Source organism: Nonomuraea sp. 10N515B (genome assembly GCF_052245915.1).
GTDB lineage: Bacteria > Actinomycetota > Actinomycetes > Streptosporangiales > Streptosporangiaceae > Nonomuraea.
This window is the reverse complement of sequence record NZ_JBQQBQ010000068.1, coordinates 1-45770: the sequence shown is the minus strand read 5'-3', so window position 1 is coordinate 45770 and position 45770 is coordinate 1. Positions and strand designations below refer to the sequence as shown.

Annotated in this window: 47 protein-coding genes and 4 pseudogenes; 23 read left to right on the top strand and 28 right to left on the bottom strand. The window is 68.5% G+C overall.

The annotated features are described in order from the left end of the window. The 3 genes and pseudogenes from ACTWQA_RS49870 to ACTWQA_RS49860 all read right to left on the bottom strand — a co-directional run. A pseudogene (locus tag ACTWQA_RS49870) lies at positions 1 to 235 on the bottom strand (sugar ABC transporter substrate-binding protein); the annotation flags it as partial. Between the two features lie 173 nt (positions 236 to 408). Beyond that, positions 409 to 1434 (bottom strand): Gfo/Idh/MocA family oxidoreductase, encoded by a 1026-nt coding sequence (locus tag ACTWQA_RS49865; RefSeq protein WP_443165851.1) that lies wholly within the window; start codon positions 1432 to 1434, stop codon positions 409 to 411. A gap of 23 nt (positions 1435 to 1457) precedes the next feature. Then, on the bottom strand, positions 1458 to 2240 hold the full coding sequence (locus tag ACTWQA_RS49860; RefSeq protein ID WP_443165853.1) for a TIM barrel protein: 783 nt from the start codon (positions 2238 to 2240) through the stop codon (positions 1458 to 1460). A gap of 150 nt (positions 2241 to 2390) precedes the next feature. On the opposite strand from ACTWQA_RS49860, the gene ACTWQA_RS49855 reads away from it, so the two are divergent. After that, positions 2391 to 3419 carry a LacI family DNA-binding transcriptional regulator gene (locus ACTWQA_RS49855; protein WP_443165850.1) on the top strand — a complete coding sequence of 343 codons (1029 nt, stop codon included), beginning with the start codon at positions 2391 to 2393 and terminating at the stop codon, positions 3417 to 3419. Between the two features lie 63 nt (positions 3420 to 3482). Here ACTWQA_RS49855 and ACTWQA_RS49850 read toward each other — a convergent pair whose 3' ends face one another. Further along, positions 3483 to 4220, bottom strand: coding sequence for an SDR family NAD(P)-dependent oxidoreductase (locus ACTWQA_RS49850; protein ID WP_443165849.1), 738 nt, complete (start codon positions 4218 to 4220; stop codon positions 3483 to 3485). 130 nt (positions 4221 to 4350) lie between these two features. On the opposite strand from ACTWQA_RS49850, the gene ACTWQA_RS49845 reads away from it, so the two are divergent. Then, the gene (locus ACTWQA_RS49845) at positions 4351 to 4998 is read left to right on the top strand and encodes a TetR/AcrR family transcriptional regulator (RefSeq protein ID WP_443165848.1); all 648 of its coding nucleotides are present in this window, start codon (positions 4351 to 4353) and stop codon (positions 4996 to 4998) included. Between the two features lie 384 nt (positions 4999 to 5382). Next, positions 5383 to 5586 (top strand): annotated as a pseudogene (locus ACTWQA_RS49840) (ATP-binding protein); the annotation flags it as partial. Here ACTWQA_RS49840 and ACTWQA_RS49835 read toward each other — a convergent pair. Then, positions 5555 to 5788, bottom strand: coding sequence for a UBP-type zinc finger domain-containing protein (locus tag ACTWQA_RS49835; protein WP_443165847.1), 234 nt, complete (start codon positions 5786 to 5788; stop codon positions 5555 to 5557). The pseudogene ACTWQA_RS49840 and the gene ACTWQA_RS49835 overlap by 32 nt on opposite strands. Before the next feature lie 221 nt (positions 5789 to 6009). Here ACTWQA_RS49835 and ACTWQA_RS49830 point away from each other — a divergent pair, with 221 nt between their 5' ends. The 4 genes from ACTWQA_RS49830 to ACTWQA_RS49815 all read left to right on the top strand — a co-directional run bounded on the left by ACTWQA_RS49830 (position 6010) and on the right by ACTWQA_RS49815 (position 8222). Further along, complete coding sequence (locus ACTWQA_RS49830) at positions 6010 to 6762, top strand: SDR family oxidoreductase (RefSeq protein WP_443165846.1); 753 nt, start codon at positions 6010 to 6012, stop codon at positions 6760 to 6762. A gap of 90 nt (positions 6763 to 6852) precedes the next feature. Next, the gene (locus ACTWQA_RS49825) at positions 6853 to 7179 is read left to right on the top strand and encodes a hypothetical protein (protein ID WP_443165845.1); all 327 of its coding nucleotides are present in this window, start codon (positions 6853 to 6855) and stop codon (positions 7177 to 7179) included. 7 nt (positions 7180 to 7186) lie between these two features. Beyond that, on the top strand, positions 7187 to 7441 hold the full coding sequence (locus tag ACTWQA_RS49820; RefSeq protein WP_443165844.1) for an alpha/beta fold hydrolase: 255 nt from the start codon (positions 7187 to 7189) through the stop codon (positions 7439 to 7441). A 139-nt stretch (positions 7442 to 7580) separates the two neighbouring features. Then, positions 7581 to 8222 carry a hypothetical protein gene (locus ACTWQA_RS49815; protein ID WP_443165843.1) on the top strand — a complete coding sequence of 214 codons (642 nt, stop codon included), beginning with the start codon at positions 7581 to 7583 and terminating at the stop codon, positions 8220 to 8222. 36 nt (positions 8223 to 8258) lie between these two features. Here the strand turns inward: ACTWQA_RS49815 and ACTWQA_RS49810 are convergent, their stop codons facing one another. Further along, positions 8259 to 8678: a sigma factor gene (locus tag ACTWQA_RS49810; protein ID WP_443165842.1), complete on the bottom strand. Its 420-nt coding sequence runs from the start codon at positions 8676 to 8678 to the stop codon at positions 8259 to 8261. Between the two features lie 97 nt (positions 8679 to 8775). On the opposite strand from ACTWQA_RS49810, the pseudogene ACTWQA_RS49805 reads away from it, so the two are divergent. Further along, a pseudogene (locus tag ACTWQA_RS49805) lies at positions 8776 to 9279 on the top strand (alpha/beta fold hydrolase); the annotation flags it as partial. Between the two features lie 61 nt (positions 9280 to 9340). On the opposite strand, the gene ACTWQA_RS49800 reads toward ACTWQA_RS49805, so the two are convergent. The 7 genes from ACTWQA_RS49800 to ACTWQA_RS49770 form a co-directional block, all read right to left on the bottom strand. After that, positions 9341 to 11104 (bottom strand): ferritin-like domain-containing protein, encoded by a 1764-nt coding sequence (locus ACTWQA_RS49800; RefSeq protein ID WP_443165841.1) that lies wholly within the window; start codon positions 11102 to 11104, stop codon positions 9341 to 9343. Continuing rightward, on the bottom strand, positions 11076 to 11300 hold the full coding sequence (locus tag ACTWQA_RS49795; RefSeq protein ID WP_443165840.1) for a hypothetical protein: 225 nt from the start codon (positions 11298 to 11300) through the stop codon (positions 11076 to 11078). The genes ACTWQA_RS49800 and ACTWQA_RS49795 overlap by 29 nt, the downstream gene beginning before the upstream one ends. Before the next feature lie 79 nt (positions 11301 to 11379). Next, positions 11380 to 12198 (bottom strand): universal stress protein, encoded by an 819-nt coding sequence (locus ACTWQA_RS49790; protein WP_443165839.1) that lies wholly within the window; start codon positions 12196 to 12198, stop codon positions 11380 to 11382. A gap of 47 nt (positions 12199 to 12245) precedes the next feature. Next, complete coding sequence (locus ACTWQA_RS49785) at positions 12246 to 13976, bottom strand: L-aspartate oxidase (protein WP_443165838.1); 1731 nt, start codon at positions 13974 to 13976, stop codon at positions 12246 to 12248. Positions 13977 to 14095: 119 nt separating this feature from the next. Next, on the bottom strand, positions 14096 to 14863 hold the full coding sequence (locus ACTWQA_RS49780) for an SDR family oxidoreductase (protein WP_443165837.1): 768 nt from the start codon (positions 14861 to 14863) through the stop codon (positions 14096 to 14098). Positions 14864 to 14956: 93 nt separating this feature from the next. Beyond that, a complete protein-coding gene (locus tag ACTWQA_RS49775; RefSeq protein ID WP_443165836.1) occupies positions 14957 to 15574 on the bottom strand; it encodes a VOC family protein in 618 nt (205 codons plus the stop codon). Positions 15575 to 15687: 113 nt separating this feature from the next. Then, the gene (locus ACTWQA_RS49770) at positions 15688 to 18447 is read right to left on the bottom strand and encodes an ATP-binding protein (protein ID WP_443165835.1); all 2760 of its coding nucleotides are present in this window, start codon (positions 18445 to 18447) and stop codon (positions 15688 to 15690) included. 340 nt (positions 18448 to 18787) lie between these two features. On the opposite strand from ACTWQA_RS49770, the gene ACTWQA_RS49765 reads away from it, so the two are divergent. After that, entirely contained in the window at positions 18788 to 20284 is a 1497-nt protein-coding gene (locus ACTWQA_RS49765; protein WP_443165834.1) for a tannase/feruloyl esterase family alpha/beta hydrolase, read from the top strand. Between the two features lie 116 nt (positions 20285 to 20400). On the opposite strand, the gene ACTWQA_RS49760 is transcribed toward ACTWQA_RS49765, so the two are convergent. Then, entirely contained in the window at positions 20401 to 21060 is a 660-nt protein-coding gene (locus ACTWQA_RS49760; RefSeq protein ID WP_443165852.1) for a sigma-70 family RNA polymerase sigma factor, read from the bottom strand. Positions 21061 to 21343: 283 nt separating this feature from the next. On the opposite strand from ACTWQA_RS49760, the gene ACTWQA_RS49755 reads away from it, so the two are divergent. The 10 genes and pseudogenes from ACTWQA_RS49755 to ACTWQA_RS49710 all read left to right on the top strand — a co-directional run bounded on the left by ACTWQA_RS49755 (position 21344) and on the right by ACTWQA_RS49710 (position 30189). Further along, on the top strand, positions 21344 to 24115 hold the full coding sequence (locus ACTWQA_RS49755; RefSeq protein WP_443165833.1) for an AAA family ATPase: 2772 nt from the start codon (positions 21344 to 21346) through the stop codon (positions 24113 to 24115). 132 nt (positions 24116 to 24247) lie between these two features. Then, entirely contained in the window at positions 24248 to 25210 is a 963-nt protein-coding gene (locus tag ACTWQA_RS49750) for an alpha/beta hydrolase (protein WP_443165832.1), read from the top strand. Next, positions 25207 to 25926 (top strand): alpha/beta fold hydrolase, encoded by a 720-nt coding sequence (locus ACTWQA_RS49745; protein ID WP_443165831.1) that lies wholly within the window; start codon positions 25207 to 25209, stop codon positions 25924 to 25926. Before ACTWQA_RS49750 ends, ACTWQA_RS49745 begins: the two co-directional genes overlap by 4 nt. A 7-nt stretch (positions 25927 to 25933) precedes the next feature. Further along, entirely contained in the window at positions 25934 to 26668 is a 735-nt protein-coding gene (locus ACTWQA_RS49740; RefSeq protein WP_443165830.1) for an alpha/beta fold hydrolase, read from the top strand. A gap of 282 nt (positions 26669 to 26950) precedes the next feature. After that, positions 26951 to 27184 carry a WhiB family transcriptional regulator gene (locus tag ACTWQA_RS49735; protein ID WP_443165829.1) on the top strand — a complete coding sequence of 78 codons (234 nt, stop codon included), beginning with the start codon at positions 26951 to 26953 and terminating at the stop codon, positions 27182 to 27184. A gap of 47 nt (positions 27185 to 27231) precedes the next feature. Then, positions 27232 to 28296 carry a ferritin-like domain-containing protein gene (locus ACTWQA_RS49730; RefSeq protein WP_443165828.1) on the top strand — a complete coding sequence of 355 codons (1065 nt, stop codon included), beginning with the start codon at positions 27232 to 27234 and terminating at the stop codon, positions 28294 to 28296. Then, a complete protein-coding gene (locus ACTWQA_RS49725; protein WP_443165827.1) occupies positions 28293 to 28844 on the top strand; it encodes a sodium:solute symporter family transporter in 552 nt (183 codons plus the stop codon). The genes ACTWQA_RS49730 and ACTWQA_RS49725 overlap by 4 nt, the downstream gene beginning before the upstream one ends. After that, positions 28739 to 29419, top strand: a pseudogene (locus ACTWQA_RS49720) (sodium:solute symporter family transporter); the annotation flags it as partial. The gene ACTWQA_RS49725 and the pseudogene ACTWQA_RS49720, both read left to right, overlap by 106 nt. A 91-nt stretch (positions 29420 to 29510) precedes the next feature. Then, positions 29511 to 29852 (top strand): hypothetical protein, encoded by a 342-nt coding sequence (locus ACTWQA_RS49715; RefSeq protein ID WP_443165826.1) that lies wholly within the window; start codon positions 29511 to 29513, stop codon positions 29850 to 29852. Between the two features lie 31 nt (positions 29853 to 29883). After that, on the top strand, positions 29884 to 30189 hold the full coding sequence (locus tag ACTWQA_RS49710) for a hypothetical protein (RefSeq protein ID WP_443165825.1): 306 nt from the start codon (positions 29884 to 29886) through the stop codon (positions 30187 to 30189). Positions 30190 to 30205: 16 nt separating this feature from the next. On the opposite strand, the gene ACTWQA_RS49705 is transcribed toward ACTWQA_RS49710, so the two are convergent. The 9 genes from ACTWQA_RS49705 to ACTWQA_RS49665 form a co-directional block, all read right to left on the bottom strand. After that, complete coding sequence (locus ACTWQA_RS49705) at positions 30206 to 32968, bottom strand: AAA family ATPase (RefSeq protein ID WP_443165824.1); 2763 nt, start codon at positions 32966 to 32968, stop codon at positions 30206 to 30208. Positions 32969 to 33129: 161 nt separating this feature from the next. After that, positions 33130 to 33348: a hypothetical protein gene (locus tag ACTWQA_RS49700; RefSeq protein WP_305922860.1), complete on the bottom strand. Its 219-nt coding sequence runs from the start codon at positions 33346 to 33348 to the stop codon at positions 33130 to 33132. Between the two features lie 104 nt (positions 33349 to 33452). Beyond that, a complete protein-coding gene (locus ACTWQA_RS49695) occupies positions 33453 to 33893 on the bottom strand; it encodes a cupin domain-containing protein (RefSeq protein ID WP_443165823.1) in 441 nt (146 codons plus the stop codon). A gap of 123 nt (positions 33894 to 34016) precedes the next feature. Further along, complete coding sequence (locus ACTWQA_RS49690; protein WP_443165822.1) at positions 34017 to 35246, bottom strand: cytochrome P450 family protein; 1230 nt, start codon at positions 35244 to 35246, stop codon at positions 34017 to 34019. 262 nt (positions 35247 to 35508) lie between these two features. After that, the gene (locus tag ACTWQA_RS49685) at positions 35509 to 35976 is read right to left on the bottom strand and encodes an SRPBCC family protein (RefSeq protein ID WP_443165821.1); all 468 of its coding nucleotides are present in this window, start codon (positions 35974 to 35976) and stop codon (positions 35509 to 35511) included. After that, the gene (locus tag ACTWQA_RS49680; RefSeq protein ID WP_443165820.1) at positions 35973 to 36215 is read right to left on the bottom strand and encodes a hypothetical protein; all 243 of its coding nucleotides are present in this window, start codon (positions 36213 to 36215) and stop codon (positions 35973 to 35975) included. The genes ACTWQA_RS49685 and ACTWQA_RS49680 overlap by 4 nt, the downstream gene beginning before the upstream one ends. A 273-nt stretch (positions 36216 to 36488) precedes the next feature. Then, positions 36489 to 37364 (bottom strand): sigma-70 family RNA polymerase sigma factor, encoded by an 876-nt coding sequence (locus ACTWQA_RS49675; protein ID WP_443165819.1) that lies wholly within the window; start codon positions 37362 to 37364, stop codon positions 36489 to 36491. Continuing rightward, on the bottom strand, positions 37361 to 37762 hold the full coding sequence (locus ACTWQA_RS49670) for a VOC family protein (protein WP_443165818.1): 402 nt from the start codon (positions 37760 to 37762) through the stop codon (positions 37361 to 37363). Before ACTWQA_RS49670 ends, ACTWQA_RS49675 begins: the two co-directional genes overlap by 4 nt. Positions 37763 to 38044: 282 nt before the next feature. Next, a complete protein-coding gene (locus tag ACTWQA_RS49665; protein WP_443165817.1) occupies positions 38045 to 38308 on the bottom strand; it encodes a hypothetical protein in 264 nt (87 codons plus the stop codon). 29 nt (positions 38309 to 38337) lie between these two features. On the opposite strand from ACTWQA_RS49665, the gene ACTWQA_RS49660 reads away from it, so the two are divergent. Then, complete coding sequence (locus ACTWQA_RS49660; protein WP_443165816.1) at positions 38338 to 38553, top strand: hypothetical protein; 216 nt, start codon at positions 38338 to 38340, stop codon at positions 38551 to 38553. On the opposite strand, the gene ACTWQA_RS49655 is transcribed toward ACTWQA_RS49660, so the two are convergent. The 3 genes from ACTWQA_RS49655 to ACTWQA_RS49645 form a co-directional block, all read right to left on the bottom strand. After that, entirely contained in the window at positions 38519 to 38956 is a 438-nt protein-coding gene (locus ACTWQA_RS49655) for a hypothetical protein (protein WP_443165815.1), read from the bottom strand. The genes ACTWQA_RS49660 and ACTWQA_RS49655 overlap by 35 nt on opposite strands. Positions 38957 to 39095: 139 nt before the next feature. Next, a complete protein-coding gene (locus ACTWQA_RS49650; RefSeq protein ID WP_443165814.1) occupies positions 39096 to 39467 on the bottom strand; it encodes a hypothetical protein in 372 nt (123 codons plus the stop codon). A 75-nt stretch (positions 39468 to 39542) separates the two neighbouring features. After that, positions 39543 to 39860, bottom strand: a complete 318-nt coding sequence (locus tag ACTWQA_RS49645; RefSeq protein ID WP_443165813.1) for a hypothetical protein — start codon at positions 39858 to 39860, stop codon at positions 39543 to 39545. A gap of 480 nt (positions 39861 to 40340) precedes the next feature. On the opposite strand from ACTWQA_RS49645, the gene ACTWQA_RS49640 reads away from it, so the two are divergent. After that, a complete protein-coding gene (locus ACTWQA_RS49640; protein WP_443165812.1) occupies positions 40341 to 43643 on the top strand; it encodes an AfsR/SARP family transcriptional regulator in 3303 nt (1100 codons plus the stop codon). 207 nt (positions 43644 to 43850) lie between these two features. Here the strand turns inward: ACTWQA_RS49640 and ACTWQA_RS49635 are convergent, their stop codons facing one another. Beyond that, a complete protein-coding gene (locus tag ACTWQA_RS49635; RefSeq protein WP_443165811.1) occupies positions 43851 to 44219 on the bottom strand; it encodes a hypothetical protein in 369 nt (122 codons plus the stop codon). A gap of 287 nt (positions 44220 to 44506) precedes the next feature. Between ACTWQA_RS49635 and ACTWQA_RS49630 the strand changes: the two genes are divergently transcribed. Both ACTWQA_RS49630 and ACTWQA_RS49625 read left to right on the top strand, forming a co-directional pair. Continuing rightward, the gene (locus ACTWQA_RS49630; protein WP_443165810.1) at positions 44507 to 44629 is read left to right on the top strand and encodes a hypothetical protein; all 123 of its coding nucleotides are present in this window, start codon (positions 44507 to 44509) and stop codon (positions 44627 to 44629) included. A gap of 246 nt (positions 44630 to 44875) precedes the next feature. Next, positions 44876 to 45319 carry a hypothetical protein gene (locus ACTWQA_RS49625; protein ID WP_443165809.1) on the top strand — a complete coding sequence of 148 codons (444 nt, stop codon included), beginning with the start codon at positions 44876 to 44878 and terminating at the stop codon, positions 45317 to 45319. A 198-nt stretch (positions 45320 to 45517) separates the two neighbouring features. Here the strand turns inward: ACTWQA_RS49625 and ACTWQA_RS49620 are convergent, their stop codons facing one another. Beyond that, positions 45518 to 45664 carry a hypothetical protein gene (locus ACTWQA_RS49620; RefSeq protein WP_443165808.1) on the bottom strand — a complete coding sequence of 49 codons (147 nt, stop codon included), beginning with the start codon at positions 45662 to 45664 and terminating at the stop codon, positions 45518 to 45520. Positions 45665 to 45770: the final 106 nt, after the last annotated feature.

Genomic DNA, 45770 nt, shown 5'->3' with positions numbered 1-45770 from the left:
TGATGTTGCCCTTGGCCGCCGCGGCCTCGGCGCCCTTGCGCACCAGGTCCCAGAACGTGTCGCCAGGAGCCGCGTGCGTGATGAAGGCGACCGTCATCGTCGGCGCGCCGGAGGCGGAGGCGGGCGCCGATGCCGCTTCGGTGCTCTGCTTGCCTCCGCTGGAACTGCACGCCGCCAACGCGAGCGCCATCATGCCGCTGGTCACCGCTATGGCGATTCTTGATGTGCGGGCCATTGTTCTCTGCCTTTCTGTCCGCCCCGGGCAGATGAGGGCGGGTCGGGGGTGGGCCGTGCTATCTAGCTGTCAGGTGCTGCCGGCGCCGTGTGCGCCGGCAACGCCTCGACCCCGCACCCCCCAGTGCGGGATCGTCAGCGGGAGACCGTGGATGATCGGCTGCCGCGGTGAGGTCACAGATGTTCGCGATCGCCGACGCGGACGGGGCCGCCGGTGGTGATCGACTCGATGGCTGCGAGGGCGATGGTCAGGGCTGCGCGGGCGTCCTCGCCGGTGACCGCGGGAGTGCGGCCGGTGCGGACGCAGTCGGCGAAGTCGGCGAGTTCGGCCACGTAGGCGTCGTGGAAGAGGTCCTGGTCGTAGGTGACGCACTCGGCGGCGACGCCGTCCGGGCCGTACGCGGTGAGGTGAGTCCTGCGGAGGTCGCCCATGGTGAGCATGCCGGCCGAGCCGAAGACCTCGCCGCGTACGTCGTAGCCGTAGACGGCCTGGAAGCTGGCCTCGGCCGTGGCGATGGCGCCGTTGTCGAAGCGGACGGTGACCACGGCGGTGTCGAGCAGGCCATCGGCTTTGAAGTCGGGCCGGACCAGGGCGTCGGCCATGGCGAAGACTTCGACGGCTTCGGCGCCGGGGTTGAGGTAGCGCAGGGTGTCGAAGTCGTGGATGAGGGTCTCCAGGAAAATCGTCCACGGCGGCACGCGAGCGGGGTCGGCCAGTTTCGGGTCGCGGGTGAGGGAGCGCAGGAGTTGGGGCGTTCCTATGGCGCCGGCGGCGATCTTGTCGTGGGCGGCCCGGAAGCCGGTGTCGTACCGCCGGTTGAAGCCCACCTGGACAGGCACGCCCGCTTTGGCGGCGGCGGTGATGGCGCGGTCGGCCTCGGCGAGCGTGACGGCCATGGGCTTCTCGCAATAGACGGCCTTGCCTGCTTGGGCGGCCGCTTCGACGAGGTCGGCGTGGGTGCGCGCCGGGGTGACGATCACCACGGCGTCGATGTCCGGATCGTCGAGCAACTCGCCGACGTCGGTCGTCACCTTGGGGCAGCCGAGCCGATCGGCCAGGCGCTGCGCGGCGCCGGGGACCGGGTCGGCCAGCGCGGCGAGCCGGACACCAGGTAGACGGTGGGCCAGGGTCTCGGCATGGAGGGCGCCCATCCGTCCGGCTCCGGCAAGGCCGACGGCGAGGGGCTGCTGGGTGGTCATGCGCGGTCTCCGTATGTCGGGTTTCAGAGGGTGAAGGCGGAGCGGAAACGCTCCAGGGCCAGGGCGCTGTCGCGGGAGGCCCACGCCTCCATCGCGACCGTGCCGTCATAGCCGAGGTCGGCCAGAGCACGGGCGACGGCCGGGTAGTTGATCTCCCCCGTCCCCGGCTCGCGGCGGCCGGGTACGTCGGCCACCTGGATCTCACCGATCAGGCCCGCGGCATGGGCCCGGCGGACCAGCTCGATCAGGTTTCCCTCGCCGATCTGCGCGTGGTAGAGGTCGAGGTTCATCCGCAGGCCTGGCCTGTCCACGGCGGCGACCAGGGCCAGGGTGTCGGCGGCCGTGGCGAACGGCACGCCGGGGTGGTCGACAGCGGTGTTGAGGTTTTCCAGGGTGAAGATCACACCGGCCCGTTCGCCCAGCTCGGCGAGGCGGGTGAGCGTGCGGTGGGCGGCCATCCACATCGGTCCGGTGGCGTCGCCGGTCACCGGCGTCACCGGCAGGCCTTTGTCGTCGAGGCCGGTGCCGTGCAGGTTGAGCCGGGGGCAGCCCAGCCGCTCGGCGGCCTTGACCGACTCCTCGGCGGTGCGCAGCAGCTCCGCCGCCCCCTCCTCATCGGTAAGGCTGCCGCGCAGGTAGCCGGTCATCGAGGAGAAGACGGCCCCCGTACGCACCAGCGTGGCCAGGTCGTGCCGGCTCCAGTCCCAGATCTCGACCTGGAACCCGGCGTCATGGATGCGCCGCGCGCGCTCCTGGATCGACACGTCCGTGAAGACCATCTCGGCGCAGACCGCCAACGTGTACATCGTCACCCATCCGTCTATAACGTTCTAGTCTTTTAGCAGTAGGCCAGCAGGCGGACCGCCTTGTCAAGGGTCCGCAGTGCCGGTGACTAGAACGTTGCAGTAGGGTGGAGCAGCGTCTTCATAGGACGGTTCCATCGAGGAGGGCAGCAAGTGCCACGAACCCCCGCGGGCTCGGAGGGGAGACGACCGACCCTGGCCGACGTCGCCGCACGGGCGGGCGTGTCCACGGCGCTGGTCTCCATCGTCATGCGAGGGGCCAAGGGCGCCAGTGCCGACACACGTGAGCGGGTGCAGCAGGCCGCGAAGGAGATCGGCTACCGGCCGGACGCTCGGGCGCGGCTGCTGCGCAGCAGCCGGTCACGGCTGCTCGGGGTGCAGTTCGGGCTCCAGCATCCGTTCCACACCGATCTGGTGGAGGGCATCTACGCCGCGGCCGAGCCGGCCGGCTACCAGGTCGCCCTCAGCGCCGTCACGGCCGGCCGCAGCGAACGGCACGCCGTCGAGACCTTGCTCGCCGATCGGTGCGAGGCCCTGATCCTGCTCGGCCCGCAGGCCCCGGCCGCCCAGCTGGCCGAGCTCGCGACCCAGCTGCCGGTCGTCTCCGTGGCCCGCCGGCTGCGCGGGACGACGGCCGGGGTGGACGTCGTACGGACCGCCGACGACGAAGGCGCCCGCCAGGCCGTCGAACACCTGGTGGCGGCCGGCCATCGCGACATCGCCCACATCGATGGCGGCCGGGCACCGGGCGCCGCGGACCGGCGCCGGGGCTATCGCACCGCCATGAGCCGGCACGGTTTGAACCGCTATATCCGGATCGTGCCCGGCGGGCTGACCGAGGACGATGGGGCGGCGGCCGCGCGCGCCCTCCTTGGCGGCGATCCCCGGCCGACCGCCATCCTGGTCTTCAACGACCGCTGCGCCACAGGCGTCCTGGACACGTTTCTGCGCGCCGGCCTGGCCGTTCCTGGCGAGATCTCGGTCGTGGGCTTCGACAACAGCCACCTGGCCCGCCTGGCCCACATCGACCTCACCACCGTCGGGCAGGACATCCCGCGCCTGGCGCGCCTGGCGGTGGAGCGAGCCATCGCACGACTGGAGGGCAAGCCGGTGGCCGAGAAGGAGATCGTCATCACCCCGCATCTCATCATCCGCGGCACCACAGCCGCCGCTCCCGTATAACCGCGCCGCAAACTCCGCAGGAGCAGGCCGAACGAGCCGGCCATCCATTCTCCTCGACAGCGCCTACCGGGTCTGGTCGGTGGGGCGGATGAGGATCTCGTTGACCGCGACGTGCTGCGGCTGGGTGACCGCGTACACGACAGCATTGGCGATGTCCTCGGGCTGCAGGGTGCGCATAGAGGTGGCCATCTGCTGCGCGGCGGCCCGCATCGTGGGGTCGGTGATGTGGTCGGCCAGTTCGGTGGCGACGAAGCCGGGCTCGACGACCACGACCCGCACGCCCTGGGCGGTGACCTCCTGTCGCAGCGCCTCGGAGAAGGCGGTGATGCCGAACTTCGTCGCCGCGTAGACGCCGCTGGCGGCCGACGCGACCCGGCCCGAGGTCGAGGAGACCTGCACGACGGCACCCTTGCGCTCCAGCAGGTGCGGCAATGCCGCGTGGACCGTGTACATCGACCCGAGGAGGTTGGTCTCGACCATGCGCGTCCATTCCGTGGTGTCCGCTCCCCCGATCGGGCCGGCGAGCATCACCCCAGCGTTGTTCACCAGGATGTCCAGGGCGCCGAAGCGCTCGACGGTCTTCGCGACCGCGGCCCGCACCGATTCCTGGTCGGTCACGTCGAGTTCGAGGGCCAGCATCTCGCCGGCCGCCTTGTGCACCAGGGCGTCCAGCCGATCGGCGCGCCTGGCCCCGACTGCGACTAGGGCCCCTTCCGCTGAGAGGGCCAGCGCAGTTGCCTCGCCGATGCCCGACGACGCTCCAGTGACGAGGGCGACCTTTCCGGCCAACGTGTTGTTCATGTTCTTCCTTTCCGAAGAAGCTCACCGGTTCCGCAGCCCGCTAAGCGGACCAGCCGGTCACCTTAGCTTAGCACCAAACCGGACCGGCTGGTCATCTTAGGAAGTACACTGATGAACGGGAGGGAGAGGCATGACTGGAACGACGTCCGCTGTCCCGTCGCGCAGTGACGCGGTGCGCAACCGTCGGCTGCTGCTGGACGCCGCGGCCGAAGCGTTCGCCGAGTGCGGAGCCGAGGTGTCCATCGGGGAGATCGCGCAACGTGCCGGGGTGGGGAAGGGGACGGTCTTCCGCCACTTCTCCTCCAAGGAGGAGCTGCTGGCGGCGATCATGCTCGGCATGCTCGACGAGCTCGTGGACACCGCCACCGCACTGCTCACGGCCGACGATCCCGGCCTGGCGCTGCGCGAATTCATGACCGCCGGCGTAGAGACCTTCGTCAGAGATCGGGCGTTCTGCGAGGTCATCGGGCGCCCGTCCCTGCAGAACGCACAGGTACGTGACGCGATCGATCGCCTGTGCGAGGCCGCGGAAGCGCTCACCGACCGCGCCCGCCAACAGGGTGTCGTCCGCCCTGATCTCACCGGCACCGATGTCGCCCTCCTACTGGCCGGCATCCAGCACACGGCGGCGCCGCTGCTGACCATCGAGCCGCAGGCGTGGCGCCGCTACCTGGAGCTGATCCTCGACGGCATCACCACCTCAACGGGGCGAAGCCTTCCGCATCCTCCGCCACGCCGCCTGCCTCTCGCGAACCCAGGCCCCGATCGGGAGCGCTGATCAGCTGGATCAAGCGCCCGCGTAGGGTTCGGCTCCTGCGTGTTGCGCCTCACCCCGCAAGATCGTAGGCAGCCACAACCGTGGACCAGGGTACGGACTAGCGTCTCCCCAGAGCGCGATGGACAGGCCTAGAAGGCGACCGTGATCGCAGTGGCATCAGCCGGGATGCCGTGTGCGCATGGAGTCGCGAGTGACCACGAAGTTGTTGGAGTCGCACAGAGACGACGCGGCGCAGACCAGTCCGACGGTCTCCGCAGCCGTTGACCCATTGATCAGCGAGTTTGACACGGCCGCTTCGGTGCTCGTCACCACACGGCCCCAGCTCTTGGCGGTCGCGTGCCGCGTCCTCGGAGAAGCGATCGAGGCCGAGGATCGGAGGGCAGCATGAACGCGCGTGAAGCGGAGGTCGGCGCCGCCGCCGAGTTCGGCCGTTACAGGTTGCGCGGACGACAGCCCGAGGTCGCCACGCTGCGGACCCACTTAGCCGCGCTGTCTTCCGGCAGGGGCGCGACGGTGCTCATCCAGGGCAGTCCCGGCATCGGCAAGACCCGCATGCTCACCGAGGCGCGTCACACGACGCGGTTGCCGGATAGGCGGTGGTCGCCCAGTGCGCGGCGGCGTGTATCCCGGGGGAGGTGTCACGACAGCCGACATGGCCGCAGGTCAGGCATTCACGCAGTTCCACCCATTGGCCCCCCGTCTGCAGGCACTCCTCACAGCCGTCGGCATGACCGGCCGGAACGGGCGAACGTGTCCCCTGCACATGGGGACACGAACGTGGGAGCTCCATGATCATGTTGCGCCTTTCCACGAAGTACGGCCCTGCGGATGAAACGCTCTCTTGCCGCATCGCCGCGCACATCGCACGAAGGCGTGAGTTCTGTGCCTGCCGACCGCTGCCTGGGTGGTCTCACAAGAATTTCGCGGTAGCTGTCACGAGTCTGGAGGGCTGTCTTGTCTTAGCTACGTCCGGGTAGCAGCACGTGCCCCGGTGGACAGAGAGGGTTGGACATGAGGATTGTGGTAGTCGGCGGGACCGGGCTGATCGGTTCGAAGCTGGTGACGAAGCTGGGCGAGCACGGTCACGAGGCGGTGGCGGCGGCGCCCGACACCGGCGTGAACACCCTCACCGGTGAAGGACTGGCCGAGGTGCTGAAAGGCGCGTCGGTGGTGATCGACGTGTCGAACTCCCCGTCCTTCGAGGAGAAGGCCGTGCTGGAGTTCTTCGAGACCTCCACGCGCAACCTGCTCGCCGCCGAAGCCGCGGCCGGTGTCGGTCACCACGTCGCGCTGTCGGTGGTGGGTACGGAGCGCCCGCCCGGCAACCCCTACTTCCGCGCGAAGATCGCCCAGGAGAAGCTGATCGAGAACTCGTCGATCCCGTTCTCCCTTGTGCACGCCACCCAGTTCTTCGAGTTCGTCCGGCGCATCGCCGACGAGGCCACCGAAGGCGACAAGGTGCGGATGGCGCCCGTGCTCTTCCAGCCCATGGCGGGCGACGACGTGGCGCAGGCGGTCGGACGGGTCTCGGTGGGCACGCCGCTGAACGGCCGCATCGAGGTCGGCGGACCCGAGCAGTTCCGGATGGACGAGTTCTTCCGCGACACGCTGGCGTCCTGGGGCGATCCGCGTGAGGTGGTCACCGACCCGCGCGCGCTCTACTTCGGGCAAGAGCTGCTGGAGCGGTCGCTGGTGCCGAATGACGGCGCCGCCCTTGGCACGATCCGCTACCGCGACTGGGCCGCCCAGAACGCCGGGAAGTAGCCCACGCGATGACCGTGGTCATCGCGACCCCGGCACGCCATACCGGCCGGACCTGCCCGGGGCCCGGCATCATGTGCCGCCTGGCGGTCGGTGACCATTCTGCGCTGGCAGGTCGTGGTCGGAGGCGGTGCTGAGCGAGACCGGCCGCCACAGGTCGAGCTCCTGAGCCACGTGCTCGAGGTGGGCTTCGACATGGGCGACGGCGTCGGCGCCGAGCTGCAGCCGCAGCGGAGGATCGTCGACGGCCAGGAGGTCGAGGATCGCTGCGGCTGCCTTGCCAGGGTGACGGCCGCCATGGACGCGCCGTACAGACCCGAACCGGCCGGGGCAGAGAAGCCGGCGGCCGAGCCGACGGCGATGACCCGCCCGGCCGTACCTGTACCGCTCCTACGACAACCCGCAGGGCCACTACCGTGACCAGGGCGTGGCCGCGTCGCCGCAGGCGCTCAACGCCGGTCTGACCACTTTGGCGCGCAGCGATCTGCGCAGCGAAATCGCGATTCCGCTGCCGACGCTGGTCATTCACGGTGAGCACGACGACATCACGCCGTTCCCTGCCACGGGCGAGCAGAGCAAGGGCAGCGCCGTGGAGGTCATCCAGGGCGCGCCGCACGGCTGCCACGCCACACACCCCTTGCGGTTCAACCGCACTCTGCTCCCATTCCTGGCGAACGCCTGATAGGCGCAGTCTGGCCAAGGGCGCTCATCAACAGGTATACGGTCGGCGAGAGAAACTCCGGCGCGGCCTCGAACCAATGGTCGTGTAGTGGCGTCCAACAAGATCACAGCACCAAAAAAGGGAGTCATGTGATCATCTGGTGATCCGCAAACGCGCCCCACGCTCCACGCAGCGAATCGACGTGACCTGCCTTCCCGAAGACGTCGTGGCGCTCATCGACGCCCTCGAGCCTGGTGAGAACGTGGTCCTCACGCGTGACGGCGCGTCGATCGCGACGATCTCCAGCACCATTGACGTGGTCCAAGGCGCCATCGTCGATCGCGACGCGCCAGCTGAGGCCAACGATCAAGCACCGATCGACTACGAGAGCGTGACAGTCGTGGCCACCGCGATGGAGCTGTCGACCGCGGCTCGGGTTGCGCTGTCCACCCAGCTCGGGGCGGACTACGTAGTGCTCGATATGCATGCGGCTCCCGCGACAACCGATGTGCTGCTGATACCTCCAGGCAGCCCACAGCTGATCGCAGCGCTCCGATCGATGTTCCCGAAAGCTCGCGTCATCGTCACCGAAATCGAGGACCACGAACTCGGAGTTCAGTACCACGGCCCGGTCCGACGGCTCCTTGACGCCGGCGCTGATGCGTATCTACCTCCGGCGACCCTCCCACACCTGGCCAGGCAGCTTGACTACACACTGAATCAGGGGCGCGAGATCGCCGGCGGGGCCGCGACACCACTGCAGATCGCACCGACCGTGGAGCCGGTAAATCCAGACGACTAATGCGGCTCCGTGGAAGTCCGTTGACGACGTTACCTGTCAGCGGTCCGACGACGGACGGCTCGAAGCAGGCTTCGCCCTCGAGTCGCCGAGCCTCGCGGACACGTCAGCGGCGAGAAGTTCCTCCAATTCGGCGAGATCGCCGTTCTGCGCCGCAGCGAGGAAAACCCGCACGAGACGCCGATGTGCCGCGGCGTCCACCGGCTGACGTCGCTCGGTGGCGATGTGTTCGTGGGCGCGCCGCATGAGCTGCCGCGCATGGTCTGCGCCCAAATGCACCGTTTCGACGAGCCAAGGATTGACGGACGTCTCTCGACGCCTCCGGGCGGACTGGACCACGTTGATGGCGAGCCTGGTGGTGGTCAGCGCAAGAAACGCGGGTGGACTGATGACGACCGAGCGGTCGGCGCGTTCCCACCGGAGCCACGCCTCCTGCACCACGTCCTCGGCCTCGCCCACGTCAAGTGGCCGACCAGGACAAGAGGCCCGTCCACGGTGGCGAGCAGGCTGTTGAGGTACGCGACGTCGGAGGCCAGGCCGCGCAGCGGGTTGGCCTTACGGCGGCTCGGTCGTGACCAACGCCGCCAACGCCGACCCCGACGTCAAGGCCCTCGTGTACGTCTCAGCCATCATCCCCGACCAGGGTGAGAGCGTCTTCGGCCTGGCCGGCAAGTACGAGGGCAGCAAGATCAACAACGACACAATCACGACCGTGCCCTTGGCCTCCGGCGACGCCGACGTCTACCTCAAGACCGAGACCTTCGCTGACATCTTCTCCGCCGACCTGCCCCGCTCCACCAGCGCGCTCCTCGCCGTCACCCAGCGGCCGATCACCTTCAGTGCGCTGAACGATCCCTCCGGCACGCCCGCCTGGAAGACCGTCCCGTCCTGGGCGCTGATCTCCCGCGACGACCACGCCATCCCGGTGCAGGCGCAGCGCTTCATGACCGCCCGCGCCAAGTCCCACACGGTCGAGGTGCCGGCCTCGCACGCCGCACTGATCATCGATCCCGGTGCGGTAACCCGTCTCATTGAGACCGCGGCCCGCGCAACCGACTGATCATTTCTCCATGGCCAGCCCCCGTTCGACGAGGGCTGGCCAATGCGTGCCAGACGTCCAGTCATGGCCTTCTTTGTTCGTGGCCTGGGGATTCCTCGCGGAAGCCGATCTCCCGATGGGTACCGTCGCACAGCGGTTTGTTGCCGGAGTGGCCGCAACGGCACAGCGTCATCCGGTTGCGGGTCTCCAGCGGCCGCCCGTCCGCTCGCAGGACCGGCACTCCACCGGTGACCCACAGCGCGCTGGCCAGTCCGTCCTCCTCCTCCAGGACCGAGACGGCCGGCGGAAGGTCGGGCTCGATCGTCTCGCCGCCGCGTTCGAGGGCGTAACTGTAGGAACCGGACGGGCAGTGGTCGATGCGGCCCATGATGGTGGAGCGCACGTCGCTGTCGGCGGAGTCGGCGAGCATCGCGGCGATCGGCCTGGTGCGTCCGAGGCAGAAGGCGGCGTGGATGCACAGCTCTCCCACCCGCTGGGCCGAGATGCCCACTCCGTCGTGCACGTGCTGCAGTTCTTTGTACGGCCGCATTTCCGCGCTCTCCGTACCGTCGAACCCGATCACGGCGTGGGTTCCGTCGCAGAACGGCTTGGACCCCGAATGGCCGCAGCGGCACAGCGCGTAGGTGTCCTCGGTCTCCAGCGGCTCGCCGGTCTTCCAGGTCATCGCGTCGTTCTCGGCAGAGACGATCTTGAGTTTGCGCCGGAGAGGAACGCCGCCGTACACGACGTAGGGGCCGTCGCGGAGCACGACGATCCGCTGGTGGTCGCCGACGCTCCACCTGCGCCGTTCGGGTGCGACGTATGCGAAGGTGGGGCCGGCCGTGGTGCCCTCGCCGTCGGGCATCCGCATCAAGGCCTGGGCTTGGGCTTTGAGCGCGTACATGGTGCCGGTGGCGACCGCGAGCAGCTTCGGGTTGCCGTTGAATGCCAGCTCCAGCAGGTGCAGGATGGCGCAGTAGGTGTGGTTGAACTCCTCCTGCGCCGCGCCGATCGCACTGCCCGGGTCCGCAGGTCGCGGGTTGCGCCTCATCGGAAGGACGCCGGCCAGATCCATGGAGATCATCTCCCCGGTGGGTCCGGACTCCGGGGTGTCGCCACGCCGATAACGCCAGCCGAGCTTGAGCTCCTGGAAGCGGTAGTAGTGCGCGACCTCGTCCCGTTCCGGGTGGAAGACATCCTGGTCCCCGTCCCAGACCTCGCCGCGGGCGGTCCCCTCACCCTGCTCGACGATCTCCTCCAGCGCTGCCAGCGCGGAGGCCAGACCGTCGACGGCGATCAGCCGGCCGGCGGTGCGCCGGAAATGGGCGGCGCTCACCTGGCGGGCCGGATCGCCGCAGAAGACCGCCTGCTCGCCGAGACGGTCGCACAGGTGGCGCAGTCCCTGTTCGATCGCGGCGTAGAACTGCCCGATCGTCTCGTATGCGTCGCCCTCCGCCGGAGCGCTGGGCGGCGCGGGTTGTTCGATCCGCAGGAACATCTCGAGCGCTTCCGCGCCGAAGGGAACCAGGGACAACTCCAGGGAGCGGTCGCCGTGCGGCAGGGTCCGGGGATGCCCCGGCAGCATCCGCGGCGTATCCAGGCGCGGCCGGCCGCCGACGGCGTTGAGCAGGTTCGCGGCCAGGGCAAGGTGCAGCATCTCCTCGGCGAAGACGCTGCCCACCACCTGGACGGCTTCCGGGTTGCGCTCGGGGTCCAGCGAGTACAGCGCGCACAGGTACGGCGGCAAGGTCGCATGCTCCAGCTCGACCGCCCACTGCAGGTGCTCACGCAGACTGTCGAGCGTGGCGATCCGCGTCTCAAGCAACGTCGCCGCCAGGCCGGGCATCGTCCTCCAGCACCTCGATCGCGTCGCGCAGACCCCGCAGGCCGATCTCCTCGCGCTCGGCGTCCGTCGGATCGAACAGCCAGTCGGTGACCGGCAGTCCTTCATCCGGCTGCCTTGCCTCGACCTCGGTCAGTTCGATCTCGACCTCGGCCTCGAGCTCGATCAGGAACTCGTTCTCACCGCTTGGGACGCTCATGTTTCCTCCATACGTGGTTTGAGTGGATGTCCGGCAGGCCGGCTGACTGCGTGGATCAGCCGCACGGCGGTCTGTGTCCCTATGGGTGGATCTGGATGATCGCCACCGGGCAGGTGGCGTGGTGCAGGACGGCCTGGCTGACCGAGCCGTGCATGAGTGCGCTGAGCTCGTGGCGGTGGTGAGAGCCGACGACGAGCAGGGATGCCTGGGACGCGGCGTGCATCAGTGCCTTGTCCGGCTGGCCGGTGAGAGTTTCCTGGTCGATCGTGACCGTGGGGAAGCGCTCCTGCCATCGGGCCAGGTCGCGCTCGGGCAGGGGCGAGCGACTCCCACTGGCTGATCCTTCGTCACCGACATGCGCCAGTATCAGGGCATTCGTGGTCCGGGCGGCATGCGCGAAGGCGAAGGTGAGCACAGCCTCGCTCTCGCCACGATCGGCGATGCCCACCACGACAGGTCCGGGTGGCGTGACGGGCCCGCGCACGACCACGACCGGGCAGGCCGCCTCTGCCCCGAGTCGGGCGCCTACCGAGCCCAGCAGCAGACCGCCGACTTCGCCGAGCCCGCGGCTGCCCACGACGAGAAGGCCCGCTTGGCGGGAACGGTGCAGCAGTGCGGTGACGGGCTCGCCCTCCGGCAGGCTGGTGGTCACCTCGACGTCGGGCGCAACCGCGTGCGCACGCGCCAGTGCGGTGGCCAGGATGCGTTCGGCGGCGTGCCGGAGGCCGCCTTCGGGTGGCGCTCCTGGCGCCCGTCCAAGCGGTACGCCGAGGAGGGGCCAGATGAAGGCGTGGAGGATCTGCAGCGGCTGCCGGCGGCGTCCGGCCTCGCCGGCGGCCCACTCCACAGCCCGCAGGCTGTCCTCGGAGTCGTCCACGCCTACGACTACAGCGCTCATCAGTGTCGTCCTTTCGAGAAGAGGCCGCGTCCGTTGCTGGTTGCCGGCTACTCGACGAGCTTTCCGACGGTGGATACCTCGCGCATGAGCGCCGCGATCTCGCCGGGAATCGGCGGGATGGCCTCCCGCTCCACCGATCCGGGACCGGACCACACGAGGTTGACCTGCAGCGCGGGGTCGAGGTCCGGGTAGTCGGAGCGGTTGTGGCAGCCGCGGGTCTCGCGACGCTCGAGTGCGGTCTCGATCGTCGCGCGTGCGGCGAGCGCCGCGGACTTCAGGTCGAAAGCGTGCGCCAGGTCCTGGAAGCCGGCGAGGTCCGGATGCACGCCGACGTCGGCGATGCGCGCCTCTACCGCGGCGAGTTCGGCGAGGCCTTTCCGCAGGCCACCCTCGTCGCGTACCACGCCGGCATGCTCGGTCATGATGTCGCGGAGGGCTCGCTGCAGTGAGCGCACGTTCTCGGGGCCGTCGGCGGCCAGGAGCTCGTCCACCTCCGCCCGTGCCGCGTCGAGCGCCTCGGCCGAGCGGCGCTGGGCGTCGAGGCCCGCGGAATACTCGGCCGCCGCCTGTCCGACGATGCGGCCGAAGACGAGGAGTTCGATGAGGGAATTGCCGCCGAGGCGGTTGGCGCCGTGCAGGCCGCTGGCGGCCTCGCCGATCGCGTACAGGCCGTCGACGCCCGTGCCATGGTCCTCGGGGCGCACCCACACTCCGCCCATGGAGTAGTGCGCGGTCGGTGCGATCTCGATCGGATGCTTGGTGATGTCGAGCATCTGCAGTTCCAGGAGCGTCTGGTAGACGCGCGGCAACCGCGTCATGATCGTCTCGCGCGGCAGATGTGACACATCCAGCCAGACGCCGCCGTTCGGGGTCCCGCGGCCTTGTTTGATTTCTGTGTACGCGGCCAGCGAGACGCGGTCGCGCGTGGACAACTCCATGCGCTCGGGGTCGTACCGGGACATGAACCGCTCGCCGAGCTGGTTACGCAGGATTCCGCCCTCGCCCCGGGCCGCTTCGGACACCAGGGTGCCGGCCGCGTTCTCGGGTGCGATGAGCCCGGACGGGTGGAACTGCACCAGTTCGGCGTCGCGGATGCGGCATCCGGCCAGGACGGCGAGGCGGAAGGAGTCGCCGGTGTTCTCGTCCCTGCGGGAGGAGGTGCGCCGCCAGATCCTGGTGTGGCCGCCGGCGGCCAGGATCACGGCGTCGGCATGGATGACATAGCGGCTGCCGTCGGTCAGGTCGAACCCGTAGGCGCCGAAGACCGCGTTGTCGCGGACGAGGATGCGCGTGATGTAAACGGTGTCGAGGACCGGGACTTCGAGCTGCGCCGCGCGGTTGATCAGGGTGCGCTGGATCTCGAGTCCGGTGTAGTCGCCGGCGTAGGCGGTGCGCCGATAGGTGTGGGCGCCGAAGAAGCGCTGCGAGATGCGCCCATCCTGCTCTCGGGCGAACGGCATGCCCCAGCGCTGGAGGTCTTCGATGCCCCGTGCGGCCCCCTCGGTGACGATTTGCACGGTCTGCGGGTTGGCCAGGAAGTAGCTCTCCTTGAGGGTGTCCGCCGCGTGCTGTCGCCAGGTGTCCTCGGGGTCCATCGTGGCGAGTGCCGCATTGATGCCGCCGGCCGCGAGCGAGGTGTGCGCGTCCGCCTTCGGCCGTTTGCCGACCGCCAGGACGCCGACACCGCGCTCGGCGAGTTCGATGGCGGCCCGTAGCCCGGCCCCTCCCGTACCGATGACCAGGACCGACGTGGCGATCCGTTTCTCTGGCGGGTGCATGGTGCTCCTTTGGCCACATCGAAGAAAGCGATTCCGGAAACAAGACCGGGTAGCAGCGTCATTTGTGACAACCATGCCGATGTGAGCCTCTGGTCAGCGGAAACGCCGGCCAGGCGCCGCTACCATGTTTGGTCGCCGGCACGGACCAGCATCTCGTTGACGGCGACCCGCCGCTCTCGCGTGACGATGTAGCTGATTGCGTCCGCGACGTCCTCCGGCCGCAGCGCTTCCATTCCGCCGAGTTGTCGGCGGGCCGCGTCCTGGGTGGTGTCGCTGAGGTGGTTCACCAGTTCGGTGTCCACGGTGCCCGGCTCCACCACGCTGACCCGGACGCGTTCGCTGAGCAGTTCCTGGCGCAGCGATTCGGTGAACGCGTTCAGGCCGGACTTGGTGAGGCCATAGACGCTGCTCCCCGGCCGGGCGACTCGCCCGGCCGTCGAGCTGACGTTCACCAGATCCGCCACCTGCCGCGGGGATGTCGACGCCGCGTAGATCAGGTGCGGGATGGCGGCGTGCGTGACGCGCAACAACGCCGCCACGTTGAGCGAGATCATCCGATCCCACTCCTCGATGGTGGTATGCAGCGCCGAGTTGAGCAGCATGATCCCGGCGTTGTTGACCAGGATGTCCAGGCGTCCGAACCGATCCAGCGTGTCCTGCACCATGTCGTCGGCGCGTTCGGGCTCGGTGATGTCGGCCTCCAACGCGACCGCCTCTCCGCCCAGCTTCGCGATGTCGCACACCACCTGGTCCAGGCGGTCGCGGCGACGGGCGACCAGGGCTACCGCCGAGCCCTCACGGGCGAGGCGGCGCGCGGTCGCGGCGCCGATTCCGCTGCTGGCGCCGGTGACGAGCGCGACGGCTCCGTCCAGCGGCCGATCGTACATGTCTGCCTCATTCCCTTGGGTCGAGGACGACGCGGAAGCGGGCGTCGCCGCGGATCATTTGCTGATAGGCCTCGGCACGGTGGGCGGAAGCGCTCACGACGGCAGGTCGGTTCCGGCCTGTTCGCTCGCCATGTAGCCGGCGTACCAGTCCGGCCAGTTCGGGTCCTCCGCACCGCTGCGCCTCTCGTGCTCGCCGTGCGCGGCCGCGGCACGGCGCAGCGCGCTCGCGAGGTCCGACGTCGAGGCGAACGTGGTGACCGACGGGTCCAGCCGTCCCGGGCGCCGGGTGGTCACCTCCTGCAGCACCCAGCCGTTGCCGTCCGGGTCGCTGAACGACAGGAACGAGCCATAGCTTCTGCGCTGCGGAGCCGGGCCGGGCACCCGGGCGTCGGTCCCGGCGTGATGGAAGACGCCGCCGGCATCGTGGAACACCTCGCTCGGGTCGGCGCCGAGCCGCTTGAGCTCGTCGTACGCGGCGTGGATGTCGTTGACGACCAGGTGCAGGCCCTGAGCCGTGCCCGGCGTCTGAGACGTGACCGACGTGCCGAAGGTGATCGACGCCGACGAGCCGGGCGGGGTCACCTGCACCACCCGGAAGTCCCCACCGGTGGTGATGTCGACATCGAGCCGCCAGCCCAGCGCCGTGTAGAAGTTCTTGGCTCGGTCGACGTCCGAGACCGGCACCACGACGACTTCAAGCTTCATGTCCATGACCGCTCCTCCTGCGTTCGGGCGAAATGCCGACACGCGAGAATCGCGTAATCGGCTGCCGGATCGCACCAGGGAGTGTCACTGGTCAACCGGGACCAGGGACTGCGTCATCGCTACTGTCCACGGGACAGGGCGTCGCCGAGCTCCCTTCTGGAGCTGATCCCGAGCTTGGCGAAGACCTTGCGGAGGTGCCACTCGACCGTACGGGGGCTCAGGAAGAGACGAGCCCCGATCTCCGGGTTGGACAGGCCGTCCCGCACGAGCAGGGCGATCTGTTTCTCCTGCGCCGTCAACTCGTCACTCGTCGAGGCCCCGTTCTTGCGCTTGCGGACGGTCTCGCCCGTGGCGAGCAGCTCGCGGCGGGCCCGCTCGGCGAACGCCTCCATCCCGATCGACACGAACATCTCGTACGCGGTACGCAGGTGAGCCCGCGCCTCGGCCCGCTGACGGTTCCTGCGCAACCACTCGCCGTACAGCAGGTGAGCGCGCGCCAAGTCTGGACGCAGCAGCGTCCGTTCCAACCGCTCGATCGCTTCGCGGTAGAGGCCGTCCGCGGCGGCGGCGTCGCTCAGCAGCGCCCGGCAGCGAGCCAGCAAACCCTGTGCCCAGTCGGTGTCGCACGGCTCTGCCGCATCCGCTATACCGTCGAGCGCACCCTGTGCGACCGTGTGGTCTCCGACGCGCGCTGCCGCCTCGACGAGTTCGGGCAGCACCCACTGGGAGAGAATCAGGTTGGCGGTCCCGGCGCCGGCCTGGGCCGCCGGCAACGCATGCTCATATCGGGCGAGACCGTTGTAAAGGACCGCGGCCGCCCACTGAGCGCCCGCGACGGCATTCAACTGGCCGTCCGCGCCTGCCTGTTCGATCGCGGCGGCGATCAGCGACGAGGCCTCGGCCTCCTTTCCCTGCATCGCCGCCAAAAAGAGCTTGGTGTACTGCGCCATGGGCACGCCCGTTTCGGCGTCGACGGCTTCGGATTCGGCGACGATCGCGGCCGCGGCGGCGAATTCGCCGTTCAGCACGGTCATGGTGCCCAACCCGGAGAGATAGAGGGGAAGCTCGGTCAGGGCGCCGGCCGTACGCACCTCCGCGACCACCCTGAGGAAAAGCTCGCGCATGCCCCGGTCGTCCCAGAGGATCGGGCTCGCGCTACAGGCCGCCCAGCCCCACTTCAGGAAGTCCTGCACGGGATGGTTCTTGAGCGTGGTCATCGCCTTTTGCAACGGGGGGAGCGCGGCGCTCCGGTCGTCGGTGATGAGCAGCGCGTAGCCCTCGATCACGAGATCGAGGGCACGCGGACCACCGTGCGGAGGGGGAAGTTCGCGCATCGCCCGGGAGATCGCCGTGACGCTGTCCGGATCCGCGGTGGCCAATGCCGCCGTACACCACGCGGTCAGGTAGGTCTCCCGCGCGAGGTCCATGTCGAAGGGTTCGAGCCGCTGCGCGGCCGTCAGCAACATCGGCGGCGCCTCCTTGTTGAGGCCGGCCGCGAACGTGATCATACTTCGTACGAGATGTGATCGAGCGCACTGATACTCGCTCTGCGTGCCGCCGTCCGCGATGTCGGCGAATCGCCGCGCGGCGTCGACGTCACCGGCTTGAAGGCTCGCGTCCGCAGCCGCCAGCGCGCGGTCGACGCTCTGCGAGGTGTCGATGGTCAGTGCCACGGATCGCTGCAGGAACGCCGCCGCGGCGGCCAGCCCACCGCGCGCCTGCGCCCGGTCGGCGGACCGTTCAAGTTCGGCGGCGACGGCCTCATCGGGTCCGGGCGCGGCGGACGCGAGGTGCCAGGCGCGGCGATCCGGGTCGGTTCCCGCGTCGGTGACCTCCGCCAGCGCCAGATGCACCGCCCGGCGATTCGCTGCCGTCGCAGACCCGTACACGGCCGACCGCACGAGCGGGTGACGGAAGATCACCCGTACGTTGAACTCCAGCAGCCCATCCGTCCCGCCTGCCAGGGCCGTCGCCGGCGTGACGCCCAGTCGTTCGGCGGCACGCCACACCAGCGAGGGGTCGCCGACCGGCTCGGCGGCGGCGATCAGCAGGAGCAACCGGGTCTGCTCCGGCAAGCCTTCGATCCGGGCCAGGAAGCTCTGCTCGATCCGGCCCGGCAGCGTGTCGGTGCCCAGGAGGCCGAATCCGCCCGCCGTCCGGGTCATGGCCAGCTCACGCGGTAGCTCCAGCAAGGCAAGTGGGTTGCCCTTGGTCTCGGCGACGAACCGATCGCGGATCTGCTGATCGATCCGGACGCGCGTCACCGAGCTCAGCAGAGCGTGTGCGTCTGCGGCCTTCAGCCCGGTGACCTCCAGCTCCGGTAGGCCGAGCAAATCCTTGGACCGCTGCCGAGAGCCGAAGACGAGGGCGACCGACTCCGCAAGCAGCCGCCGGGCGACGAAGCCGAGGACCTGCGCCGAGGCCCTGTCCATCCACTGCGCGTCGTCGACCACACAGAGCAGGGGACTCCCCTCCGAGGCGTCCGACAGCAGACTCAGTACGGCCAGCCCGACCAGGAAGCGTTCGGGCGGCGACCCCCCTCGCATCCCGAACACCGTCTCGAGCGCATCGCGCTGCGGCGCGGGAAGGTTCTCCAGCCGATCCAGCAGCGGCGCACATAACTGATGCAATGTGGCGAAGGCCAATTCCATCTCGGACTCGACACCGACCGCACGCAGCACCCGCATGCCGGCCGCCGCGTTCTCCGCGTACTCCAGCAGCGCCGACTTTCCGACTCCCGGCGCGCCGTGCACCACGAGCACGCGGCTCTCCCCCATGCGGACGGCCGCGATCAGCTGATCGAGGAGAGCACACTCCGACCTCCGACCGAGCAGCCCGACGTTCTCACCGTGCCCGGCGCCCCACTTACGTTGGTCCACGGTCCCCCGCCTTTTTGTCCTAATTACATGACTCTGCATACACCCCGGACACACGCCAGGCCAAGTTTGCTGCTCCCACCGGGGACGTTGGCCCCAGCGAGCGCGGGAGGACACGCATACGTTTGGATGCTCACGACCACAAGCAGGAAGAAGCGAAGTACTACTCCCCGGAAGACATATGAAAAGACACATCTTCGCAACCGCCATCACCGCGCTGACCGCAGCATGTCTCGGAATGCTTCAAGGTCCTTCCCCGGCCGCCGCCGCCCCGGCCGCAGACCCGGCGCGGACGATCGTGACCGACGCTGCGACCAGGTGCGCGTTACTCACGGGACTACGCGTGGACGCTGCGGACATCGGCCTGCCCACCCGCGGCGGCGAGGTCGACTCCGCGACGCTCAACAGCGCCGACCCGGCCGCCGGCCGGCCCGAGTTCTGCCTGGCCCAGGGCAGGGTGCACAGCTTCGATGCCACGGCACCTGACATCAGCTTCCAGGTCAACCTGCCGACCTCTTGGAACAGGAAGTCGGTGCAGTTCGGCGGCAGCGGCTTCAACGGCATCGTCGTCACCGGGCTCGGCGTGGCCCCCGGCTTCGTCAATGACGACCCGGCACAGGGACAGCCACCGATCAACCGTGGCTACGTCACGTTCGGGAGCGACGGAGGCACCGCCGTGGGCACCAGCCCCACCGGGTCCTTTGCTTTGAACAAGGAGGCGCTCGCCAATTGGTCCGGACAGAGCGTCAAACGCACCCGTGATGCCGTCATCACCATCGTGAACAGGTACTACGGCAAACACCCCGATAAGCAGTACTACGTGGGAGCCTCCAAGGGAGGACACGAGGCACTCATCGCCGCCCAGCGATACGGTGACGATTACGACGGGATCATCGCCTACTACCCGGCCATTGAGAACCAGGCGATGGTGCTCAGCTGGTACCACATATGGCAACAGGCATACGGCCGTCCCGGCGGCTATCTCAACCCCGCAAAGCAGCAATTAGTCACCGACGCCGTCTACGGCACGTGCGACAAACTCGACGGTGCCGTCGACGGAGTGATCTCCAATGTCCGGGGTTGCGACGATGCCTTCTCCGTCGAGTCGCTCCGCTGCCCAGGCGGAACCGACAACTCAGACACCTGTCTGTCCGAGACTCAGATCCAAACCCTGCAGACAGCGGCCTCCCGCTACAGCCTCGCGTTCTCGCTGGCGAACGGAGTCACCGGGATAGGCCCCTATCCCGTCTTGCGGGGCGCCGATCTCGCCCCCCTGATGCTCGACAGTGCGGGAAATGGTGAAGCCACCGGCTACCACACGCTCTTCGCTCCGGTGATCCGCTACTTCATTCAGCAGAACGCCGACGGCTCCTTGGTGAATTTCGACTATCGCCAGTACGAGAAGCGCGTCAAGGAACTGTCCGGGCTCCTCAACGCGACGAACCCCGACATCGACCGTTTCGCACACCACGGGGGCAAGCTCATCATCGTCCAGGGCACCACCGACATGGCGGTCCCGGAAGCATTGACCAACGCCTACTACGAACGGATGGCCGAACGCTACGGTCCATCGATCCGCCGCTTCGTGCGCTACTACGTGGTGGGAGGCTACGCCCACGGGATCGGACGCTTCGACCTGGCCTGGGACTCTCTCACAGCCCTGGACGACTGGACGAGCCGAAACAACCCTCCGGCCAACCCAGTGGCGACCGACGCCAACCCCGCCGCAAAGAACCGCACCCGCCCGTTGTGCGAATACCCGCTGTGGCCGAAGTACAAAGGCCATGGTGACGTCAGCCAGGCCAAGAACTTCTCGTGTGTAGGCCAAGGGCACCGCTGACCCGCTTCGGCCAGCGCCTGCACTGTTCGCCGTTGTGGGCCGCGGCTGATGCCGCGTTCCATGTCTCCGATGGCTCGCACGCTCACGCCGGAGGCGTGGGAAAGCTCCTGCACAACCTAGCGGGCGGCGTCGGCGGCGAGCAGTTCTTCCAGGTCGGCGAGGTCGCCGTTCTGCGCGGCGGCGAGGAACGCCCGTACGAGGCGCCGGTGCGCGGCGGTGCTCACCTGGTGGCGTCGCTCGTTGGCGAGGTGGTCGCGGGCGCGACGCACGAGTTGCCGCGCGTGGTCTTCGCCCAGGTCGAGGATCTCGGAGATCCGGCGGTACGGGTACTCGAAGGCTATGCGTAGGAGATAGACCGCTCGTTCGGCGGGGGTCAGTCTCTCCAGCAGCAGCCGGATCACGGTGTCGACCGCCTCGCGTCGTTCGGCTGCCGTCTCGGGGCTGACAGCGCGGTCCGTCGTCTCGGGAAGCCAGGGGCCGGCGGAGGTCTCGCGGCGCCAGCGGGCGGACTGGGCGACATTGATGGCGAGCCTCGTGGTGGTCAGCGCGAGGAATGCGGGCGGGCTGACGACGACCGAGCGGTCGGCGCGGACCCATCGCAGCCACGTCTCCTGCACCACGTCCTCGGCCTCGCCCACGTCCTGCAGGACGCGCAGACCGATCGCGAAGAGCCGGGGCGCTGCGCTGACGAACACCGATGTGGCTCCGTCGCATCTTCTGAGCGACCGGTCATCGGTCTGCTCCACGTGGTCTCTGTACGACTCCAACACGTTCATGGTCACGATCGGCTCCGTTCGCCCCCAGCATCCGGCGATGCAACTGGGACTACGGTCGTTTCCCTGGCCCCTCTATCGCGCCCTGGGAAGAGCCTGGTGGGTACCCTGGTCCGGAGACTGGGGTCCCGTGGTGTGTGTGCCGTCCACGGCAGGTGTCAAGGGCAAATTGCCCGGTTAACATCAGAACGGTAGGCTGCCCGTCGATCCAAGACGGAGCGCCGGTAGCCTCCTATGTTCGACAGTCATCGATCAACGGGCAGACGGTCGGCGGGGGGCAGTGCCCATGGCAAGCAGGGATCCCGGGTTGCAGCTTCGTGGGCGGCAGCTCGAGTGCGAGACGCTGGACCAACTCGTGGCGACGGTGCAGGCCGGCCATAGCTCGGTCCTCGTCCTGCGCGGCGAGGCCGGCATCGGCAAGACGGCGCTGCTGGAGTACACGCGGAGCAGCGCGTCCGGCTGCCGGATCACGAGGGCGGCGGGCGTCGAGTCCGAGATGGAGCTGGCCTTCGGCGGCCTGCATCAGCTGTGTGCCCCGTTTCTGGATCAGCTTGATCACCTGCCGGAGCCGCAGCGCCACGCGCTGGAGACGGCGTTCGGCCTGAGCGCGGGGACTCCACCGGACCGCTTCCTGGTCGGGCTCGCGGTGCTCAGCCTGCTCGCCGACGCGGCCGAGAAGGAGCCGCTGATCTGCCTCGTCGATGACGCCCAGTGGCTGGACAAAGTCTCCGCGCAGACCCTCGCCTTCGTCGCGCGGCGCCTGCTCGCGGAGCGGATCGGGCTGGTGCTCGCGGTGCGCGAGCCCGGCCTCGAACCCGAGTTGACGGGATTGCCGCGGCTCGAGGTGGGACGGTTGAGCGACAGCGACGCCCGCGCCCTGCTGGACTCCGTGATTCCTGGACGACTCGACGAGCGGGTCCGGGACCGGATCGTCGCCGAGACGCGGGGAAACCCGCTGGCCCTGCTCGAGCTGCCCCGGGGATTGACGCCGGCGGAGCTGGCGGGTGGGTTCGGGCGGCCCGACGCGCGGCCGCTGGCCAGCCAGATCGAGCAGAGCTTCCTGCGACGGATCCGATCGCTACCGGCCGAGACGCAGCAGCTGCTGCTGATCGCGGCGGCCGAGCCGGTGGGCGATGTGACCGTGTTGACGCGAGCGGCAGAGCTGATGGGAATCGACGTGGCCGCGGCATCGCCGGCCGAAGCGGCGGGGCTGATCACCATGGGGACCCGGGTGCGTTTCCGTCATCCCCTCGTGCGCTCGGCGGCCTATCGCGTGGCGGCCTCGCAGGATCGGCAGAGCGTGCACCGCGCGCTGGCCGACGCGACCGATCCCCAGTCGGATCCCGACCGCCGGGCGTGGCATCTGGCCGGCGCGACGGCCGGCCCGGACGAGACGGTGGCCGCCGAGCTGGAGCGCTCCGCCGATCGGGCGCAGGCGCGCGGCGGGGTGGCGGCGGCGGCCGCGTTCCTCGAGCGGGCGGCCCAGCTGACCCCCGATCCCGCACGCCGCGGAGCCAGAGCGTTGGCGGCGGCACGGGCCAAGCATCAGGCCGGCGGGTACGACACCGCACTCCAGCTGCTGGACGCGGCGGAACTCAGCCCCCTGGACGCACGCGGACTCGCCCAGTCCAAGCTGCTGCGCGGTCAGATCGTGTTCGCCTCCACCAGTGCCGGCGCCGCCTTGCCACTGTTGCTCAGAGCCGGCAAGCAACTCGAGCCGCTGGACCCCGGACTGGCTCGCGAGACCTATCGTGACGCACTGAACGCGGCGATGACGGCCGGCCGGCTGCCGAGCGGCGCTCAATTGGTGGACGTCGCCAAGGCGACGCTCGCCGCACCGCCGGGGCCGCCACCGGAGCGCAACGATCTGTTCCTGCAAGGCGTGGCCGTGGTGGCCACTGAGGGTTACGCGGCGGGCGCGCCGATGGTGCTGCGGGCCCTGAACGCCTTCCGCGCCGAAGGCGTCTCCAGGGAAGAGGGCCTTGGCTGGCTCTCGTTCGCGTGCCGCATGGCCCATAACGTCTGGGACTTCGACAACTGGTCGGTGCTCTCGGCAAGGCTGGTCGACCTGGCACGCGAGACAGGGGCTCTGTCGGTGCTGCCGTTGGCTCTCCACATGCTCGTGTCGAATCGGGCCCTCGCCGGCGAGCTTGCCGCCGCCGATGCGCTGCTCGCTGAGGCGGTGACGATTGGTGAGGTGACAGGCAGCCGCTTCTTCGCCCAATACGCAGCCCTGGTGCTCGAGCCCTGGAGGGGCCGGGAATCCGCGACACGTCAGGCGATCGAAGCGCTCACGCGAGAGGCGGCCCTGCAAGGGGAAGGCAAGGTGGTTACCGCCACCCAATGGGCGAGCTCGGTGCTCTACAACGGCCTTGGTCGCTATGAGGAGGCCTACGCCGCGGCCGAGCGCGGCTCCGAGCACCCACAGGAGTTCGGAGGCCCGTTCATCAGGTCCTTGATCGAGCTCGTCGAGGCCGCAGCCCGGAGCGGAAGGCCGGCCCGCGCTGCCGAAGCCGCCCAGCGACTCGACGAGATGGCACAGGCCAGTGGCACCGACTGGGCCCTCGGCACCTCGGCGTGCGTGCGCGCCCAGGTCAGCGACGGCCCGGCCGCCGAGACTCTCTACCGAGAGGCAATCGAGCGGCTCAGCCGCACCGAGGTCAGGGTGACGCTGGCCCGCAGCCGACTGCTCTACGGCGAGTGGCTGCGCCGGGAGAACCGCCGCGTCGACGCACGCGAGCAACTGGGCATCGCCTACGAGATGTTCAGCCAGATGGGGGCCGAGGCGTTCGGGGAACGCGCCCGGCGCGAGCTTCAGGCCACCGGCGAGACGGTACGCAAGCGCACCGCCGAGGAGCGCGTCACTCTCACCGCCCAGGAAGCGCAGATAGCGCGCCTGGCCGGTGACGGGCTGACGAACCCCGAGATCGGCGCTCAGCTCTTCATCAGCCCGCACACCGTCGAATGGCACTTGCGCAAGGTCTTCGCGAAGCTCGGCATCGTGTCCCGCAAACAGATCCGCACCTCGCAGATCGAAGGCACGGCGGCCACGGCCTGAGGCTCTGCGCCGACCAGAGCGATCCCTTCCATCTTTCTCGATTCCCCGCTGTCACGGATTCAGGGGGCTGCCCTGTCTAAGTGGGCGAATCACTCCCAACCCTGGTGAGTGAGATGGAACGGAGAACTCCGCATGAACGACAACGTCCTGGAGCCGGCGGCGCAGGAGCTCGCCGACGCGACCTCCAAGCCTCCCTTCCTGTACGAGCTGGGGACCGACGGCGCCCGCAAGGTGCTCGATGACCTGCAGGCCGCCCCGGTCGACAAGCTCGAGGTCGACGAGAAGTGGATCATCGTCCCGGCCGAGGTCGGCGACGTGCGCGTACGGATCGTCAAACCCGCCGGAACGACAGGTGTGCTGCCCGCCGTCCTGTACGTGCACGGCGGCGGGTGGGTCCTCGGCAACGCCGGCACCCACGACCGGCTCGTACGCGAGCTCGCCGTCGGGGCCGGCGCGGCGGTGGTCTTCGTCGAATACGACCGCTCGCCCGAAGCCCGCTACCCGGTCGCGATCGAGCAGGCCTACGCCACCGCCCTATGGATCACGAAGCGCGGCGCCGAAGAGGGCATGGACGCCTCCCGGCTGGCGGTCGCCGGTGACTCGGTCGGCGGCAACATGGCCGCCGCGCTGACCATCCTGGCCAAGCGCCGCGGCGACGTGCGCTTCGTGCACCAGTCGTTGTACTACCCGGTCACCGACGCCGCCCAGGACACCGACAGCTACCGCGAGTTCGCCGACGGCCCGTACCTGACCGCCGGGGCGATGGCCTGGTTCTGGGACGCCTACACCACCGACCCCGCCCAGCGAGCGGAGATCACCGCCTCGCCGCTGCGCGCCAGCTTGGAAGAGCTGGCCGGGCTGCCGCCCGCGTTCATCATCGTCGACGAGAACGACGTGCTGCGTGACGAGGGCGAGGCCTACGCCCGCAAGCTCACCGCGGCCGGCGTCCCCACCACCAGCGTCCGCTACAACGGCACCCTGCACGACTTCATGATGCTCAACCCGCTGCGCGACACCCAGGCCTCCCGCGGTGCCACCGCCCAGGCCATCGAATTCCTCAAGACCGCCCTGAACACCGGAAAGGCCACCTCGTGAGCGAGCAGCCCGTCATCGTCCTGGTCCACGGCGCCTTCGCCGAGTCCGCAAGCTGGAACCGCGTCATCCAGCGCCTGCACACCAACCAGCTCACCGCTGTCGCCGTGGCGAACCCGCTGCGCAGTGTGGAGGGCGATGCCGCGTACGTGCGGGACGTGATCTCCGGCATCGGCCGCCCGGTCGTGCTGGTCGGACACTCCTATGGCGGCTTGGTGATCACCCAGGCCGCGGCGGGCAACCCGGCGGTGCGCGCCCTGGTCTACGTCGCCGCCTTCGCCCCCGAGCCAGGTGAGAGCGCGTTCCTGCTGTCCGGCAAGTTCGAGGGCAGCACCCTGGGCGGCGCGCTGGAGGCCTACCCGGTCGCCTCCGGCGGCAACGAGTTCCGCATCGCTACGGACAAATTCCACCACCAGTTCTGCGCCGACCTCGAGGCCGGCGAGGCCGCGCTGATGGCCGCGACTCAGCGGCCGGTCACCGAGCAGGCACTGACCGACGCCCTGACAGCCGACGAGCCCGCCTGGCGCACCACACCGTCCTGGTTCGTCCACGGCGAGCGCGACCTCAACATCCCGGCCGCGGCTCTGCGCTTCATGGCCGAACGCGCCGGCTCCCGAGGCACCCGTGAGGTCGCCGGCGCCTCACACGCGCTCGCCGCCTCCGAGCCCGACGCCGTGACCGCCGCCATTCTCGACGCCGTCCACCACGCGCAGGAGTGACACTCCCATGCCCGCGATCCTCATTCACGGCGTCCCCGACACCCACCGCGTCTGGGCAGGCGTCCGCCGGCACCTGACGCGCACGGACGTGGAAGCCTGGGACCTGCCGGGCTTCGGCGCTCCACGCCCGGACGGCTTCGGCAGCACCAAGGAGGAGTACGCCGAGTGGCTGATCGGCCGGCTGGAGAGGATCGGCGAGCCGGTCGACCTGGTCGGCCACGACTGGGGCTGCATCCTCACCGCCCGGGTCGCGTCGTTGCGCCCCGACCTGGTACGCACCTGGGCCGGTGGCAACGGCCCCACCAGCGCCCGGTACGTCTGGCATCCGCTGGCCAAGGTCTGGCAGGACCCGGTCGAAGGGGACCGCTTCATGGCCGAGCTGACGCCGCAGGGCTTCGCCGACGACCTGATCAGCGGCTTCGAGGTGCCCGCTGACCTGGCCCAGGAGATGGTGCGGCACGTGGACGCGCCGATGAAGGACAGCATTCTCAAGCTCTACCGCTCTGCAGTGCGGATGGGCAGCGAGTGGGAACCCGAGCTGGCGAAGATGACCGCGCCCGGCCTCGTGTTCTGGGGCGCACGCGACCCCGCCTGTCAGGTCGAGTTCGCCGACGAACTGGGCCGGGCCATCCGGGCGGAACGTGTGATCAAGCTCAACTGCAACCACTGGCCGCTGCTGCAGCGGCCGGCGCAGGTCGCCGCCGTCCTCGAAGAGCACTGGCAGCGCCACCAAGCCGCCTGATCCGGCGGCTCTCTTGGGCCGGCGCCTGATCCGGCGCCCCCTTGGGCCGGCAGCCGCGCCGATGAGACCCATCCGGCCCCGGCTCGCCTGCCGGCCCCACGCGCTTCACACTCATGCGCCCGGTGAGGCGAACCATCGGTGTGAACGGCTCCCTGTTACGGCCCGCCACCGAAGACAGGCGCACCTCTGAAATGACCAGACCGACCCATCGCTCATGAGGTGGAGATCATGACCGTCCATCGGATTCATCAGCACCGAGAGCCTCGATCCCCTCTGCGCTGGATGGACAGCGCAGCCTGTCAGGATACGGACCCCGGCCTCTTCTTCCCGATCACGTGGGACGACCATCCCGGTCAACGCGAGGAGCAGGCACGGCACATCTGCCAGACCTGCCCCGTACGAGCGGCCTGCCTCGATTGGGCCGTGCGCACCGGCGAGGCGGACGGTATGTGGGGCGGCACCACTCCGGAGGAGCGCCGCCGGATACGCGCCCGCCAACGGCTGGCCACGGCCTGACGGTGGCCGATACGGAACTCATGGATGTCAAGGGAGGTAGAACTCTGATGAAGAATCTGGAACCACAGGGGACTGTCGCTGTTCCCGGGTCAGCACGGATCGACACGCTCGACAGCCTGCGTGAGCATCTGCAGTGGGCGGTCGAGCTGGAGCACGCGACCTTGCCGCCGTACTTGTGCGCGTTGTACTCCCTGGACCCCGAGCGCAACCCCGAGGCAATGGAGGTGGTGGGCGGCGTCTTCGCCGAGGAGATGCTGCACCTGGCCCTGGTCGCGAACCTGCTCAACGCCGTCGGCGGGCGGCCGCGCCTCGACATGCCGGGGATGTTGCCGGCGTTTCCCCGACGGCTGCCCCACAGCGATTTGGAACTGTCGCTGCTCCCGTTCGGCCCGGAGGCCCTGGAGATGTTCCTGCGCCTGGAACGGCCTGCACCGCCCGGCGCCCCGGCGGAAGGCGACGGCTACGAGACGATCGGGCAGTTCTATGACGCGATCGAAGTAGGGCTGCGTCACCTGTGCAAGAAACTCGGCGAGCGGGAGGTCTTCTGCGGCGACCCCGCCCGCCAGGTGAGCGGCAGCCATTTCCGGCACACCGCGGGGTCGCTGTTCGCGGTGGAGGATCTGGAGTCGGCGCTGGGGGCGCTGGAGGAGATCGTCGAACAGGACGAGGGCACGGCCCGGGGCGAGGTCTGGGACGGGGACCAGGACATTTTCCACCCTGATCGGGACGAGGTCGCTCACTACTACCGCTTCCAGGAGCTCAAACTCGGCCGGCGCTACCGGCGCGGCGACAGCCCGCAGTCCGGGCCTACCGGCGAGCCGATTTCGACGAACCTGGCCGCCGTGCGCCCGATGCGGCCCAACCCGCGGCTGTCCGATCACGCCCCGGGCAGCGCGATCCGTACCGCACAGGAAGAGTTCAACCGCACCTACTGCACCCTGTTGAACCAGCTGGAGCAGGCCTTCAACGGCGACCCGAAACTGCTCGGGTCCGCTGTCGGCACCATGTACACGCTCAAAGGCCAGGCCAACGCCCTGATGCTGATGCCCGACGAGGACGGCACCATGGCCGGCCCGACCTTCGACTACATGCCACCGGAGCAACGCTCATGAGCGTCGAGCTCACCGTGGCCGGGGTTGTGGACAACCCTCTGAGGATCGGCGCCGAACTCGTCGACTATGTGCTGATCTTCGTCTATTTCGCCGTCGTCCTGCTGGTCGGAGTGGCCGCGCGCCGGAGGATCTCCAGCAGTCTCGACTTCTTCCTGTCGGGGCGGTCGCTGCCGGCCTGGATCACCGGGCTGGCCTTCATCTCGGCGAACCTCGGCGCCGTCGAGGTCATCGGAATGTCGGCCAACGGCGCCGAGTACGGCATGCCGACCATGCACTACTACTGGATCGGCGCGGTCCCGGCCATGCTGTTCCTCGGCATCGTGATGATGCCCTTCTACTACGGGTCCAAGGTGCGCAGCGTCCCCGAGTTCATGCGCCGCCGCTTCGGTCCGGGCGCACACCTGGTGAACGCGGGCTGTCCGCGGCGATCTACAACGAGGTCCTGCAGTTCTTCGTCATCGTCGCCGCGCTGCTGCCGCTCACCCTTATCGGGCTGCACCGCGTCGGCGGTGTCAGCGGCCTGGTCGACAGGGTGCGGACGGCCGTAGGGGGCAGCGCTGAGCAGCTCAACTCGTGGCCGGGCAACGAACTGGCCGGGTTCGGCAACTCGGTCCTGTCCGTCATCGGCATCGTCTTCGGCCTGGGCTTCGTGCTGTCCTTCGGCTACTGGACGACGAACTTCGTCGAGGTCCAGCGCGCGATGGCCACCAGCTCGATGTCGGCCGCGCGCAGCACGCCGATCATCGCCTCGTTCCCGAAGATGTTCATCCCGTTCATCGTGGTGATCCCCGGGATGATCGCGGGGGTGCTGGTGCCCGAGGTGGTGCGGCTCAAGGCCGGCGATCAAGGCGCGGGCATCACGTACAACGACTCGATCCTGCTGCTCATGCGCGACGTGCTCCCCACCGGGCTGCTGGGCATCGCCCTGACGGGCCTGCTCGCCGCGTTCATGGCCGGCATGGCGGCCAACATCTCGGCCTTCAACACCGTCTTCAGCTATGACCTGTGGCAGCAGTACGTGAAGAAGGGCCGCTCCGACGGCTACTACCTGAAGGTCGGCCGGTGGGCCACGGTCGGCGCGACGCTCCTGGCCATCGGCACCGCGTTCATCGCCGCCGGCTACGGCAACCTGATGACCTACCTCCAGACCCTGTTCGGCTTCTTCAACGCTCCGCTGTTCGCCAACCTTCATCCTCGGCATCCTCTGGATGCGGATGACCTCGACCGCGGGATGGGTGGGGCTGGTGTCCGGGACGCTGGGCGCGGTCACCGTATGGCTGCTCAACGAGCTGGGCGTCATCGACCTGCCCGGACAGGGAGCGGCCTTCGTGTCCGCGGGAGTGGCGTTCGTCGTGGACATCGCGGTGAGCGTCGTGGTCAGCCTGATGACCTCACCCAAGCCGGCGAGGGAGCTCAGCGGGCTCGTCTTCTCCGAGACGCCCAAGACGGTGCGCACCGATCCGGCGGCGAGCCGCCTGCCCTGGTACCAGGCGCAGGCGAAGCTCGCGGGCATCTCCCTGGTGCTCGTCACCGCCCTCAACGTGATCTTCCGATGACCGCCCTTCTTCACCGGAAAGGAGCCGCTACATGACCGACGACCAGCTCGCCACGAGCCGGCACGGCGCCGCGAGTGAAAACGCCGGCCCCCGCAAGGCCGGCGCCTTCGACATCCGCGTCGTCATCGCCGGACTGATCGGCTTCTACGGCACCGTCCTGATCATCATGGGGCTCGTCATGGACTCGGCCGCGAACCGGGCCAAGACCGGCGACGTCGCCAACCTGTGGGCCGGCATCGGCATGGCAGCCGCCGCCTTCGCGATCTCGGTACGCCTACGCCCTGTCATCATCGAATCCCCCGCACAACCGATGGAGTCCGTTGGGCCGCCTCGGTGAACCTCGTGCGCATGGGCTATCCGGTGCCCGGCGCCGCCTGGTCGAGCTCCGCGAGCGCGGTCTTCAGCTCGGCGCGACCCCTGATGCCGAGCTTCATGAAGACTTTGCGCAGGTGGTACTCGGCGGTGCGCGCGCTGATGAACAGCCGCGCGCCGATGTCCCGGTTCGTGAGTCCTTCGCGCGCCAGGCGCGCCACATTGAGCTCCTGGTCGGTGAGCTGCGCCGCCGACGCATGCACGCGCACGCGCAAGGTCTCACCGCTCGCGCTCAGCTCGCGTGCGGCCCGCTCGGCGAAGCCGTTCAAGCCGATGCCCGACAACAGCTCGTACGCGGCCCGGAGCTGCTCGCGCGCATCGGCGTGCCGGCCCTGGCGGCTCAGCTCCTCCCCGTACAGCAAGCGACAGCGCCCGACCATGATGGGAATCCGCTCGTACTCGAAGCGCTCGATCGCATCCCGGTACAGGGCCTCGGCCTCGTCGCCTTCGTGCAGCTGCGCCTCCGCCATCGTCAGCACGGCCAACGCCCAGTTGGTCCCCACCGGCCGCGTGACGCTCGCCAGTTTCTCGAACGCCTCCTCGGCGAGCGTGCGCTCGCCGGTGTGCGTGGCCGCCTCCACGAGCTCGAGCAGCGTGCGCATCGCGTGGCTCAGCTCGTGCGTGTACGGCAGCTCACGGCGACCGGAGGCCACCGCCTCGGCGAAGCGGCCCAGGCCGTTGTAGAGGATGGCCTCCCCGAAATTGATCGCACTCAGCCCGTACCCCTCGCCCCGCGCCTGCGCGTCGGGTCGGATCTGCTCCGCCAGGCGCTCCGCCTCGTCGGCCTGCCCTCGGTATGCCGCGAGGAAGAACCGCCCGTACTGCGGCAGCGGGTGGCCGGTGACGTCCTTGATGGCGTCGATCTCGTCGCAGGAGGCTTCGGCCGCGTCCAGCTCGCCGTCGACCGTCTGCGCCACCATCAGCAGGCTCAGGGCGATCGGCAGCACCGTCACTACGCCTTCGGCGCGGGCGAGCTCGACCTGCCGATCGGCGAGCGCACGGAGCCCGCGGGCGTCCCAGAGGTCCTGCGCGGCGCGGGAGGCGAACCACATCCAGTGCAGCTCAAGAGAGTCCGGGGCCTGCTCGAGGAAAGCGCGCTGCGCCCGGCGCAGGGTCTCGAGCGCGGCCTCCTGCCCTTTGGCGGCGAGCAGCGCCTGGCCGCGCAGGATCAGGTCCCGCGCACGGTCGGACTCCTCATCGGCGGTCGCCTCCAGGATCGCGTTCGAGACCGCGGCCACCTGCTCGGCGTCACCGAGCCGACCGCCGTAGATCGCGGCCGACAGCGCCTCGATGTAGGTGTCGCGGGCGAGCACCGGGTCGAGCCCTTCGAGACCCTGCGCCGCGGCGAGGAGGAGCCGCGCACCGCTGCTGTCGCGCCGCAGTGCGTATCCGGCGCGAGCGCGCAGCCGGGCGACGAGCGCCTCTTGCAATGCGGTGAGGGGATGGTCGCGGGCGGCGTCGAGCAGGCGCAGGGCAGCTGCGGGCGCGCCCGCCTCGTGCTTGGCCTCCGCGGCCGCGATCAGCCGCTGCCCGCGGCGGACCGGCTCAGGCGTCAGCTCCGCCGCCCGCTCCAGAAACGCACCAGCGGCGGCCGCGCCGCCGCGGGTCCGCGCACGCACCGCGGACCGATCGAGGTCGGCGGCGACCTCTTCGTCCGGGTGCAGCGTCGCGCTGGCGCGATGCCATGCCCGGCGATCCGGGTCGTGATCGACGCTGGTGACGTCGGCCAGCGCGGCGTGGACGCGCCGCCGGTCCTGCGGCGAGGCAGACCGGTAGACCGCCGACCGCACGAGCGGATGGCGAAAGCCGACGCGCGTGCCGACGACGAGCGCGTGGGCGTCCTTGGCAGCGTCGAAGTCCTTCAGGCCCAGTCCCAGTGCCGCGCTCGCACGCCACAGCAGCCCGGGATCGCCGGTCGGGTCGGCAGCCGCCAGCAGCAACAGCAGGCGCGCCGACTCGGGCAGCGGCTCGAGCTGCGCGACCAGGCTCTGCTCGATACGGCTCTCCAGCGGCATCGCGCCGATGAGAGCGAACCCGCCGGCGATCTCGGCCGGGCTCAGCGACCGGGGCAGCTCCCGCAGCGCCAGCGGGTTGCCGCGCGCCTCCTCGATCAGCTGGTTGCGTACCCGCCGGTCGAGGCCGCCGGGGGCCGACAGGCGCAGGAGCTCGCGCGCGTCGTCGTCTCCCACCCCTTCGACGACCAGCCGCCGAAGCCCGGCGAACACCTCGTCGACCGTGCGCATGGCGAGCACGATGGCGATCCCCTCGGCGTCGAGACGCCGGGCGGCGAACGCGACAGCGCGCGCCGATGCCTCGTCCAGCCACTGCGCGTCGTCGACGATGCACAGCAGCGCCCGGTCGCCCGCGGCCTCGGTGAGCAGCCCGAGCAGTGCGAGCCCGACGAGGAACGGGCTGGGGGCGGAGCCCTGGCGCAGGCCGAACGCCGCCTCGATCGCCTCACGCTGAGGGGCGGGCAGGCGCCCGGCCGAGCTCATCATGTGCCCGCACAACTGCTGCAGGCCGGCGTAGGCCAGCTCCATCTCGGACTCCGACGCGACGATGCGCTCGACCCGGACGTCCGTCGCGGCGTGCGCCTCCATGCGGTCCAAGAGCGCGGTCTTGCCGATGCCGGCCTCGCCGGAGACGACCAGCGCGCCGCTACGACCGGCACCGGCACGGTTCACCAGCGCGTCCAGCTCCGCCAACTCTCGCTGCCGTCCCCGCAGCGGCGCGGTCTCTGTCACGGTGCCACCTTCGCTGGGGTTTACCGATATATACGCGTTTGGCGGCCAGATCCTATCTGAGACATTGGCTGGAGGACGTCTCCGCCGACGGCAAGCCGGTCAAATGACCTTCGGGCAAAGCAGAAGGCGGAAACCGAACCCGGTTCCCGCCTTCTTTGCTTTTAACGTGCGGTGGTGAACAGGAACGCGCAGTCCTCCACGGCCTCCACACGGTGGCGGCGTTCGGGCATGACCAGCAGATCACCCGGCAGCCCGTCCCACGTGTCAGGCCCGGCGACCAGCCGCACCCGCCCGTGCAGTACGTGCACCGTGACCTCGCCAGGATGCTCGTGTTCGTGGATGTGCTCGCCCTGCCGCAACGCCATCACGGTCTGCCGCAACGAACGATCGTGTCCACCGTGGACAGTGGTGGCACTGCGACCACTGCCCGCCTCACGGGCAAGCGTGAGAAGGTTGCGAACGTGCGCTGTCAACGAGACCTTGGTCATGACTGCGGCGCGCGCCGGTCTCGCCGAGCCTCCAACTCCTCCGGGCTGACCGGGATCAACATGGGCTGCCCAGGCGCGCAGAACATCGTCACCACGAACGCCGACTCCTCATCGGCGAGGTGGTTGCCGTCCTGGTAGTGGATCACGTCCCCACCGGGCTCCCAGAACGCCTCACCGGCCCGGACAACCCGCACGGGGTCGCCTTCGAGCTCGAAGTTGATGGCCCCCTTGACCACGTACCCGTACGCGGGCCCGGAGTGCCGGTGAGGCGGCGCGCCGGGGCTGTTCGGTGGCAACGTGACCAGGAGCGTCATCGCCTCGGCCCCCTCCGGCGCAGGCGGCGCCCCCGGCACGGTGGCGACCACGTCGATCTTCGGCGGCGGTCCGCTCTTGTCGGGGTTCTCGAGGTGGTGAGCGTGAGCGTGATCGGTGCTCATCAGGCTTCCTTCGCGAAACAGTGGCCGGCTCGGATCCGGCCGTGCACCAGCTAGGACCAGACAGCACCCCGATCTGTGACAACGCCCCTGAACAGTGCGCCCGACGCCGGCGGCCGGGCCGTGCTACTCGACGGCGCGCAGGTACACCGGGAGTTCCTGGTGGCCGTTGCTGATGAGAGTGGGCACCGGCCGCAACGCGTCGGCCGGTACTGCGAGTGACATGGCGGGGAAACGCTCGAAGAGCTGACGCAGGGCTTCTGCGACTTCGAGGCGGGCCAGCGGGGCGCCGAGACAGAAGTGCACGCCGTAGCCGAACGCCAGGTGGTCCTTCACCTTGCGGGTGACGTCGAAGGTGTCGGCGTCCGGCCCGTGCCAGTCCGGGTGACGGTTGGCGGCCCCATACGCGGCGAGGATGGGGTCTCCCGCGGCGATGACCTGTCCGTCGGGCAGCTTGATGTCGGTGACGGCGAAGCGCAGCGGCAAGTACTTGATGGCGGGCTCGGCGCGAAGGGTTTCTTCCACCACGTCTTCCCAGGTGGCCTGGCCAGTGCGGACGAGGCGGAGCTGGTCGGGAGACGTCAGCAGCGCGAAGACGGCCTGGTCGATGACGTTGACAGTCGTTTCGTACCCGGCGTTGATCATCAGAATCATCGTGTCGCGCAGTTCGACATCGGTGAAGCCGGTGCCGTCCGACTCCTCGTCGCGTGCCGCGATGAGAAGGGAGGTCATGTCGTCGCCGGGGTTGCCGCGCTTGGTGGCGATCAACTGGTCGGTGGCCTCGAAAAGACGTGCGGTGTTGGCCTGGGCCTGCTCAGGCGTGAGCGTGCTGTCGAAGACGTTGTCGACGATCTGCCGGAAATCGTCCCGCTGGTCTTCCGGTACGCCCATCAGGTGGCCGATCACGGCGATGGGCAGCGGGAAGGCCAGTCGCTCGCGCAGGTTCACCACCTGGCCGGGGGGCACCGTGGCAAGGTCGTCGATCAACTCGGTGACCAGGGATTGGATGGTCGGCTTCAGCTCGGCGATGCGGCGTGCGCTGAAGGCGGGGGCGACCATCCGCCGTAACCTGCGGTGGTCGGCGCCGTATGCGGTGAGCATGCTCTGCACCTCGATCCACAGGGCGAGCGGCCACGTCCTGATCGTCTGCTGAAAGGCCGGGTAGTGAGCGCGGCCGTTCTTGGAGACGTCAGGGCTGGTGAGCAGAGCCTTGAGCAGTGCAGGGTCGGTGACTGCCCAGGCGCGCAGGCCGAGGATGTCCACGGGCGTGGCCGGACCACGAGCCCGCAGGGCCTGGTATTCAGCATGCCGGTCGGCACCCGTGGGATCGATGACGAACGGGAGAGGTTGGGACATGTGTCTTCTCCGTAAGGTCGCAACAGCGAAGCGGAGGAACTGGCTGCTGATTGATGACGGCGACGAGGGCGGGGGCACTACACACGATTGACCGGGTAGCCCGGGCTATGCGTGACAGGAAGCTCGCTGTGACGTGCGGGCCGCGGTGCCCGGTGCTGCTCACTGAAGACCCACGGATGAGCCGACGGCGACCTCCGCCGGCTGGCCGGCCCGTTGCTGGTCGCCAAGGCCGCTGTCACCTGGCCCGTGGTCGGTCGCCCATTTACGACTGGGCGGCCGTGTTCGGCGGCCGGGACCCGAGATGGCGGGCGATCTCCTCCTCCCACGACTGCAGGAAGTCCGGATAGCGCTCGGCAAACTCGCGCAGAGGCCCCTGGCCCTCTGGCGTGAGTGCGGTCAGGCCGTACGTGACCTGTACCGTGCTGCCGCCCTGCCCGTCCGCGTCCACCTCGACGGTGACGGTCCCGGCCCGGGAGCCGGGCGTTACCCTGGCGTACGAGACGCGCCGTCCAGGCTCGCGCTCGACCACCACCCAGATGGTCCGCTCGCCGTGCGCGCCGGTCTCGAAGACCGTGCCGGGGACGGAGTCGTCACTGGTCTTCACAGGGAAACGGGGCCGCCACCCGGCCACCCACTGCTCCTCGCCGCGCGGCGTGAACAGCATGAATGCTTCCTCGGGCGGCAGCGCGACCGCCAGCCGATCGGTGAGCGTGTACTGCGCGCCGCTCATCGCTCTGTCAGCCGGTGCGCATCGGCGGATGTCAGTGTCAAGCCGTACACGGCCTTGAGTTGCTCGATCTTGGCCAGGATTACGGGCGTGAATGGCGCCTTGCCATCGAAGGAGTGCAGCGCGATTCCCTCCACCAGGTCGCCAAGCGAGATGTCGAGGTATTCGGCCAGTCCCTTAAGTACCTTGAGCACGTTCTTCTCGAGCCGCAGGCCTGTCTGCGTGCGTTCGACTGTTACCATGGTAACAATGTACCCCCGGATCCGGGAAACGCGGCGACTCTGCTGCGCGTGAAAGCTCGCTCTCGGGGCAGATCCCGCTCGCCTGCGACGCCCTCCACAAACTCCAGTCCGGACGAACTGCGGTGAGACGATGAGTGTGCCCCTCAGGGTGAGGGGCACTGGTGCAGCCGAAGTCCAAGGTCGATACCGCTGCGGGTTCGTCGTGGTCGCGCAACATCGGTCGGTCGGCCCAGGATGTTGCACCCTGCACGGGCCGACCCCGACGACACCGGCTCAGGCCGGGGCGGGCAGATGGATCGAGGCGAGTTTGGCCGGGTCGATGACGATGTGGATGCCGACGATCCGGCCTTCGGTGACCGTGAAGGCGATGACGGAGAGAGGTGTTCCGTCGGGGCGCCAGGACATGTGGCCGGGGATGCCGTTGACCAGCACGGGTCGTTGGCGGGCGACCTCGCCGGAGAACATGCGGGCGCCGGCGGCGACCTCGGTGGCGCCGAGGGTGACGACCACGCCGTCGGGGGTGTCGACGGTCAGCTTCACGTTCGGGTCGAGGACACGCAGGAGCGCTTCGAAGTCGCCGCTGAGCGCGGCGGCGCGGAATGCCTGGACGACCTCTTGGTGCTCGCGGCCGGGGCCCGCCGGCCGGTCCGTGGCTTGGACCTTACGGCGGGCGCGGCTGGCGATCATCTTGGTGGCGTCGGGAGATTTGCCCAGGATCTGACCGATTTCGCGGAACGGGACCGCGAACATGTCGTGCAGGACGAACGCCAGGCGCTCGCTCGGGGTGAGCGAGTCGAGCACGACGAGCAGGGCAAGGCCGACCGAATCGGCCAGCGCTACCTGTTCGTCCGGCGCGGGGTCGTCGGCGGGCGTCACCACGAGGTCCGCAAACTCGTGCCCGTAGGCGGTCTCGGGGTGGGCTTGACGGGATCTCAGGAGGTCCAGGCTGATTCGGCCGACCACCGTGGTCAGCCAACCCGCCAGGTTGCCGATGGTCGCCTCGTCCTGGCGGACGAGACGCATCCACGCTTCCTGGACCACGTCCTCGGCGTCGGCGTGCGAGCCCAGCACGCGGTACGCGAGGGCGCGCAGCCGATCGCGCTGAGCTTCGAACGTCTCGGTCACGAGGCCGGACGGGTGGGTCGTCACGGCTTTCGCGGCATTCGCTGCTGACGGAGCGAGACCCTGTTACCGTCTGGGTCCACCGCCTCGATACGGACCCCGAACGGATAGTCCACGGGTTCCCACTCTTCGAAGGTGACGCCGCGCCGGCGCAGGATCTCGAAATCCTTCCGCAAATCATCGGATTCGAGGATCAGCGGACCGGGCGCGCCATCCTTGCTCACGTCGCCCGGCTGACCCGCGGCCGCCGCATGCGACCACAGGAGGATCTGCACCGGGCTATCGGGAACGCCGACGGTGAGGAACCGGCCGTCGGGCCCCGAGAAGTCGATCCGCTTTTCCAGGCCGAGTCCCTGGGTGTAGAACTCCAGCGCGCGGTCCTGATCGGTGACGTAGATCGTCACGTACATGATGTCGGTAAGCATCCTGTTCTCGATTCACTCGTTGGTGCGACGACCGTTCGTATTCGGTCGTCGCACCTATGACGAGTGCCGACGGGAGAAGGTAACAGGTCCGGTCCGCCAGACCGGTTACCGGGGGCGCATGCCGGTGTGGCTCGGCAGCGCGCGTCCAGGCCCATCACATGACAAACGCTGTCGCTACTCCCCAACGCAGTCGTGATCGTTCCATGGGGGCGCTCGCGTCGGTGAGCGTGGCGGGATCGCCCCGCTGCTTGGTTGCCCGACCCCAGGCCCGAAGAGCGTGGGTCAGTACCGCTCATCCACTGAGAATCCCCAGGACCCGGAAGCCGGAGGGTTGGCCGTGTAGTAGTAGCACGGCCTCGGCGTGGTCCACGACGACTTGTACTTGGGTCGCTCCCGTTCACAGGCGGCCTTCGTCTTGAACATTCCGACGAAAAAGTCCGCGTGCGCCGGGCCGGCCAGGGTGACCGCACCGATCGCCGCCGTTGCGGCCGCGAGAGCGATCACTCCGGCGCGGCGCAAACCGGGCCGACGGATGACCATCATCATGTGACTCCACTCAGATTCATCATCAGGACGTGGCAGAGCTCATTTCAACCCACCGTTTGAAAGGAACTGATGAAACTCGGACCGTCATCGCCGACCGGTTGTTCCGCTTCTACGACGGCTGCGCCGCCTCCCGCCGGCCCGAGCTGAAAGGCCTGGCCACCACGATCGAGACCTGGTGGCCAGAGATCACCACCTTGATTCAGACCCGCCTCAGTGATACTCGTCCGAGGATCTGCAGGTCATGATCGCGTCCAGGGCCATGCCCCCGCTCAGCACGCCTTGTACATACCCACATCCTGCGAGGTAGCTCCCTCGCCTGGCGGTCGCAGCAAAGACCGCTCCGGAGAACAACTGCCTGCCGGTGGGATTAGAGATCCGTGGTTGGACGCTACACCTGGTGGTGTTGTCACAGGTCTTCAAACTGCGCGCGGTTTTCATCGGGATGGTGTGGCGGTTGACGTCCGCCCAGACGATGATGCGGTTCTGGACCCGGTCGCATACGACAACGTACGAGGCGACGACGGCAGAACCGCTCGTGTAGATGCTGGAGACGTTTCCGCGGCAGTTGTCGCGGTTGGCGGCCTGTGCCGGCAGCGCTCCGACGAGCATGGATCCCGTGGCGACCGTCGCCACGAGGGCGACCCTCATGTATTTGTTCATGGAAAACCCTTTGCGATCGAGGGCGGACCGGCGCGGTGGTCTACCTGCCGACCGACGTGCCTTGCCGGATGCGGACTCCCCGCATGCCGTGCGGGTGGTGGACGGGGAGTCCGCCTTGCCGGGACGGTCAGGTAGTGAAGTGGAATACCCCATGTATTGGGGTGCCCCGCCCTTCCCAGTAGCTCCGGTATTCGGCCTGATAGGTGGCGTTCTCGAGAACGTTGAGGACCCTGCAGGTGGCGCCCGGATGACCGACGTTGTCGTCTCTGATGACGATGGGTAATCCGCTCCCGCCCTGGCGGGACACGGCCACTTCCACCCAGGCCCTCCCAAAGGTGTTGTCCGCCTGGAGGCACATCTGATTGGTGTCGTCGGTGTAGCGGACGGTCCCGTCGCCGATGTCTCGGATGAAATTCACAGCGAGGGCCGGTTGTGCGAGAACAACGCTCGCCGCCACAACGCCAATGCCGACGGTGACCGCTTTGATCAGGTTCTTCATTGCTCCTCATCCGGAAAGAGAAAGATTTCCCGTACGCCGCCCGTTGCACGGGAACCCGGCCATGTCAGAAAGCGATTAGCGGTAGAAGGTCTTGGACCCCCTGGACACCCAGGTGCCACGCTCGCCCCAGTAGGACCTGACGTACATGACGATCCTCGTGCCCTCAGGGACTTCGCGGCCCCCCACGATCCCGCAACTGGCGCCGCGGTCACCGTAGTAGTAGTTTTTGTCGTCCCAAAATAGGTTCGTGTCCACCTGACGGGCACCCTCGGTGTCGTAGGCGTGTATACAGAGCGTGTTGGAGCTGTCGGTGTAGGTGATGACCCCGTCGCCGACATTCCAGCGGTAGTCGGCAGCGGACGCGGGCTGCGCAAGAACGACGCTCGCAGTCACGACGCCAAGGCCTACCGCGGCGAATTTGGCCAGCTTGTTCATGGGCCTTCTGTCCCTTCCGAACCAGATCATTTTTGCTGGCGGATCGATCTAAGCCGATTTGTGAGTTTGAGGGGTAATGTCGCCCGTCGCGACAGCAGGCGTTCGTGCGGCCGTTGCTCACAACTCCTGGCTGGATCCTTGCGTACGCCGGTGGCAGCTTGGAATACGCCGGGAATATCCCGTGGTCACCGAGCTTTTTCCGGTCTTCCGAGGGGCCTAACGATCTCGGTGCCTGGGGCTGGTTGGCAGCAGTGAGTGGGATGAGCAGCCGGCTGTAGACCTTGGTGTAGCCGGCGGATGAGCCCGTTGAGACGCAGCCGCCGGATGCCGCCGGCGGATCGAGGGCCGGGCGGGAAGAGTTCGCAATGGTTTCTTGACCCAGGGGACCGACAAAACAGGCCGTCCAGGTTTACAGTGCGTCCCAGCCGAGGGGGCACGATGAAGTTTGGGATACTAGGTCCACTGGCGGTGTGGCGAGAGGGTGAGCAGCTCGATCTCGGCACGCCCAAGGTGCGGGTGCTGCTAGCGGTTCTGCTGTGCCAAGCGGGTAACCCGGTGTCGGAAGATCAACTGGCTGTGGCACTGTGGGGGAACACCCCTCCGAAGAGCGCCACCAAGAATGTGCAGACCTACGTCCACCGGCTCCGGCGGAACCTGGGCGACCGGGCTCGCGTCGTGCGGCAGGGCCCCGGCTATCTGGTACGGGTGGCCCGGGACGAGCTGGATGCGGCGAGGTTCGAGAACTTGGCTGGCTCAGGGCAGGCGGTGGAGGCCGCCGGCGAGCCGGAGGAGGCGACCCGCCGCCTGCACGAGGCGCTGAGTCTCTGGCGCGGGCCCGCGTTCGTCGGCCTGACCGACGTCCCGATGCTGGCCGCGGAGGCCGCGCGGCTGGACGAGGTCCGCCTGTCGGTCCTGCAGTCGCGGATCGCCGTGGACCTGAGGCTGGGACGCCACGCCGGGCTGTTAGGTGAGCTGACCGCGCTCACCAGGCAGTACCCACTGCGGGAGCGGCTGCGCGCGCAGCTGATGCTGGCGCTGTACCGCTGTGGCCGGCGGGCGGACGCGCTCGCCGAATACACGCGTGCCCGCAAGATCCTGGTCGAGGAGACCGGTCTGGACCCGGCCGAAGAGTTGCACGACATGCATCAGAGAATCCTCACTCAGGACTCCTCACTCGACCTCGTTCCTCGCGTCATGGCGACGATCACGGGCTCCCCTGCGGAGGCCACACGGGCCCACCGTGATCTTGCCGCGCGTCTGCCGGATGATCTGGGCATCGAGCCGAGCGAGAACGTGCAGCACGCCCACATGAGTGCCCTGTCCGCCGGCAGTCCCGTCCCTGCTACGGCCCCGATGCCTGAACCTCAAGCGGCCCTCCCCCCCGCCGAGTTGCCGCCGGACATCGCGGATTTCACGGGCAGAGACGACGAGGTGGCGGACCTCACCGAGGCCCTCACCAAACCGCGGCCGGGCACCGTCGCCATGGCCAGCATCGCGGGTCTGGGAGGCCTGGGCAAAACCACGCTCGCCGTGCACGTCGCGCACCGGATCGCGGGTCACTTTCCCGACGGCCAGCTCTACGCGGACCTGCGCGGCGCCTCCGCCGACCCTGCCCGCCCAGAGGACGTGCTCAGCAGGTTCCTGTTCGCACTGGGCATCAGCACCACCGGCATACCCGGATCCCTCGAAGAACGCGTTGCCTTCTACCGGAGCTGCCTGGCCGGACGCAGAATTCTCATCCTGCTCGACAATGTCGCCGGGGAGGAGCAGGTGCGGCCGCTCCTGCCCGGAGCTCCCGGCACGGCCGTGCTCCTCACCGGACGTGTCCGGCTGGTCGGTCTCGAGGGCGCGAGCCTGCTGGAACTCGACGTCCTGCCGTCGGCCCAGGCCATGGGCCTGCTGAGAAGGATCATCGGCGACGAACGCGTCCAGGACGACCCGGACGCCGCTCTGGAGATCACCCGGTTGTGCGGCCGGGTACCGCTGGCGGTCCGCATCTCGGCGGCCAGGCTCCTCGGCAGAAGGCAGTGGAGTCTGTCCCACCTCGCCGGCGTCCTCGGGGAGGAACGGCACCGGCTGGACGAACTCGTGGCGGGCGACCTCGACATCCGCGCGGGATTCGAGATGAGCTACCGGACGCTTCCCGCGGGCGCGCAGCGGGCCTTCCGGCTGGCCGGACTGCTCGACGCGCCCGATTTCGCCTCCTGGGCGGTGGCGGCCCTCCTGGACGTGCCGGTACGGCAGGCGGAACACGAGATCGAAACCCTGGTCGACGCTCATCTGCTGAACCTCACCGGGACGGACGAGACGGGCAGGCTCCGGTATCGGTTCCACGACCTGATCCGGTTGTACGCGCGTGAGCGGGCGCAGCGCGAGGATTCGGAACCCGAGCGCCAGGCCGCGCTCCAGCGGGCGCTGGGTGCGTGGCTGGCGCTGGCGGAGGTCGCGGTGGAGCACGTCCCGGGCCCCTGCTCCGCACGCATGCACAGCCGTGCGCCGCGATGGCGGCTGCCCGCGGCGGTCTCCGGCCCGCTGCTGGCCGACCCGATGGCGTGGTTCGGCGCGGAGCACGCCGCGCTGATGGCGGGGGTCGCCCAAGCGTGCGAGGCGCGCCTGACCCAACTCGCATGGGACCTCGCGGGGTCCACCGAGACGTACCTCAACGTGCGCGGCGTGTACGACGGCTGGCAGCGCATGCACGAGCAGGCGCTCGCGCTCTGCCGTGAGACCGGCGACAAACGCGGCGAGGCCGTGCTGATGCGCGGCCTCCTGGAGGTCACCACCTGGAACTCACCGCCCGGCCCCGGACCGGCGATGACACGGATGCGGGCCGGCGCTTCGCAGCTCCTCGGCCTGTTCACCATGCTGAACGATCCGGTCGGGATGGCCGACGCCTTGGCGACCCTGGCCTGGAGCATGACGGCCGACGGGAACGGTGGTGCACAAGCGCTCGCCCTGGCGGAGCGCGCTCTGCGGACGGCCGCCGACGCGGACTACCTCGGCGGCCAGGCGCGGGCCTATCACGTGATGGCGATCATCCACGGCGAGGACGACCCTCAAGGGGCGCTCTCGGTCCTGGAGGAGGCCACGAAGGTCGCCGAGGCGCTCGGCAATCCTCACTACACCACGACGATCACCCAGTTCCTCGGCGCGGCGAAATCGTTCTGCGGTGACATCGCGGGCGGCCAGGAACTGCTGGAGAGGTCCCTGGAAATGGCACGGCGGTTGAACTACCGCTATCTGGAGACGTTCTCGCTGCTCTACCTCTCGAAGCTGTTCGCCACAGTCGGGGACGAGCGGGCCAGGGCGACCGCCGAACTGACGCTGGCATACAGCGAGGACGGCAACTTCGGCCATTATCTCGCCGACTCGCTCAGCGTTCTCGGGCAGTTGGACCTGGCTGAAGGAGACCTGACCGCCGCCATCGCCACCCTCGAACGCTCGGTCCGGATGTGGCGGACCCGCGGCTCGATCCCCTACCTGGCGCGGACGCTCCGCGCCCTCGGCGACGCCCACGACGCCGCCGGCGACCATCAGACGGCCACAAACATTTGGAACGAAGCCCGCGAACTGTTCCGCGGGATCTCGCACGAGAACGGCGCGAGAACGCTGGACGACCGGCTCGCGCCTGAAGGGCAGCCTGGCTGTTCGGCACCCGCCGGTCCCCCGAACGGCCCAGCCACGAGCCACATGACCAGCAAAGACAAGATCACGAACGCTCAAACTCCTGCCATTCCATAAGCCGCAATCTAGTCAAATCAAACGCCCACTAAGGCGAGGGGAGAGGTCCTGGGCCTGCGCGACGGAGCTTTCCTCAACGGCACCGATTGCGCCCATGCCGGCGGGGCGGCGTGGTGCAAGGGACCGTGACCGGGCGGTGGACCGCGCCAACGCCATCCGCCCCCGCACCGTCCGCTGACCCGCGGCGGCGAGAGGGCGGATGATTCGCTACAGCAGCGGGGTGCCAGTCCCGCTCAGCCAGTTACCGTAGAGGGTGCTGGTGACTCGGCAGCGACCGGAGTAACAGACGTAGCTCACCTTGATGGACCGGTGCCTATAAGCCGACGGATTGAACTTGCGGATGACGCGTCCGTGCGTGCAAACGTCGTACACCTTTGCCTGACGTACGCCGTTCTGGTTGTAGATCTTCGTCATGCTGCTCGAGGTCGACTCAGTCTTCTTCAGCCGCTTGATGCTGTGCGTGTTCGGGTCGTAGGTCCGCGTCCCAAGGTAGTTCGTCCACACACCACCACATGGACCCCTGGTCTCCGACCAGTAGAGGTAGGGCCTGACCTCGTCGGCGCTGGCGGTCGACATCCCGCCGCCTCCGACCACTATCCCCAAAGCGATTGTCGCCGACGCCATGAACCGCGCGAGCCGTTGTCCTTTGCGCATGAACCTTCCCATCCCCGGTGTCGTCGCATCCTGTGGAGCCCAGAAGGTCAACTGAGTGACCGTCCGCCACAATGCCGTAGGGCGGTATATGCGCAGAACATCTTCGGTACACGTGACGTATCCCAGCCGGAGACCGGCTCGCTTCTCCTAGGTCCGAAAGGGCAGCCCCTCAGCGCCTCGACTCGAATCTGCTCAGCATTGACCAGCACGTGAATCCGACACTCGTCAGGCTCGTCAAACGCAAGCTCAAGCAGATCCAGCACCGGCCCCACCTGCTCGCCGGATGGCCTGCCCAGACCGGCCTCACCCTCGACGTCCCGGCAAATCCATGACCGACCCTACGAATTCAACCTGTGTACCGGCCAGATTCCAGAAATATTCCGAGCTCCATTACGCTCGCGTAAATCCGGCTCACCACATCGAAAGGGGTTCCAGGATGCGAAGCAAATTGCTGAGCGTGGCGCTCGCCACGGGAGTGCTCGTCATCACCCCAGGGATCCGTGACATCTGAGGTGTGGTTCGCTCAGCATGTGTTATCCAGCGACGTGTACTAGTCGGCCCCGGAAAGGACCGTAAAGATGTCGAAGGCGCAACAGAAGGCTCATTGGAAGAGTACACGGCAAATCATTGCCGTATCGGCTGCGGCCTTGGCCGCGCTCCTGGCCTTGGCAACTCCGGCACAAGCCTCAACCTTCACCCTGTACTATGACAAGCCCGCCGCCGCGGGCGGCACCTATGGCGGAACCGCGGGCTTCGTGGATCGGTACCAGAGTTCTGGCGGAACGGACAACAATGAAGTGTTCGTCCACGATCACCGTGACGGCTATGGGGTGCTGATAACGACCTCGAGCCGGCGGGCGGATGGAACGTGGACGGTTCGGAACTCCCGGTACGTCAATGACGGGACATCACGCAGCTGGAACGTCAGTTTGCTGGACGGCCCAGCGAGGTTCCATATCTGCATCTACGTCCAGGGCGGCGACCAATCCTATTGCTTCGACCGATACTTCACCAACGGCTGAGTCGACCACCGGGCCGCCGAGCAGATGACCACCGTGCCCGGGCAGCCACGGATGACGACGTTGAACTTGGTGGCCGCTGATCACATCCGGAGTGATCCGTTCGAGTTCGTCGGGGTTCCGTCGACCGGAGCGGGGCTGCGCTCAACCGGAGTAAGCCCTTTGATTACACCGGTTGAGCGCGGTGGACGCTCGATCGTGTCACTGCGCCGCTGAGCCACGCGCACGTACATCCCGCACCTGCTTGGTCAGGGTCGCGCGGCCGTCGGTCTGGATGGCGGCGATCAGGGCACGGTCCACGTCGTCCAGCAGACTGACGACTGGTGGTTTGGTGTGTGACACCCCCATTCGAGATCCCTAGCGTTGATCTCATGACGACATGGACACCGTTCTTCTTCATTGATGTCTTCGCTGAGCGCCCGCTGACCGGTAACCCGCTGGCGCTGGTGCCGGA

Bases quoted from the DNA above. Each gene is read 5' to 3' on its own strand.
- ACTWQA_RS49865 (WP_443165851.1), bottom strand. From the start codon at position 1,434: ATGACCACCCAGCAGCCCCTCGCCGTCGGCCTTGCCGGAGCCGGACGG.
- ACTWQA_RS49860 (WP_443165853.1), bottom strand. From the start codon at position 2,240: ATGTACACGTTGGCGGTCTGCGCCGAGATGGTCTTCACGGACGTGTCG.
- ACTWQA_RS49850 (WP_443165849.1), bottom strand. From the start codon at position 4,220: ATGAACAACACGTTGGCCGGAAAGGTCGCCCTCGTCACTGGAGCGTCG.
- ACTWQA_RS49845 (WP_443165848.1), top strand. From the start codon at position 4,351: ATGACTGGAACGACGTCCGCTGTCCCGTCGCGCAGTGACGCGGTGCGC.
- ACTWQA_RS49835 (WP_443165847.1), bottom strand. From the start codon at position 5,788: ATGGAGCTCCCACGTTCGTGTCCCCATGTGCAGGGGACACGTTCGCCC.
- ACTWQA_RS49830 (WP_443165846.1), top strand. From the start codon at position 6,010: ATGAGGATTGTGGTAGTCGGCGGGACCGGGCTGATCGGTTCGAAGCTG.
- ACTWQA_RS49800 (WP_443165841.1), bottom strand. From the start codon at position 11,104: ATGCCCGGCCTGGCGGCGACGTTGCTTGAGACGCGGATCGCCACGCTC.
- ACTWQA_RS49795 (WP_443165840.1), bottom strand. From the start codon at position 11,300: ATGAGCGTCCCAAGCGGTGAGAACGAGTTCCTGATCGAGCTCGAGGCC.
- ACTWQA_RS49790 (WP_443165839.1), bottom strand. From the start codon at position 12,198: ATGAGCGCTGTAGTCGTAGGCGTGGACGACTCCGAGGACAGCCTGCGG.
- ACTWQA_RS49785 (WP_443165838.1), bottom strand. From the start codon at position 13,976: ATGCACCCGCCAGAGAAACGGATCGCCACGTCGGTCCTGGTCATCGGT.
- ACTWQA_RS49780 (WP_443165837.1), bottom strand. From the start codon at position 14,863: ATGTACGATCGGCCGCTGGACGGAGCCGTCGCGCTCGTCACCGGCGCC.
- ACTWQA_RS49775 (WP_443165836.1), bottom strand. From the start codon at position 15,574: ATGGACATGAAGCTTGAAGTCGTCGTGGTGCCGGTCTCGGACGTCGAC.
- ACTWQA_RS49760 (WP_443165852.1), bottom strand. From the start codon at position 21,060: ATGAACGTGTTGGAGTCGTACAGAGACCACGTGGAGCAGACCGATGAC.
- ACTWQA_RS49755 (WP_443165833.1), top strand. From the start codon at position 21,344: ATGGCAAGCAGGGATCCCGGGTTGCAGCTTCGTGGGCGGCAGCTCGAG.
- ACTWQA_RS49750 (WP_443165832.1), top strand. From the start codon at position 24,248: ATGAACGACAACGTCCTGGAGCCGGCGGCGCAGGAGCTCGCCGACGCG.
- ACTWQA_RS49740 (WP_443165830.1), top strand. From the start codon at position 25,934: ATGCCCGCGATCCTCATTCACGGCGTCCCCGACACCCACCGCGTCTGG.
- ACTWQA_RS49735 (WP_443165829.1), top strand. From the start codon at position 26,951: ATGGACAGCGCAGCCTGTCAGGATACGGACCCCGGCCTCTTCTTCCCG.
- ACTWQA_RS49730 (WP_443165828.1), top strand. From the start codon at position 27,232: ATGAAGAATCTGGAACCACAGGGGACTGTCGCTGTTCCCGGGTCAGCA.
- ACTWQA_RS49725 (WP_443165827.1), top strand. From the start codon at position 28,293: ATGAGCGTCGAGCTCACCGTGGCCGGGGTTGTGGACAACCCTCTGAGG.
- ACTWQA_RS49715 (WP_443165826.1), top strand. From the start codon at position 29,511: ATGACCTCGACCGCGGGATGGGTGGGGCTGGTGTCCGGGACGCTGGGC.
- ACTWQA_RS49710 (WP_443165825.1), top strand. From the start codon at position 29,884: ATGACCGACGACCAGCTCGCCACGAGCCGGCACGGCGCCGCGAGTGAA.
- ACTWQA_RS49695 (WP_443165823.1), bottom strand. From the start codon at position 33,893: ATGAGCACCGATCACGCTCACGCTCACCACCTCGAGAACCCCGACAAG.
- ACTWQA_RS49690 (WP_443165822.1), bottom strand. From the start codon at position 35,246: ATGTCCCAACCTCTCCCGTTCGTCATCGATCCCACGGGTGCCGACCGG.
- ACTWQA_RS49685 (WP_443165821.1), bottom strand. From the start codon at position 35,976: ATGAGCGGCGCGCAGTACACGCTCACCGATCGGCTGGCGGTCGCGCTG.
- ACTWQA_RS49680 (WP_443165820.1), bottom strand. From the start codon at position 36,215: ATGGTAACAGTCGAACGCACGCAGACAGGCCTGCGGCTCGAGAAGAAC.
- ACTWQA_RS49670 (WP_443165818.1), bottom strand. From the start codon at position 37,762: ATGCTTACCGACATCATGTACGTGACGATCTACGTCACCGATCAGGAC.
- ACTWQA_RS49665 (WP_443165817.1), bottom strand. From the start codon at position 38,308: ATGATGATGGTCATCCGTCGGCCCGGTTTGCGCCGCGCCGGAGTGATC.
- ACTWQA_RS49655 (WP_443165815.1), bottom strand. From the start codon at position 38,956: ATGAGGGTCGCCCTCGTGGCGACGGTCGCCACGGGATCCATGCTCGTC.
- ACTWQA_RS49650 (WP_443165814.1), bottom strand. From the start codon at position 39,467: ATGAAGAACCTGATCAAAGCGGTCACCGTCGGCATTGGCGTTGTGGCG.
- ACTWQA_RS49640 (WP_443165812.1), top strand. From the start codon at position 40,341: ATGAAGTTTGGGATACTAGGTCCACTGGCGGTGTGGCGAGAGGGTGAG.
- ACTWQA_RS49635 (WP_443165811.1), bottom strand. From the start codon at position 44,219: ATGTCGACCGCCAGCGCCGACGAGGTCAGGCCCTACCTCTACTGGTCG.
- ACTWQA_RS49625 (WP_443165809.1), top strand. From the start codon at position 44,876: ATGTCGAAGGCGCAACAGAAGGCTCATTGGAAGAGTACACGGCAAATC.
- ACTWQA_RS49620 (WP_443165808.1), bottom strand. From the start codon at position 45,664: ATGGGGGTGTCACACACCAAACCACCAGTCGTCAGTCTGCTGGACGAC.